The sequence below is a fragment of the Luteimonas aestuarii genome (assembly GCF_004357985.1).
GTDB classification, from domain to species: Bacteria; Pseudomonadota; Gammaproteobacteria; order Xanthomonadales; family Xanthomonadaceae; genus Luteimonas; species Luteimonas aestuarii.
This window is the reverse complement of sequence record NZ_SMTF01000003.1, coordinates 111877-167525: the sequence shown is the minus strand read 5'-3', so window position 1 is coordinate 167525 and position 55649 is coordinate 111877. Positions and strand designations below refer to the sequence as shown.

At 68.5% G+C, this 55649-nt stretch carries 56 protein-coding genes, 2 tRNA genes and 2 other RNA genes (2 of these 60 only partly in view); 26 read left to right on the top strand and 34 right to left on the bottom strand.

The window, feature by feature from the left end:
• From dnaE to E2F46_RS05625, 20 genes are all read right to left on the bottom strand, one after another.
• Nucleotides 1-76, bottom strand: the beginning of a protein-coding gene (gene dnaE, locus E2F46_RS05720; RefSeq protein WP_133321128.1) for a DNA polymerase III subunit alpha. The gene continues 3452 nt to the left of window position 1, outside the view; the window shows 76 of its 3528 coding nt (coding positions 1-76); the start codon lies at nt 74-76; its stop codon lies off the left edge, out of view.
• A gap of 227 nt (nt 77-303) precedes the next feature.
• Entirely contained in the window at nt 304-1311 is a 1008-nt protein-coding gene (locus E2F46_RS05715; RefSeq protein ID WP_133321127.1) for an LPS-assembly lipoprotein LptE, read from the bottom strand.
• A 55-nt stretch (nt 1312-1366) separates the two neighbouring features.
• On the bottom strand, nt 1367-1939 hold the full coding sequence (gene rnhB / locus E2F46_RS05710) for a ribonuclease HII (RefSeq protein ID WP_133321126.1): 573 nt from the start codon (nt 1937-1939) through the stop codon (nt 1367-1369).
• Complete coding sequence (gene lpxB / locus E2F46_RS05705) at nt 1936-3138, bottom strand: lipid-A-disaccharide synthase (RefSeq protein WP_133321368.1); 1203 nt, start codon at nt 3136-3138, stop codon at nt 1936-1938. Before lpxB ends, rnhB begins: the two co-directional genes overlap by 4 nt.
• Entirely contained in the window at nt 3093-3878 is a 786-nt protein-coding gene (gene lpxA / locus E2F46_RS05700) for an acyl-ACP--UDP-N-acetylglucosamine O-acyltransferase (protein WP_133321125.1), read from the bottom strand. Before lpxA ends, lpxB begins: the two co-directional genes overlap by 46 nt.
• A 1-nt stretch (nt 3879) precedes the next feature.
• Nucleotides 3880-4335, bottom strand: coding sequence for a 3-hydroxyacyl-ACP dehydratase FabZ (gene fabZ, locus E2F46_RS05695; RefSeq protein WP_133321124.1), 456 nt, complete (start codon nt 4333-4335; stop codon nt 3880-3882).
• Nucleotides 4332-5384 (bottom strand): UDP-3-O-(3-hydroxymyristoyl)glucosamine N-acyltransferase, encoded by a 1053-nt coding sequence (gene lpxD, locus E2F46_RS05690; protein ID WP_133321123.1) that lies wholly within the window; start codon nt 5382-5384, stop codon nt 4332-4334. The genes fabZ and lpxD overlap by 4 nt, the downstream gene beginning before the upstream one ends.
• A gap of 14 nt (nt 5385-5398) precedes the next feature.
• Complete coding sequence (gene bamA / locus E2F46_RS05685) at nt 5399-7930, bottom strand: outer membrane protein assembly factor BamA (protein ID WP_133321122.1); 2532 nt, start codon at nt 7928-7930, stop codon at nt 5399-5401.
• 65 nt (nt 7931-7995) lie between these two features.
• Nucleotides 7996-9357 (bottom strand): RIP metalloprotease RseP, encoded by a 1362-nt coding sequence (rseP, locus tag E2F46_RS05680; protein ID WP_133321121.1) that lies wholly within the window; start codon nt 9355-9357, stop codon nt 7996-7998.
• Nucleotides 9358-9379: 22 nt separating this feature from the next.
• Nucleotides 9380-10552 (bottom strand): 1-deoxy-D-xylulose-5-phosphate reductoisomerase, encoded by a 1173-nt coding sequence (gene dxr / locus E2F46_RS05675; protein WP_133321120.1) that lies wholly within the window; start codon nt 10550-10552, stop codon nt 9380-9382.
• Nucleotides 10553-10615: 63 nt separating this feature from the next.
• Nucleotides 10616-11494 carry a phosphatidate cytidylyltransferase gene (locus E2F46_RS05670; RefSeq protein WP_133321119.1) on the bottom strand — a complete coding sequence of 293 codons (879 nt, stop codon included), beginning with the start codon at nt 11492-11494 and terminating at the stop codon, nt 10616-10618.
• The gene (gene uppS, locus E2F46_RS05665; protein WP_133321118.1) at nt 11491-12261 is read right to left on the bottom strand and encodes a polyprenyl diphosphate synthase; all 771 of its coding nucleotides are present in this window, start codon (nt 12259-12261) and stop codon (nt 11491-11493) included. Before uppS ends, E2F46_RS05670 begins: the two co-directional genes overlap by 4 nt.
• Nucleotides 12262-12298: 37 nt before the next feature.
• Nucleotides 12299-12856 (bottom strand): ribosome recycling factor, encoded by a 558-nt coding sequence (gene frr, locus E2F46_RS05660; protein WP_133321117.1) that lies wholly within the window; start codon nt 12854-12856, stop codon nt 12299-12301.
• A gap of 133 nt (nt 12857-12989) precedes the next feature.
• The gene (pyrH, locus tag E2F46_RS05655; protein WP_133321116.1) at nt 12990-13721 is read right to left on the bottom strand and encodes a UMP kinase; all 732 of its coding nucleotides are present in this window, start codon (nt 13719-13721) and stop codon (nt 12990-12992) included.
• A gap of 554 nt (nt 13722-14275) precedes the next feature.
• Entirely contained in the window at nt 14276-15145 is an 870-nt protein-coding gene (tsf, locus tag E2F46_RS05650; protein WP_133321115.1) for a translation elongation factor Ts, read from the bottom strand.
• Nucleotides 15146-15268: 123 nt separating this feature from the next.
• Nucleotides 15269-16123, bottom strand: coding sequence for a 30S ribosomal protein S2 (rpsB, locus tag E2F46_RS05645; protein ID WP_133321114.1), 855 nt, complete (start codon nt 16121-16123; stop codon nt 15269-15271).
• A gap of 281 nt (nt 16124-16404) precedes the next feature.
• On the bottom strand, nt 16405-17424 hold the full coding sequence (locus E2F46_RS05640) for a Csu type fimbrial protein (protein ID WP_133321113.1): 1020 nt from the start codon (nt 17422-17424) through the stop codon (nt 16405-16407).
• Nucleotides 17421-19814 (bottom strand): fimbria/pilus outer membrane usher protein, encoded by a 2394-nt coding sequence (locus tag E2F46_RS05635; protein ID WP_133321112.1) that lies wholly within the window; start codon nt 19812-19814, stop codon nt 17421-17423. Before E2F46_RS05635 ends, E2F46_RS05640 begins: the two co-directional genes overlap by 4 nt.
• Nucleotides 19774-20520: a fimbrial biogenesis chaperone gene (locus E2F46_RS05630; protein ID WP_133321111.1), complete on the bottom strand. Its 747-nt coding sequence runs from the start codon at nt 20518-20520 to the stop codon at nt 19774-19776. Before E2F46_RS05630 ends, E2F46_RS05635 begins: the two co-directional genes overlap by 41 nt.
• A gap of 9 nt (nt 20521-20529) precedes the next feature.
• Nucleotides 20530-21027 carry a Csu type fimbrial protein gene (locus tag E2F46_RS05625; protein ID WP_133321110.1) on the bottom strand — a complete coding sequence of 166 codons (498 nt, stop codon included), beginning with the start codon at nt 21025-21027 and terminating at the stop codon, nt 20530-20532.
• 349 nt (nt 21028-21376) lie between these two features.
• Between E2F46_RS05625 and map the strand changes: the two genes are divergently transcribed.
• Genes map through dapE form a run of 5 tightly spaced genes read left to right on the top strand, consistent with a single transcriptional unit; the run spans nt 21377 to nt 27211 of the window.
• Nucleotides 21377-22153: a type I methionyl aminopeptidase gene (map, locus tag E2F46_RS05620; RefSeq protein ID WP_133321109.1), complete on the top strand. Its 777-nt coding sequence runs from the start codon at nt 21377-21379 to the stop codon at nt 22151-22153.
• Entirely contained in the window at nt 22150-24765 is a 2616-nt protein-coding gene (gene glnD / locus E2F46_RS05615) for a [protein-PII] uridylyltransferase (RefSeq protein ID WP_243720319.1), read from the top strand. The genes map and glnD overlap by 4 nt, the downstream gene beginning before the upstream one ends.
• Nucleotides 24762-25676 (top strand): 2,3,4,5-tetrahydropyridine-2,6-dicarboxylate N-succinyltransferase, encoded by a 915-nt coding sequence (dapD, locus tag E2F46_RS05610; RefSeq protein ID WP_133321108.1) that lies wholly within the window; start codon nt 24762-24764, stop codon nt 25674-25676. Before glnD ends, dapD begins: the two co-directional genes overlap by 4 nt.
• 3 nt (nt 25677-25679) lie before the next feature.
• On the top strand, nt 25680-26036 hold the full coding sequence (locus E2F46_RS05605; RefSeq protein WP_133321107.1) for an arsenate reductase: 357 nt from the start codon (nt 25680-25682) through the stop codon (nt 26034-26036).
• A 47-nt stretch (nt 26037-26083) separates the two neighbouring features.
• The gene (gene dapE, locus E2F46_RS05600; RefSeq protein WP_133321106.1) at nt 26084-27211 is read left to right on the top strand and encodes a succinyl-diaminopimelate desuccinylase; all 1128 of its coding nucleotides are present in this window, start codon (nt 26084-26086) and stop codon (nt 27209-27211) included.
• Nucleotides 27212-27706: 495 nt separating this feature from the next.
• On the opposite strand, the gene E2F46_RS05595 is transcribed toward dapE, so the two are convergent.
• Nucleotides 27707-29380 (bottom strand): ABC1 kinase family protein, encoded by a 1674-nt coding sequence (locus E2F46_RS05595; protein WP_133321105.1) that lies wholly within the window; start codon nt 29378-29380, stop codon nt 27707-27709.
• Nucleotides 29381-29698: 318 nt separating this feature from the next.
• Here E2F46_RS05595 and asnB point away from each other — a divergent pair, with 318 nt between their 5' ends.
• Nucleotides 29699-31408 (top strand): asparagine synthase B, encoded by a 1710-nt coding sequence (gene asnB, locus E2F46_RS05590; RefSeq protein WP_133321104.1) that lies wholly within the window; start codon nt 29699-29701, stop codon nt 31406-31408.
• A gap of 21 nt (nt 31409-31429) precedes the next feature.
• Here the strand turns inward: asnB and E2F46_RS05585 are convergent, their stop codons facing one another.
• Nucleotides 31430-31747, bottom strand: coding sequence for an I78 family peptidase inhibitor (locus tag E2F46_RS05585; RefSeq protein ID WP_133321103.1), 318 nt, complete (start codon nt 31745-31747; stop codon nt 31430-31432).
• A gap of 100 nt (nt 31748-31847) precedes the next feature.
• Between E2F46_RS05585 and E2F46_RS05580 the strand changes: the two genes are divergently transcribed.
• Nucleotides 31848-32714, top strand: a complete 867-nt coding sequence (locus tag E2F46_RS05580; RefSeq protein WP_133321102.1) for an SDR family oxidoreductase — start codon at nt 31848-31850, stop codon at nt 32712-32714.
• Nucleotides 32715-32735: 21 nt separating this feature from the next.
• Here E2F46_RS05580 and E2F46_RS05575 read toward each other — a convergent pair whose 3' ends face one another.
• Nucleotides 32736-33818 carry a DNA topoisomerase IB gene (locus E2F46_RS05575; RefSeq protein ID WP_133321101.1) on the bottom strand — a complete coding sequence of 361 codons (1083 nt, stop codon included), beginning with the start codon at nt 33816-33818 and terminating at the stop codon, nt 32736-32738.
• A gap of 117 nt (nt 33819-33935) precedes the next feature.
• Between E2F46_RS05575 and E2F46_RS05570 the strand changes: the two genes are divergently transcribed.
• On the top strand, nt 33936-34124 hold the full coding sequence (locus tag E2F46_RS05570) for a hypothetical protein (protein ID WP_133321100.1): 189 nt from the start codon (nt 33936-33938) through the stop codon (nt 34122-34124).
• Nucleotides 34125-34494: 370 nt separating this feature from the next.
• Here E2F46_RS05570 and E2F46_RS05565 read toward each other — a convergent pair.
• A tRNA-Ser gene (locus tag E2F46_RS05565) sits at nt 34495-34585 on the bottom strand.
• Between the two features lie 98 nt (nt 34586-34683).
• Nucleotides 34684-35424, bottom strand: a complete 741-nt coding sequence (locus E2F46_RS05560) for a glycosyltransferase (RefSeq protein WP_133321099.1) — start codon at nt 35422-35424, stop codon at nt 34684-34686.
• 112 nt (nt 35425-35536) lie between these two features.
• Between E2F46_RS05560 and E2F46_RS05555 the strand changes: the two genes are divergently transcribed.
• The 8 genes from E2F46_RS05555 to E2F46_RS05520 all read left to right on the top strand — a co-directional run bounded on the left by E2F46_RS05555 (nt 35537) and on the right by E2F46_RS05520 (nt 41045).
• The gene (locus tag E2F46_RS05555; RefSeq protein ID WP_133321098.1) at nt 35537-36295 is read left to right on the top strand and encodes a 3-deoxy-D-manno-octulosonic acid kinase; all 759 of its coding nucleotides are present in this window, start codon (nt 35537-35539) and stop codon (nt 36293-36295) included.
• 1 nt (nt 36296) lies between these two features.
• Nucleotides 36297-37058 carry an MBL fold metallo-hydrolase gene (locus E2F46_RS05550; RefSeq protein WP_243720318.1) on the top strand — a complete coding sequence of 254 codons (762 nt, stop codon included), beginning with the start codon at nt 36297-36299 and terminating at the stop codon, nt 37056-37058.
• Nucleotides 37055-38077, top strand: a complete 1023-nt coding sequence (gene moaA, locus E2F46_RS05545) for a GTP 3',8-cyclase MoaA (RefSeq protein WP_133321096.1) — start codon at nt 37055-37057, stop codon at nt 38075-38077. The genes E2F46_RS05550 and moaA overlap by 4 nt, the downstream gene beginning before the upstream one ends.
• A gap of 8 nt (nt 38078-38085) precedes the next feature.
• Nucleotides 38086-38760 carry a phytanoyl-CoA dioxygenase family protein gene (locus tag E2F46_RS05540; RefSeq protein ID WP_133321095.1) on the top strand — a complete coding sequence of 225 codons (675 nt, stop codon included), beginning with the start codon at nt 38086-38088 and terminating at the stop codon, nt 38758-38760.
• On the top strand, nt 38757-39245 hold the full coding sequence (gene moaC / locus E2F46_RS05535; RefSeq protein WP_133321094.1) for a cyclic pyranopterin monophosphate synthase MoaC: 489 nt from the start codon (nt 38757-38759) through the stop codon (nt 39243-39245). The genes E2F46_RS05540 and moaC overlap by 4 nt, the downstream gene beginning before the upstream one ends.
• On the top strand, nt 39242-39487 hold the full coding sequence (locus E2F46_RS05530; protein WP_133321093.1) for a MoaD/ThiS family protein: 246 nt from the start codon (nt 39242-39244) through the stop codon (nt 39485-39487). The genes moaC and E2F46_RS05530 overlap by 4 nt, the downstream gene beginning before the upstream one ends.
• Nucleotides 39487-39936, top strand: a complete 450-nt coding sequence (locus tag E2F46_RS05525; RefSeq protein ID WP_133321092.1) for a molybdenum cofactor biosynthesis protein MoaE — start codon at nt 39487-39489, stop codon at nt 39934-39936. The genes E2F46_RS05530 and E2F46_RS05525 overlap by 1 nt, the downstream gene beginning before the upstream one ends.
• A gap of 89 nt (nt 39937-40025) precedes the next feature.
• Complete coding sequence (locus E2F46_RS05520) at nt 40026-41045, top strand: Vgb family protein (RefSeq protein WP_133321091.1); 1020 nt, start codon at nt 40026-40028, stop codon at nt 41043-41045.
• Between the two features lie 255 nt (nt 41046-41300).
• On the opposite strand, the gene ffs is transcribed toward E2F46_RS05520, so the two are convergent.
• From ffs to E2F46_RS05505, 3 genes are all read right to left on the bottom strand, one after another.
• An RNA gene (gene ffs / locus E2F46_RS05515) (signal recognition particle sRNA small type) lies at nt 41301-41397 on the bottom strand.
• A 54-nt stretch (nt 41398-41451) separates the two neighbouring features.
• A non-coding RNA gene (locus E2F46_RS05510) (RtT sRNA) lies at nt 41452-41573 on the bottom strand.
• A gap of 39 nt (nt 41574-41612) precedes the next feature.
• Nucleotides 41613-41705, bottom strand: a tRNA-Ser gene (locus tag E2F46_RS05505).
• 125 nt (nt 41706-41830) lie between these two features.
• Here E2F46_RS05505 and dnaX point away from each other — a divergent pair.
• From dnaX to E2F46_RS05485, 4 genes are all read left to right on the top strand, one after another.
• On the top strand, nt 41831-43564 hold the full coding sequence (gene dnaX, locus E2F46_RS05500) for a DNA polymerase III subunit gamma/tau (protein WP_133321090.1): 1734 nt from the start codon (nt 41831-41833) through the stop codon (nt 43562-43564).
• 15 nt (nt 43565-43579) lie between these two features.
• Complete coding sequence (locus tag E2F46_RS05495) at nt 43580-43900, top strand: YbaB/EbfC family nucleoid-associated protein (protein WP_133321089.1); 321 nt, start codon at nt 43580-43582, stop codon at nt 43898-43900.
• A gap of 101 nt (nt 43901-44001) precedes the next feature.
• Nucleotides 44002-44601: a recombination mediator RecR gene (gene recR, locus E2F46_RS05490; protein ID WP_133321088.1), complete on the top strand. Its 600-nt coding sequence runs from the start codon at nt 44002-44004 to the stop codon at nt 44599-44601.
• Nucleotides 44602-44730: 129 nt separating this feature from the next.
• Nucleotides 44731-45081, top strand: a complete 351-nt coding sequence (locus E2F46_RS05485) for a histidine triad nucleotide-binding protein (protein WP_133321087.1) — start codon at nt 44731-44733, stop codon at nt 45079-45081.
• Nucleotides 45082-45153: 72 nt separating this feature from the next.
• Here the strand turns inward: E2F46_RS05485 and E2F46_RS05480 are convergent, their stop codons facing one another.
• From E2F46_RS05480 to E2F46_RS05465, 4 genes are read right to left on the bottom strand one after another with little or no spacing between them, the layout of a single operon-like run.
• The gene (locus E2F46_RS05480; RefSeq protein WP_133321086.1) at nt 45154-45639 is read right to left on the bottom strand and encodes a Slp family lipoprotein; all 486 of its coding nucleotides are present in this window, start codon (nt 45637-45639) and stop codon (nt 45154-45156) included.
• The gene (locus tag E2F46_RS05475) at nt 45636-47630 is read right to left on the bottom strand and encodes a transglutaminase TgpA family protein (protein WP_133321085.1); all 1995 of its coding nucleotides are present in this window, start codon (nt 47628-47630) and stop codon (nt 45636-45638) included. The genes E2F46_RS05480 and E2F46_RS05475 overlap by 4 nt, the downstream gene beginning before the upstream one ends.
• Nucleotides 47608-48588, bottom strand: coding sequence for a DUF58 domain-containing protein (locus tag E2F46_RS05470; protein WP_133321084.1), 981 nt, complete (start codon nt 48586-48588; stop codon nt 47608-47610). Before E2F46_RS05470 ends, E2F46_RS05475 begins: the two co-directional genes overlap by 23 nt.
• A gap of 4 nt (nt 48589-48592) precedes the next feature.
• On the bottom strand, nt 48593-49519 hold the full coding sequence (locus E2F46_RS05465; RefSeq protein WP_243720317.1) for an AAA family ATPase: 927 nt from the start codon (nt 49517-49519) through the stop codon (nt 48593-48595).
• Between the two features lie 74 nt (nt 49520-49593).
• Between E2F46_RS05465 and E2F46_RS05460 the strand changes: the two genes are divergently transcribed.
• A complete protein-coding gene (locus E2F46_RS05460; RefSeq protein ID WP_133321082.1) occupies nt 49594-51465 on the top strand; it encodes an ArnT family glycosyltransferase in 1872 nt (623 codons plus the stop codon).
• A gap of 31 nt (nt 51466-51496) precedes the next feature.
• Here E2F46_RS05460 and E2F46_RS05455 read toward each other — a convergent pair whose 3' ends face one another.
• Entirely contained in the window at nt 51497-52069 is a 573-nt protein-coding gene (locus tag E2F46_RS05455; RefSeq protein WP_133321081.1) for a Maf family protein, read from the bottom strand.
• A 20-nt stretch (nt 52070-52089) separates the two neighbouring features.
• A complete protein-coding gene (locus tag E2F46_RS05450; protein ID WP_133321080.1) occupies nt 52090-52449 on the bottom strand; it encodes a hypothetical protein in 360 nt (119 codons plus the stop codon).
• Nucleotides 52450-52589: 140 nt separating this feature from the next.
• On the opposite strand from E2F46_RS05450, the gene E2F46_RS05445 reads away from it, so the two are divergent.
• The 5 genes from E2F46_RS05445 to fabD form a co-directional block, all read left to right on the top strand.
• Nucleotides 52590-53111: a YceD family protein gene (locus E2F46_RS05445; protein ID WP_133321079.1), complete on the top strand. Its 522-nt coding sequence runs from the start codon at nt 52590-52592 to the stop codon at nt 53109-53111.
• A gap of 21 nt (nt 53112-53132) precedes the next feature.
• Nucleotides 53133-53327, top strand: coding sequence for a 50S ribosomal protein L32 (gene rpmF, locus E2F46_RS05440; protein ID WP_133321078.1), 195 nt, complete (start codon nt 53133-53135; stop codon nt 53325-53327).
• A 126-nt stretch (nt 53328-53453) separates the two neighbouring features.
• Nucleotides 53454-54434, top strand: coding sequence for a beta-ketoacyl-ACP synthase III (locus E2F46_RS05435; RefSeq protein WP_133321077.1), 981 nt, complete (start codon nt 53454-53456; stop codon nt 54432-54434).
• Nucleotides 54435-54462: 28 nt separating this feature from the next.
• On the top strand, nt 54463-55281 hold the full coding sequence (locus tag E2F46_RS05430; RefSeq protein ID WP_133321076.1) for a serine/threonine protein phosphatase: 819 nt from the start codon (nt 54463-54465) through the stop codon (nt 55279-55281).
• Nucleotides 55282-55360: 79 nt separating this feature from the next.
• A protein-coding gene (gene fabD, locus E2F46_RS05425; protein ID WP_133321075.1) for an ACP S-malonyltransferase crosses the window boundary here: on the top strand, nt 55361-55649 show its start. It continues 656 nt past the right edge of the window; 289 of the gene's 945 nt are visible here — the first part of the coding sequence; its start codon is at nt 55361-55363; its stop codon lies off the right edge, out of view.

Sequence of the window (55649 nt, the reverse complement as noted above, 5' to 3'; positions counted from 1 at the left end):
GCTCCGGGATGCGGATCGTCGAATCGGCCAGCGAATACTCGCTGTGGAGGTGGAGATGGACGAAGCGGCGGGACATCGCTGGAACCGTGCGATTCAGCGATCAGGGTAGGGCCGGTTTCCGGGCCGGGCAAGGCTTGACAGGCCGGGCGTGCCGGCTTCCGCCAGACGCTGCGGATTCTGCTCCGCGCGGGCCGGGACGCGGCATGCCGGATGCGCGAGTGGCGACGTTCCCGCGACGCGGCATGGGCCGGTCGGTCCGGAACGGGACCTGCCCCCGGCCGGCGCGGTCGTCGGGACGGGCGATCACTTCACGTACAGTCGATGTGGCTTCAGGTTGCCGGGGCTGTAGAGCAGGGCGATCCGTCCGTCCAGGGTCGGGCGAGCGGTGATGGCCATGAAGCTGGGTTTGTGCAGCAGCTTGAACCGGAGCGGCCCGTCGCCGGTGTCGACCCGGTAATAGACCATGTGCACGGGATGGAATCCGAACACGAAATGATTGCCCGAACTCCGGTTGCCGACGATCGCACTGTCTTCGACGTTGCTGGCGTCCGGCATGCGTGGCACCGGCTGGCTGGCGTCGGAAAGCCGTTGCCGCAGGCGTTGGTGCGTGTCCGGTGTGGCGGCACCGGCCTCGAAAAGCAGCAGTTCCCGGCGTTGCCCTGTGCGCAGCAGGAAGCGATGGCCGTCGTCGTCCCCGCCATCGATGCGGCCGATGCTGTCGGCGCGGTCGATCCTGCGCGCGATGGCCTGCGCATCGTTGCTGGGCGTGCATCTATAGGCCGAAGGGTCGTCGTCACCCTGCGCTGGGGAGTCGGTATCGTCCCGGGACGGGATGTGCGACGGAGAAGGCGACGCCGTCAGCAGCACGCACGGAACGGGCTGGACGCGTCGCGTCGCGGGCGAAACACGGAATGTGTCGAGATAGATCTCCCCGTCGGTATCCAGGAACCTCATGTCCGGAGACTCCAGGTACATGTGGTGCCGGAGCGGCAGGGGCAGCGGAATCTCGCCAACGGGTTCGAAGCCGCTCCCGAAGATGCGGATCGAAACGCGATCCTCGCTGGTGTGCGAATGGATGTGCGGGTGTTGGGCGACGAGCACATAGGCTTCGTCCATGCCCTCGCGCCAGAAAACATCGCGGATCGATTCGCTGTCGTCGCCCAGGCGGACGAGGCTGCTGCCGGGCTGCGCGGCGAGCGTTTCGAAATCCGGCAATTCGGGATGCTTGTCGCCCTCGGGCCAGGTGTAGCCGCAGCCGGCAAGCGCCAGCACGGGCAGGAGGCATGCCAGCCGTCGCAGCGGTCGGCGCATGGGGCGCGGTGGGCGGGATGGATCGATCATCGCGGCGATGGCCTCGAATCCGGTATTACACGAGCAGGAGTTGCCGCACCGGGGCGAAGCCGCGCCGGTGATGGGGGCAGGGGCCGTGCGTTCGCAGCGCCGCCAGATGCGTCGCCGAAGGGTAGCCCTTGTGCCGGTCGAAACCGTAGACCGGGAACTCCGCGTGCAACGCCACCATCGCGCGGTCGCGGGCGACCTTGGCGAGGATCGAGGCGGCCATGATTGCCGGGTCGATGGCGTCGCCGCCGACCAGGGCTTCGGCAGGACAGGGCAGGTGCTTCGGCAGGCGATTGCCGTCGATGCGGGCGAAGGTCGCGGTCGGCGACAGGGCGCACAGTGCGCGGTGCATGCCGGTGAGCGTGGCCTGCAGGATGTTCAGCGCGTCGATCTCGTCGCGTTCGACGAACTCGATGCGATGCGCCAGCGCGCGTTCGACGATCAGCGGGAACAGCGCCTCGCGGCGCTTTTCGGTCAGCTTCTTGGAATCGTTCAGTCCTTCGATCGGCCGGGCCGGATCGAGGATGACGGCGGCCACGACCACCGGGCCGGCAAGCGGACCGCGCCCGGCTTCGTCCACGCCTGCGATCCGCAGGGTCATGGCGTCGCCATCAGTTCGGCGACCGCTTCGGCGGCGCTGGCCGAGGCGTCACGGCGCAGGGCGAGGTGCAGATCCCGATAGATCGGCTCAAGCGCGGCCACCGCGTCCTTGTCGTGGAACCATGCCAGCACCGTCGCTGCCAGCTTTTCCGGCGTGCAATCGTCCTGCATCAGTTCCGGGGCGATGGTGTCGCCGGCCAGCACGTTGGGCAGCGCGTAACGGTCGACCTTCAGCAGGCCCAGCGCCTTGACGATGCGGTAGGTGCTGGGTGCGATGCGATAACCGACGACCATGGGCCGCTTGGCGAGCATCGTTTCAAGCGTGGCCGTGCCCGAGGCCAGCAGCACCACGTCGGCGGCGACCATCGCTTCGCGCGCCTGTCCGTCCAGCAGCCGGACCTGTCCGGGGTGAAGCGGCGACGCGGCGATCTGCTGTTCGATGCGTTCGCGGCACGCGGGCGTGGCGACCGGGACCAGCACGCGCAACCCGTCGATCTGGTGGGAGACCTGCGCGGCGGCGGCCAGGAAGATCTCGCCCAAGCGCGTGATTTCGCCGATCCTCGATCCGGGCAGGACCGCGAGCACCGGGCCATCCTCGGCCAGCCCGAGTTCGATGCGCGCGCGCCGGCGATCCGGGTTGAGCGGCATGGCATCGGCCATGGGGTGGCCCACGAAGCGCGCATCGACGCCGTGCTGCGCATAGATCGCCGGCTCCATCGGGAACAGGCAGAGCACGCGGTCGGCGCTGCGGCCGATCTTCGCCGCGCGGCCCTGGCGCCACGCCCAGACCGATGGACTCACATAGTGGACGGTGCGAATGCCGCGGCGCTTGAGCTTGCGTTCGAGGCCCAGGTTGAAGTCGGGCGCGTCGATGCCGATGAACACGTCCGGCCGCCAGGCGAGCAGACGCTGGCGGAACTGCCTGCGCAAGCGCAACAGGCGTGGCAGGTGGGCCAGCACCTCGCTCAGCCCCATCACGGCGAGTTCCGACGCGTCGTGCCACGTGTCCATTCCGGCGGCGCGCATCGCAGGGCCCCCGATGCCGGCGAACTCCGCATCCGCGAAGCGTTCGCGCAGCCGTTCGGTCAGTCCTGCGCCGAGAATGTCACCCGAAGCTTCGCCGGCGCACAGTGCGATGCGCCGCGGTTGCGCGGTCACCGCAGCAGCGGCCTGTCGCCGCGTTCGATGAAGTCGAGGAATGCGCGGACATCCGCGCTGTCCCTGGCGATTTCGGCCAGCTGGGCCTTCGCGTCCTCGAGCTTGGCACCCGAGACGTACAGCGCCCGGTAGGCGCGCTTGATGGCTGCAGTGCGTCCCGCATCGAAGCCACGCCGCTTGAGCCCTTCGGCATTGATGCCGCGGGGGCGGCCGTAGCCATCCTGCGCCACCGTGACGAACGGCGGCACGTCGCCATTGACCAGTGCACCCATGCCGATGAATGCATGCGCGCCGATGCGGCAGAACTGGTGGATGCCGGCGAAACCGCTGAGGATGACATGGTCGCCGATCTCGACATGCCCGGCCAGCGTGGCGTTGTTGGAGAACACGCAATGGTTGCCGACGATGCAGTCGTGGGCGACGTGCGTGTAAGCGAGGAACCAGTTGTCGTGGCCGATGCGGGTGATGCCGCCGCCGTCGCCCGTGCCGCGGTTGAGCGTGACGAACTCGCGTACCAGGTTGCGGTCGCCGATCTCGAGTTCCACGCGTTCGCCGCGGAACTTCTTGTCTTGCGGCTCACCGCCGATCGCGGCATGGCCGATGATGCGGTTGTCGCGGCCGATGCGGGTCGGGCCGTGTACGCTGCAGTGCGGACCGACGTGCGTGCCATCGCCGATCTCGACGTCGGCGCCGATCACCGTGAACGCGCCTATCGTCACGCCCTCGCCCAGGCGGGCGCCCGGATCGATGAAGGCGGTGGGATGGATGCGCGCGCCGGTCATGTCACTCGCGCACTTCGGCGCAGAGGATGTCGGCGCAGGCCACTTGCTCGCCGTCCACCCGCGCCACGCCGCAGTACAGGGTCATGTTGCGGATTTCGCGCTTCACTTCGACCTCCAGGTCGAGGCGGTCGCCGGGCACCACCATCCGCGAGAACTTCGCGTTGTCCACCTTGACCAGGTAGGACAGGCGTCCTGCAAGTCCGCCGCCGTGGGTGAGCTGGGTGAGCACGCCGCCGGCCTGCGCCAGCGCCTCGATCACCAGCACGCCGGGCATCACCGCGTGCGCGGGGAAGTGGCCGAGGAAGAAGTGCTCGTTGATGCTGACGTTCTTGTAGCAGCGGACGCGCTTGCCGGCCTCGAACTCGACCACGCGATCGACCAGCAGGAAGGGATAACGGTGCGGCAGCAGCTTCTGGATGCCCTCGATGTCGATCGGCAGCTTGACGTCCTGGTTCATTCCTCCCCCTTGTCCTTCCTGTTGTGTGCGGCCACGTCGCGCGCCAGCCGGTCGAGCTGGCGGAACCGGGCCGCGTTGCGGCGCCATTCGCGATTGTCCATCAGTGGCGTTCCGGAAGAATACTCCCCCGGCTCGCGGATGCTGCCGGTGACCAGGCTCATGGCGGTCACGGTGACGCGATCGCAGATCTCGATGTGGCCGACGATGCCGGCGGCACCGCCAATCAGGCAGTAGCGGCCGATGCGCGTACTGCCTGCCACCGCCGCGCAACCGGCGATCGCGGTATGTGCGCCGATGCACACGTTGTGGCCGATCTGGATCTGGTTGTCGAGGCGGACGTCGTGCTCCAGCTCGGTATCGTCCAGCGCGCCCCGGTCGATGGTGGTGTTGGCACCGATCTCGCAGTCGTCGCCGATGCGCACGCCGCCCAGCTGCGGCACCTTGATCCAGTGGGGCTCACCGCCCGGCGTGCGCGCGAGTGCAATGCCGAAACCGTCCGCGCCCAGCACCGCCCCGGGATGCACCAGCACCCGCTTGCCGAGGCGAACGCGCCTGACGAGGGTGACGCGAGCGACCAGTTCGCAGCCTTCGTCCACGGCGCAATCCTCGCCCAGCACGCAACCCGCGCCGATGCGCGCGCGGGCAGCCACTTGCGTTCGCGCGCCAATGCTGGTGTACGGACCGATGCTGGCATCGGGGTGCACGCTTGCGGTCGGGTCGACGACTGCGCTCGGATGGATGCCGGGCTGCGTCGCCGGGCGTGCCTCGAACAGCGCCGCGATGCGCGCGAAGGCGACATACGGGTCGTCGGCGAGCAGGGCCGTGCCGGTGTAGCCCTCGGCATCGGCTTCGCGCATGACCACGATCCCCGCCTTGCAGTCGGCCAATTGGCCCCGGTACTTCGGGTTGGCGAGGAAGGCCAGGTCGACGGCACCGGCATTCGCCAGCGTGGCCACGCCGCGGACGGACACTTCGGGATCCCCGTGGACGGCCAGCCCGAACCGTTCGGCCAGTGCTGACGCGGTGTAGCCGGTCACGTCGCCAGACATGGATTACGCCGGCGTCAGAACGCGCCGCCGAAGGTGAATTGCAAGCGCTCCAGCTCGTCACCTTGCTGCGTGATGTTCCCGTTTTCGTCGCGGATGGCGTCCTTGCTCCGCAGCGGCATGGAGTAGCTGATCGAAATCGGACCGACCGGGGCGCGCCACATCAGCGCAATGCCGGCCGAAGCACGCAGTTCGCTGCTTTCGAACGCATCCACGTCCTTGAATACGTTGCCCACGTCGACGAACGCAGACACGCGTGCCGCCGGCGACTTGATCAGTTGCGGGAAGAACATCTCGACCGAACCGATGGTTTTCAGCGCGCCACCGATCGGCTGCTGGAAGGTGCTGTTGAACGCGGCTTCGCGCGGGCCGAGCGTGTTGTCGCGGAAGCCACGTACCGAGCGCGCGCCGCCGGCGTAGAAGTTCTCGAAGAACGGCAGGCCGCTGGCCACGAGGGTCCGGGAGAACTGGGAGCCCGGCCCACAGCCGTCCGATCCGGTGCCGCCAGGAACATCGTTGGGGTCGCCAGCGCCCGGTGGCGGCAACGGCTGGCCGGGCAGCGACTGGCAGATCGTGCGGCTTACGTCGGAGCCGTAGCTGTCGCCATAGCCGAGTTCGAAGCGGGTATTGAGCACCAGCGCGCGATTGATCGGCCAGTATCTGGAGAACTCGTAGTTGATCTTGTAGTACTCGGCGGTCGAACCCGGCAGTGTGGCTTCCAGCGAGACGCGCTGCAGGGTGCCCCGGGTCGGCTGCAGGAAATCGTTGCGCGAGTCTCGCGCCCATGCCAGTTCGCCGCGCCAGGCGTGGAAGGTGCGCTGGCCGATGGCGTCGATGTAATCGACGATCGACTGCGGGGTGCTGCCCGGGAACGCGAAGATCTGGTTGCGGTCGATGCCGAACAGGGCCGAGACCGAATCTGTTTCGGTGATCGGAATGCCGAGGATGGTTTGTGCCGCCGCGCTGGTCGACGAGTATTGCGCGGTGTTGAACTCGGAGTTGTCGAACTCGCGCCACCACAGGTTGTAGCCCAACTGCAGGCCTTCATCGGTGAAGTACGGGTTCATGTACGAGAACGAGTAGCGCTGCAGGTACACGTTGCGCTGGGCCGCGACCGAGACCCGGTTGCCGCTGCCGAGGAAGTTGTCCTGCGACAGCTGGATCGACGTGGTCATGCCGCTGAGCTGCGAGTAGCCGAGGCCGAACACGAAGCTGCCGGAGGTGGTTTCCTTGACGCTGACCACCACGTCGACCTCGTCGCTGCTGCCCGGGACCGGCTGGGTCTCGATGTTGACGCTGCCGGATTCGAAGTAGCCCAGGCGCTGCAGGCGGACCTTCGAACGGTCCACCGCGGCCTGCGAATACCACGAGCCCTCGAACTGGCGCATCTCGCGCCGCATCACTTCGTCGGAGGTACGGGTGTTGCCGCGGAACACCACGCGACGCACGTTCACGCGCGGGCCGGGAACGACCTGCAGGTTGATGGCGATGGTGCGGTTGGCGCGATCGACCTCGGGGATCGGGTTGACCTGCGCGAATGCGTAGCCCACGTTCGAGAGCGTGGCGATGATCGAATCGGTGGTGAATTCCAGCAGCGCCCGCGAGAACGTCTGGTCGGCGCGGACCAGCAACAGCCGTTCCAGGTCTTCCTTCGGCAATACCGTGTCGCCGGTCAGCTCGACCGAGGAAATGGTGTAGACCTCGCCCTCGGTGATGCCGGCGCTGATGTACATGTCGCGCTTGTCGGGGCTGATCGCCACCTGGGTGCTGTCGATGCTGAAGTCGACGTAGCCGCGGTCGAGGTAGAAGTTGTGCAGCTTTTCCAGGTCGCCGGACAGCTTTTCCTTGGAATACTGGTCGTCGCGACGGTACCAGCTGAGCCAGTTGCTCACGCCGGATTCCCAGTTGTCGGTGACGTCGTCGAACTCGAAGGTCTCGTTGCCGACCAGGTTGATGTGGCGGATCTTCGCCGCCTTGCCTTCCTCGACCGCGATGGTCACGTCGACGCGGTTGCGGTCGAGCGATGACACGGTCGGGGTGATCGCGACGTTGTACTTGCCGCGGTTGTTGTACTGGCGGGTCAGCTCCTGGGTTACCCGGTCCAGTGCGAGGCGGTCGAAGGTCTCGCCCTCGGACAGGCCGATGTCGGACAGGCCGCGGGTCAGGTCCTCGGTCTTGATGTCCTTGTTGCCGGTGATGGTCAAGCGGTTGATCGCCGGGCGCTCGGTGACCGTGACCACGAGGATGTCGCCCTGCCGCGCGAAGCGGATGTCCTCGAAGAAACCGGTGCCGTAGAGGCGGCGCATGGCTTCGCCGATGCGGGTCTGGTCGACGGTGTCGCCACGCTCGATCGGCAGGTAGGTGAACACGGTGCCGGCGCCGATGCGCTGCAGGCCGTCGACGCGGATGTCGCTGACGGTGAACTGGCTGGCGCCGGCAGGGGCGACGGATGCAGGGGGCTGCTGGCCGGCCGTCTGGGCCCAGGCCGGGGCGGCAATGGCCGTGGCGAGGGCGAGGGCGATCAAGCGGCGGGCAGGAGTACGCGTCATCTATCGGATCCGGATTGGGGATTGCACCGTCGCGGGACACGCAACGGCGGGGTCATGGGCAGGCATCAGCGCACCAGTTGGATGATGTCGTTGTAGAACGCCAGGCCCATCAGGCTCGCCAGCAGTACCAGGCCGACATATTGCCCGGCCGCCATCGCACGGTCGCTTAACGGGCTGCCCTTGACCAACTCGATAAGGTAATACATCAGGTGACCCCCGTCCAAGAGCGGGATCGGCAGCAGGTTGAGGATCGCCAGACTGAGCGACAGCAGGGCGAGGATGGTCAGGTACCAGGCCACGCCCTGCTGGGCGTAGCTGTTGGCGGCGCGGGCGATGGTCACGGGGCCGGCGACGGTGTTCTCCACCGCCAGGCGGCCGCTGAATGCGCGGCCAACCATGCCCACCAGCTGCCCGGTGAGGTGGCCGACTTCGCGGAGTGCCGCGGGAACGGCCGCGACCGGGCCATAGCGCTGCAGGGCATCCTTGGGCGGCAGTTCCAGGTTGCGAGGCGCCTCGATGCCCAGCCGCCAGCCCATCGTGCCATCGCCCTGTTCCACGGGATCGGGCTGGATCGGGAACGCCATGCGTTCGCCGTCGCGGGTGACTTCGACCATCGCATCGCCGCCGCGCTCGCCCAGGGCGCGGACTTCGGCGGCCATGGTCTCGAAGCTGTCCACCGGGCGCCCGTCGATGGCCGTCACCACGTCGCCCTCGGCCAACTGGCCCCAGGCCGGTGAATCCGGCAGCACGCGGCCGATCACGGCCGGCATCACCCCATGGCGCGGGGTCAGGCCGATGCTCTGCACCACGCGGCGCTGGTCGAAGCCTTCCGGCAGCCGCGACAGTTCCAGCGTCAGCGGTCGAGCATTGCCCTGCGCGTCGGTCACCCGCATGGACACGTCGCGGCGGTCCAGCGCATGGGGCAGCAGGGCCATCTGCAGCTCCATCCAGGTCGGCGTGGCGCGATCGCCGACACGATCCACCACGTCGCCGGCGCGCAGCCCGGACACCGCGGCGATGCCGTCGGCGCGGCCCAGTGCGGGCGCGTAGTCGGGACGGCCGACCACGAACATCGCCCACAGCAGCAGGAAACACAGCAGCAGGTTGGCGGCAGGGCCGGCCGCGACGATCGCGATGCGCTTCCACACCGACTGCCGGTTGAAGGCCTGCGGCGCGTCGGCGGCCGGCACCTCGTACTCGCGCTCGTCGAGCATCTTCACGTAGCCGCCCAGCGGGATGGCGGCGACGCGGTACTCGGTGCCGTCGCGGGCGGTGCGCGACCACAGCGCGCGGCCGAACCCCACCGAGAAGCGCAACACCTTCACGCCGCAGCGCCGGGCCACCCAGTAGTGGCCGAACTCGTGGAAGGTCACCAGGATGCCGAGGCTGACCAGCAACCACCACACCGAGCCGAGGAAATCAGTCATTGCAGGGGCTCATGGCGAGGGTTCATGCGAAGGCACCGCTGGCGATGGCCGACTCCGCGTGCCGCCGTGCACGCGCGTCGACGTCCCGCAGCATCGCCAGCGACTCCGCGGGACAGGAGGGAAGGGCCGCAAGCGTCTGTTCGACCAGTGCGGGGACCGACAGGAAACCGATGCGGCCCTGAAGAAAGGCTGAAACCGCGACTTCATTGGCGGCATTGAGCACCGCCGGCGCGGTGCCGCCGGCGTCCATGGCCTCGCGGGCCAGGCGCAGGCACGGGAACGTGTCCAGGTCCGGTGGCTCGAACTCCAGCCGTCCCTGCGCCAGCAGGTCGAGCGCGTCCACGCCCGAGGCCAGCCGCTGCGGCCAGCCCAGCCCCACCGCCAGCGCGGTGCGCATGTCGGGCAGGCCCAGCTGCGCCAGCATCGAGCCATCGACGAACGACACCAGCGCGTGCACCAGGCTTTGCGGATGCACCAGCACGTCCAGGCGGTCGCCCGTCAGTCCGAACAGGTGGTGGGCTTCGATCAGCTCCAGCCCCTTGTTCATCAGCGTGGCCGAATCGACCGAGATCTTCGGGCCCATCGACCATTTCGGGTGCGCCACGGCCTGCTCCGGCGTGACCCGCGCAAGGTCCGCGCGCGTGCGTCCGCGGAACGGCCCGCCCGATGCGGTCAGGGCGATGCGCTGCACGCCGCCATGCGCGCCGCCGCCGTGCAGGCACTGGAAGATGGCGTTGTGCTCGCTGTCGATCGGCACGATGTCGGCGCCTGCCTGTGCGGCTTCGGCCATCAGCAGCTCCCCGGCGAGCACCAGGGACTCCTTGTTGGCCAGCAGCAGGCGCTTGCCCGCGCGTGCGGCGGCCAGCGTGGAATCCAGCCCGGCGGCGCCCACGATGGCCGCCACCACGGTGTCGCTGCCCCCTTCGGCGGCCAGTGCATCCAGTGCCTCCGCGCCGGCGTGGGCCTTCGTGGCCAGGCCCAGCGCCTGCAGGCCGTCGCGCAGGGCGGCGTGGCTGCGGGCATCGGCCACCACGGCGTGGTCGGGACGGTGCCGGGCGCACAGGGCCAGCAAGGCGTCGACGTTGCTACCCGCGGCCAGCACCGATGCGCGCAGGCGATTGGGATGGCGGGCAATCACGTCAAGCGCGGAGGCCCCGATCGACCCCGTCGCGCCCAGGACGGCGACGTGGCGCATCAACCGCCCACCCGCAGGGAGGGGCGGGTACGGCACGGGGCAAGGACCATGCACGGCGGCATGCTAGAACCCGAGCCAGATCTTGCCGACGGCGAACACCGGCAGCGCGGCCAGCACCCCGTCGATGCGGTCGAGCACGCCGCCGTGGCCCGGCAGCAGGGTGCCGGAATCCTTCACGCCGGCCTGCCGCTTGAGCAGGCTCTCGAACAGGTCGCCGAACACCGAGAACACCGCGGTCAGCAGGGCGACCAGCGCCACCAGCGGCAGCTCGACCAGCGAGGCGCCGGCCACGGGTGCCAGCAACAGTGCCACCAGCACGCCGGCGAGCAATCCACCCACCATGCCTTCGATGGTCTTGTTGGGGCTGATGGCCGGTGCCAGCTTGCGTCCCTTGGAGAACCTGCCGCCGAAGCGTCGCCCGGCGAAGTAAGCGCCGGTGTCCGCGGCCCAGACGATCATCAGCGCCAGCAGCAGCCAGACATGGCCCTGCGGCACCCAGGCAATGGCGCTGGGCGCGTTGTCGCTGGCATGGATCAGCGCCAGCGCACACCATGCCGGCACCACCGCCAGCGTGCCGGCAGCCAGCTTGAGCATGCAGTCGCGGGCATCGTGGCCCGTGCCGAAGGTGGGGCGGCGCAACCACAGCATCGAGGCCAGCCACCACGCCACGCCGGCCACGCTGGCAAGCTTGAACAGCACCAGTGAACCACCGCTGTCGTTGGGCGAAGCCCACACCAGCGCCGCCATCACCAGCAGGTTGGCCAGCAACAGCAGGCCGCGCGACAGGGAGTCGTCGATGCCGGCCAGGCGCAACCACTCCCACAGCGCCATCAGGAACACCACCGCCGTCACCGCCACCATCCACGGCGTGGGCAGCAGCAGCACCGCGGCAATGGCCAATGGCGCGATGATCAGCGCAGTGAGGACGCGGGTGCGGGTCATCGGGCGGATACCTCGGAAAGGGCTGCGGCGCCCTGCGCAAGTTGCGCGCTGGTCAGGCCGTAGCGGCGCTCGCGGCTGGCATAGGCCTGCAGCGCGGCCTGCAGCGCGGAAGCATCGAATTCAGGCCACAGGATGTCGGTGAACCACAGCTCGGTGTAGGCAAGCTGCCACAGCAGGAAGTTGCTGATGCGGATGTCGCCCCCGGTGCGGATGAACAGGTCCGGCGGCGGCAGGTCGGCCAGCGCCACCCGCGTGCCGAACACGGACTCGTCGATGTCCTCCGGGCGCAACCGGCCGGCCGCGACGTCTTCGGCCAGCGAGCGCGCGGCGTGCGCGATGTCCTGCCGGCCACCGTAGCTCGCGGCGATACCCAGATGCAGGCGGGTGTTGCCGGCGGTCAGGGATTCGGCGTGCTGCATTCGCGCGCGGATGGCGTCGCTGAAGCGTTGTCGCTCGCCGATGAAGCGCACGCGCACGCCGCGCCGGTGCAGTTCGTCCACCTCACGCTCCAGCGCGTTGAGGAACAGCTTCATCAGTGCACCGACTTCTTCCTCCGGCCTCCCCCAGTTCTCGCTGGAGAACGCGAACAACGTGAGCGCGGCGATGCCGCGCTCGAGGCAGAAATCGATGCAGGTGTTGACCGCGCGCGCGCCGGCGCGGTGCCCGATCATGCGCGGGCGCTTGCGCTGCGCCGCCCAGCGACCGTTGCCATCCATGATGATGGCGAGGTGGCGGGGCACCGCAGGCGGTGGAGTCACGATCGACATGGCGTCCGTGGCGGGCGCGGGCAGGCAGCCGCGCCGCTCAGACCGCCATCAGCTCGGTTTCCTTCGCCTTGACCACCTCGTCGACGTCCTTGATCGCCTTGTCGGTGATCTTCTGGATCTCATCCTCGCCCCGGCGCACGTCGTCCTCGGAGATCTGCTTGTCCTTCAGCAATTCCTTGACGGCCTGGTTGGCATCGCGACGGATATTGCGGATCGCGACCTTCGCGTCCTCGCCTTCCCCGTGCACGACCTTGGTCAGGTCCTTGCGGCGTTCTTCGGTCAGCGCCGGCAGGTTCAGGCGGATGGTGGTGCCGGCGGTGTTGGGAGTCAGGCCCAGGTCGGACGCCAGGATCGCCTTCTCCACCGCGCCCACCATGCCCTTGTCCCACGGGTTGATGACCAGCGAGCGTGCGTCGGCCACCGATACCGCCGCCACCTGCGACAGCGGCACGTCGCTGCCGTAGGCGTTTACGCGGATGGTGTCCACCAGCCCGGTGGAGGCGCGGCCGGTGCGGATCTTGACCAGGTTGTGGCGCAGGGCATCGATGCTCTTGGCCATGCGGGTCTGGGCGTCTTTCTTGATGTCGTTGAGCATCGGCGGCTCCGGGATCCTGTGCGTATAACCGTCGGATTATAGGGCGTGGGCCGGTTGGCGGTATTGCCGACAGGCCAACGGCGGGCGGCAGGCGCGCGAAGGGCGCCGGACTGGCCTGCTCGGGATGCGGGACTCAGTGGCCGGGCGTGCGGCCGCGGACCAGGGTGCCGATCGCCTCGCCCTTGAGGATACGCAGCAGTACGCCGGGCTGGGACATGTCGAAGATGCGCAGCGGCAGGTCGCTGTCGCGGCACAGGGCGAACGCGGCCGTGTCCATGACCTGGAGGTCGCGGCTGATCACGTCGTCGTAGGTCAGGCTGTCGAAGCGCACCGCATCGGCATGCTTCTTCGGGTCCTTGTCGTAGACGCCGTCGACCTTGGTGGCCTTGAGCAGCAGGTCGGCGCCGATCTCGATCGCGCGCAGCGCCGCGCCCGAGTCGGTGGTGAAGAACGGGTTGCCGGTGCCGGCGGCGAAGATGCCGATCCGGCCCTTCTCGAGGTGGCGGATGGCGCGGCGGCGGATGTAGTCCTCGCACACGTCGTTGATCTTGATCGCGCTCATCACGCGCACCCGCGCGCCGAGCTTTTCCAGTGCGTCCTGCATCGCCAGTGCGTTGATGACCGTGGCCAGCATGCCCATCTGGTCGCCGGTCACCCGGTCCATGCCGCCGGCCGCCAGGCCCGCGCCGCGGAAGATGTTGCCGCCGCCGATCACCACGCCCACCTCGGCCCCGGCCTGTTGCGCCTCGATCACTTCCCGCGCCAGCCGGGTGATGACCTTCGGGTCGATGCCGTAATCCTCGTCGCCCATCAACGCCTCGCCGGACAGTTTCAACAGGACGCGGCGATAGGCGAGTTGCGACATGGAAGGCTCCGGGCGGGCAAACGCGAGGATTCTAGCCGACGCGGGCAGTGGCGTCAGTGGCAAGCGGCGTCTGGGTTGCTCCGCAGTCTGGGCAGAGCGCATCTGGCCGCCCGCTTCCCGCACATCGACCCGCTTTGGCCTTTGGCCTTGATCTTCCTTGGGTCGAGTACCGCTCATCCAAGCCCGTAAGGCGGACATAACGAGATTCTTCTCGCGATCGAGGAGAAGGCACCGCCGCGCGGTGGCGCAGGCCCGATGCCACCGCAAGTCGCGGCCCGATATCCGCTTGGTTGCGGTGGTATCGAACCTGCGCTGCGGAGATCGTCGCGGGTTCGTCAGAAGCGGAACGACGTTGTTGTCATTGCTCCGGGCTTTCGTCAGGCGCGCTGGAGAACCAGGGGTGCCTGTCGTGGCCGCGCTGCCCAAGCGGATATCGGGCCGCGACTCGGCGCGGCCCCGGCAGGCGCCCCCTGCGTCCCCGGACTTGGAAGAAGCACCATGAAAAAGGCCGCGGGATCGCCGCGGCCTTCTTGCTTGCAACGGTGGTGCGTGGATCAGACCTGCATCGCCTTGGCGACTTCGGCGGCGTAATCCTCGACCACCTTCTCGATGCCTTCGCCCACGGCCAGGCGCTGGAAGCCGATGACTTCCGCACCGGCGGCCTTGAGCACGGCCTCGACGGTCTTGTCGGTGTCGAGCACGTAGGGCTGGCCGTACAGGCTGACCTCGTTGACGATCTTGGCGATCTTGCCGCCGATGATCTTCTCGAGGATCTCGGCCGGCTTGCTGCGATCCTTGTCGGACATCTTCGCCAGCTCGATTTCCTTTTCCTTGGCGATGAAGTCGGCCGGCACGTCGGACTGCTTGTTGTGCGGCGGGTTCATCGCGGCGATGTGCATCGCCAGGCCGCGCGCCAGGTCGGCATCGCCGCCCTTGACCTCGACCAGCACGCCGATCTTGCCGCCGTGCACGTAGGCGGCGACGTTGTTGGCGCTGTCGATCCGGGCCATGCGGCGCACCTGCACGTTCTCGCCGACCTTGGCGATCACGGCGGCGCGGGTTTCCTCGACGGTCTCGCCGGAGTCCAGCTTGACGGCCTTGAGGGCCTCGACGTCGCTGGCGCCGAGCGCGGCCCGGGCCACGGTCTCGGTGAAGCCGATGAAGTTGTCGTCCTTGGCCACGAAGTCGGTCTCGGAGTTGATCTCGACCAGCACGGCCTTGCCGTCGCTCTGCGCCGCGGCAATGCGGCCCTCGGCCGCGACGCGGCTGGCCTTCTTGTCGGCCTTGGCCAGGCCGGACTTGCGCAGGGCCTCAGCCGCGGCGTCGATGTCGCCGTTGTGCTCGGTGAGCGCCTTCTTGCACTCCATCATGCCGGCGCCGGTGCGCTCGCGCAGGTCCTTGACCAGGGATGCGGTGATTTCCATCGGGTACCTCGTATTCGTAATGGGGTCGGCGGGCGCGTGCCCGCCACATGCATGCTGTTGACGTGCGGCCACGTGGCCGCATTCGCAACCGCGACAGCGTGTCGCGGTTGCGTTGCGCGGCCGTTACTCGGCCGGCTTGGCGTCCGCGGCGTCGTCGGCCTTGGCTTCAGCGCTGGCTTCGGCCTTGGCTTCGCCTTCAGCTTCCTCGGACTTCTTCGCAGGCGCCTTGCGGGCCGGCTTGCGGGCCTTGTCGCCGTCGTTGAAGTCTTCCTCGCGGACCGTGGCCGCGCTCGGCGCGGCGGCCTTGCCTTCCAGCACGGCGTCGGCGGCGGCACGGGCGTAGAGCTGCACGGCGCGGATGGCGTCGTCGTTGCCCGGGATGGCGTAATCGACCAAGGCCGGGTCGTAGTTGGTGTCGACGACCGCGATCACCGGGATGCCGAGCTTCTTGGCTTCCTTGATGGCGATGTCTTCATGGCCGATGTCGATCACGAACAGCGCGTCGGGCAGGCGGTTCATCTCCTTGATGCCGCCCAGCGAGGCTTCCAGCTTGTCGCGCTCGCGGCGCAGGCCCAGCACTTCGTGCTTGACCAGCTTCTCGAAGGTGCCGTCGGTCTCGGCCGCTTCCAGCTCCTTCAGGCGCGACACCGACTTCTTCACCGTGGCGAAGTTGGTCAGCGTGCCGCCCAGCCAGCGCTGGGTCATGAACGGCATGCCGCAACGCTCGGCTTCTTCCTTGATCGGCTCGCGCGCGCTGCGCTTGGTGCCGATGAACAGGATCATGCCGCGCTTCTGCGCGATGCCGGAGATGAAGTTCATCGCGTCCGAGAACAGCGGGACGGTCTTTTCGAGGTTGATGATGTGGATCTTGCCGCGGGCACCGAAGATGTACGGCGCCATCTTGGGGTTCCAGTAGCGCGTCTGGTGGCCGAAGTGCACGCCGGCTTCCAGCATCTGGCGCATGGTGATCTGGGGCATTGCTTGTTACTCCTGACAGGGAACCGGCCGCCACGGCAAAGGGATGGGCGGTGCGCCTGCACGGGGCAGGGCGCGTGGTTCCGGGGTTGGGCCTCCCCGCTGCCGCCGTTTCCAGATCCCTCGCCTTGCGGCGGAAGGACACCCCGGAACGGGTGGTTGCAGCGGGTGTGTATTCGCCTGCTGTCCGTTGGGACGCTGCGCCCGGCGTGGGCGCCCTGGCCAGCCTTGGGCCGGAAGGGACCGCGCATTCTAGCCGCGGCCCTGCCTGCGGGCAAGCGGGGTCAGTAGGTCACGGTGACGGTGATGGTGTCGCCATAGGTGCCGGCCGGGACCACCTGGGTGGCCGGGACGCGGCCGAACACGGTCAGGGACTGGGCGCTGCCCGCCCCGGTGCCGGCAGCGGTATCGGTGCCCACGGTCGCGCCCCAGCGCTGGGTGCGGGCGGCGTTGCGGTACAGCTCGTAGGTGACGTGGCTGGCGGTGCTGCCCAGGCGCATGCGGCGGGTGTTGCCGACGGCGTTCTGGCCGTTGTTCAGGGCGACGTTCCAGGCCGTACGGCCGGTGCAGGTGAAGGTCAGGGTGGAGGTCTGGTCCTGGTTGGCGTCGATACGGCCGGGCACGGCACCGAAGGCCAGGTTGGTGGCGGTGGAGATGGTGCAGTGGTTGGGAACGGTGGCGCTGGCGGTGAAGGGGAAAGTGATGCCGCCGCCGCCGATGCCGCCGGAGGTGCAGGAAGCCGGGTAGGACGGGGTGCCGATGGTGGACTCGGCGTAGCGATACTGCAGGCGAGTGTGGGTGCCGGTGAACGGATTGCTGTGGCTGCCTGCCGCCAGGCCGGTCTGGGCCGGCACGCGCGCATGGAGGGTGGTGCTGGTGCTGCCGCTACCCCCGAGCAAGGGAACGCTGTACTGCAGGTCGATCAAGACCGGTGTTGGCGTGGCGGCGATGTTGCTGTCGCCCCAGATCTGCGTGCGGGCCGCATCGCGGAAGATCTGGAACTGCAGGGCGTCGCCGAAGCTGTTGGTCATGCGCCGCGGATTGGTCTGGCCGGCGCCGTTGACGCCCGCGCCGATGTTCAGGCACATGCGGACGCGCGCCGTGGCCAGCGCGGACAAGCCGGTCGTGGTGCAGTTGACCGTGACGAGGGCGGTGGTATCGACATTGGCGGCGCCGGTGACCGTGCCGGAGCTCAACGGCGTGGTGCTGGCGGTGCAGGTGGTGACCGCGTCGGCGTCGCCGGCCATGCCATACAGCGCGGCCAGCGCCAGGAGGGAGGCGGCGAGGTTGCGGTGGAGGCTCATGGCAGGGGCCCCAGGCAGCGCAACGGGCCGATGCGCGGGAGGGCGGCGGCAGCCGTTTCGGGATAGTCGAACGCGATGACGCAACCGCGCCCGGTGTGCCGGACATGGATGTGGTTGTGCGCCTGCAATCCTTCAAGGTACGCCTCGCCCTCGTAACCGACGACGGCTTCGCGGCCGTCCGCCGTGCGCACGCGGCTGCCCACTGGCAACGGCTGTCCGTGTTCGTCGTGCAGCACCAGTACCGCGGCGCGCACGGGCGTGACCTGGAAGCGCACGCGCGCCCCGGCGCGGTCGCGGGGCGTGGCCAACTGGTCGACCTCGGCCACGCGGACGTCTGCGGGCAGGTCCATCGGGTCGATCGAGAGCTTGTTGCGCTGCCAAGCATTGAGCGGTGTGACCAGCAGCATGCCGCGTGCGTCGGTGTGGCCGACCACGCGGTTCTCCAGCTTGACCGGGACGCCGGCATGGCCATCGGTGGAGACCACGGCGAAGGCGTCGTGGACGTTGCGTGCGGCGAACGTGTGGCCGCCCATCCGCACCAGGCTGCCGCTGGCTTGTGCATAGGTGTGGCGGCTGTCGCCGAAGCGCATGACGCCGGCGCCGACGCGGGCGTGGTCGCCGAGCCAGCCGGCTTCGACCAGGCCGCCATCGTCGCGGTCGCCGGCGCGGCCCTGAACGCGCCAGCCGAAGCCGCCGTCGCCGGGGATGGGCCGTGCGAGGTCGAGCATGGCGGTGTCGCGGTCGCGGTCGCGTTGCCAGGACGCGCCGAGCTGGCGCGTGTCGCCCAGCGGCACCAGGACGCCCAGGTGCAGGCTGCGGTCGTCGGCGTCGTCCAGGTTGCGGTTGTAGGTGAAGTGCGCCGACCAGCGACCGGCGAAGCTGCGGCTCCAGGACAGCCCGGCGTAACGCGCGCGATCGATGTCGGGGTCGGCGTGGTCGAGCCGCAGGTAGCTCAGGCTGACATTGCCCGCGGCGCCGGTGGTGATGCCGGCCACGACGCGTTCGTTGCGGGTGGGTGGGCGCGGGCCATGCAGCGACGCGATGTCGCGGTAGTCGCCGCGGGTACGGCGGCTGTCCAGCGACAGGTTGTAGCGATGGTTGTTCCAGCCGTAGCCCAGCGCACTTTGCGAGCCGCGCGCGCCATCGTGCGCGCTGCGCGCGTGCGACGCGCCGAGCACGCCGGCCATTCCCAGCAGCCAGGCGCCGCCGACGCCGGCATGGACCAGTCCGGCACTGGTCTCGGCATGCGTTTCCAGGGTGAAGTGGTCGCTGGCACCGTAACGGAAACTGCCGCTGGCGACCGGATCTCCGGCGTACGAGAACGAGCGGATGCCATAGTCCTCGCGCACCGCGCCCAGGCTCACCGACCAGTCGGACAGCCCACGCGCGAGCAGCCGCTGGGTGGAATAGAACGGGAACTCCAGCGTGCGCACGCGGCCGTAGGCGTCGGTGACGACCACCCGCGCCAGGCCGGCGCCGGTGATGCCGGGTACCGCGTTCACCTGGAACGGACCGGCCGGCGCGCTGCCGCTGTACTGGCGGATGCCATCGATGTAGAGCTCGATGTCGGAGGGCACCGACGCTTCGCCGAGGAACCCGGGCAGCGGCGCGGTAACCCGATACGGCTGCAGCGCATAGTTGCGCCCGAGCTGGATACCGCCGATGCGCACCGGCCGGGTCCAGTCGAGGAAGCCGGTGAAGGCATCGCCGACGGTCAGCGTGACCGCGGGGCCGGGAAACGACAGGTCCCAGCGCGTGTCCAGCCGCACCGAATCGCCACGCCAGCCGCGGCCATCGCCATCGCGGTCGCCGCGGATGCCGCGGGCCACCGCGGTATTGCTCAGCACGCCATGGCCCAGGCCGAACACGCGCAGTTCCGAGGCCGCGGTCAGGCTGCTTGCGGTCCCGGTGTCGCTGGCGTACAGGTCGTAGTTGAGCAGGACACCGGGCGCCGACTGGGCCGCGACCGGCGCGTGGCCTCCGTGCGTCCCCAACGCGGTGGTGCCCAGCGCAAGCTGCGACAGCGGCGCATCGATCTCGACCCGCTGCCGCGCCGCGTCGTAGCGGACCCGGGTGCCGGGAATCGCGTCCAGCGCCACGGTGTCGTGGTCGCCCGCCCCCGGTAGCCGGAAGCCGAGGCCGCGTAGCGTGACGGCATCGGCATGCAGCCGCCCCTCGCGTGCCTCGAACGGGACCAGTTGCGGTTGCGGCATCTGGTTCAGCACCACCTCCAGGTACAGGCGGACGGGCGCACCGATACGCGCCGCGGCAACATCGATGCGGCCGGTGCCGGGCGTGGTGGCGGCTTGGGCCTGTGCGCTTGCCGCCATCGCCGTCAGCAGCAGGGCATTACCGGTCCAGGACCAGCGTGCGTTCGACCGCTTCGCCATTGATCCTTGCCTGGAATGAGCCGCCGGGAGTCGCATCCAGTCCGGCGGGCAGCGACCATCGGCGCGTCTGGCCCGGCAGCACGTAACCGGACAGCCCTTGGGCGATGACGCGCCCGTGGCCGTCTGCTGCGACGTGGGTGAGATCCGCGACCTGGGCGTGGCCGTTGCCCAGGTTGTCCAGTTGCAGGAAGCGGTCGTCCGCGTCGCCGCCGATGCGGGCGTGCAGGATGGGGGCGGTGGCCGGATTGCCGTGCGGGGCGAGGAACACCGGAATCGAGTAGCGCAGGACGAATTGCAGGCCACGGCGTCCGGGCGCAGGGGTATCGTCGAGCGGCAGTTCGTCGACGATCACGCGATAACTGGCCTCCGTGCCGGTCGGTGGCGGCCCCAGGCGGACGATACGCACCAGCTGGTCGCCGCCGGGCGCCAGCTCCAGCATCGGCGGGCTGATCGCCAGATCGGTGCTCGGCTCCAGCACGTCCTCGCCATCGACCTGGGTCCAGCGGAACACGCGCACCTGCGCATGCAGCGGCGCGCTGCCGCTGTTGCTCAGGATCAAGCCGTCCGCGGCGCGTTCGGCGGGGACGGTGACCGTGGTCGGGGTGACCTGCAGGCTGGCCGCGCCGGCGGCGGCCGCGGCAAGCAGCAACGCGGCCGCGCAACAAAGCGACCGCCGCCACCGGGCCTCGTGCGTGCTCCGGGACATGGGCGACGATCAGTACGTGATCGTCGCGGTCACAGTGTCAACGTAAGACGCGGCCGGAAAGTTCGCGCTGGGCACCAGCCCGTAGACCGGGAACTGCTGCACGGCGCCGTTGCCGATGCCGGCCACGGTATTGGTATCGATGGTGTCGCCCCAGACGATCGAGCGACCGGCATCCTGATAGAGCTGGTAGGGCACCAGGTCGCCGTTGTTTGCCATGGCACGGCTGGCGATACCACCGCCGCCTGCGTTCAGTCCAGCGTCCAGCGCAATGGCGTAGGCCGTGCCCGGGGTGCAGTTGACGTTGAGCTGGCCGACGGCTTCGATTGCGGTTGCGGTGGAGGGATGGCTGCCGAACGCGACATCGGTCGCGGCCGGGGTGTCGATGGTACAGACACTGGTGATCGTGAGAGTCACGTCGAAGGTGGTCGAGGCGGACTGCGCGAATGCCGAAGTGGCGAAGGTGCCGGCCAGGAGGGCGAAAGTGGCGGCAAGAATGCGGATTTTCATCGGGATGCTCCGGAAGGATGGACGGTGAAGAGACTCCTGTCTTCCCAGATCTCGGCAGCACGATCCATTCCAGCACCGGGCCGTGCCATCCCGGTCGTCGAAATACGCGATGCCTCACGAGAATTGCGGCGGCAGCGTCAACCCGATGCTGGGTGCAGTGCCCCGGCGTGTCAACGAATGACGGAGGCCGAAGGGTGCCGGATCGCGTCGTTTGCGTATTCATAAATCACGGCGTGCGAGCACGAGGTGACGATGCCGTCAGTCGAAACGGAGCGGCGGCGCGCGCGGCAATCGAGGGAATGTCCCGGCCCTGCATTCAGCCAGTGACGGTTTGGGCGATAATGCCGCCATGGGCATCACCACCAAGACCCCCGAAGAGATCGAGAAGATGCGCGTCGCCGGCCGCCTGGCCGCCGAGGTGCTGCAGGTCGTGGCCGAGCACGTGAAGCCTGGCGTGACCACCGAGGACCTGGACCGCATCTGCCACGAGCACATCGTCAACGTGCAGGGCGCCACGCCGGCCAACGTTGGCTACAAGGGCTATCCCAAGGCGACCTGCATCTCCGCCAACAACGTGATCTGCCATGGCATCCCCAGCGCCGGCAAGGTGCTCAGGGATGGCGACATCATCAATATCGACGTCACCGTCATCAAGGATGGCTGGCACGGCGACACCAGCCGCATGTATTTCGTCGGCACGCCGTCGGTGATGGCCAGGCGGCTGGTCGAGGTGACCCGCGAGGCGATGTTCCGCGGCATCCGCACGGTCAGGCCGGGCGCGACGCTGGGCGACATCGGCCATGCCATCCAGCAGTACGCCGAGGGCGAGCGCTTCAGCGTGGTGCGCGAGTACTGCGGCCATGGCATCGGCAAGGTCTACCACGAGGATCCGCAGGTGCTGCACTACGGCCGCGCCGGCGACGGCGTGGTGCTGGTGCCGGGCATGACCTTCACCATCGAACCGATGATCAACGAAGGCACCCGCTACACCCGGACGCTGCCCGACGGCTGGACCGTGGTCACCAAGGACCGCAAGCTGTCGGCGCAGTGGGAGCACACCGTGGCAGTGACCGGGGACGGCGTGGACATCCTCACGCGCCTGCCCGGCGACGACAACGACCTGTGAGCGCGCCGGCGTCCCCCCACGGCGACGCCGCGGCACGGATCGACGACATCGACGATGCGGCGTGGGCGGCGAAGGCCTCCGCCGCGCTGGCCGCGCACGATGCCCACCTCGCGCAACGCTTCGACGCCGGCGACGACCCGGTGCGCCTGACCATGGCGCGCGCGGTCGCGGTGGACAACTGGGTGCGGCAAGCATGGGCGCGCTGCATCCCCACCGATGCCTCGCTGGCGCTGTTCGCCGTGGGCGGCTACGGCCGCGGCGAGCTGTTCCCGCATTCCGACATCGACCTGCTGGTACTGGCCGAGCCCGACGCGCAGGCAGGCCAGCAGGAGGCGCTGGCGCGGCTGTTCGCGCTGCTGTGGGATGCGCGGCTGCCGGTGGGCCATGCGGTGCGTTCGCTGTCCGAGTGCACGACGGCGGCGGCCGACGTGACGGTGATGACGGCGTTGCTGGAATCGCGCCCGCTGCTGGCCAGCGCCAGCGAGATCGCACGGCTGAACGATGCCATCGCGCCGCATCGCGTGTGGCCGCCGCGCGAGTTCTTCGCCGCCAAGCGCGAGGAGCAGGTGCGTCGCCACGCGCGCTTCGGCGACACTTCGGACAACCTCGAACCCAACCTCAAGGACGGCCCCGGCGGACTGCGCGACCTGCAGACGCTGCGCTGGATGGCGCTGCGCATCTTCGGCGCGCACGGGCTGGAGGCGCTGGTGCCCCTGGGACACATCGGCATCGACGAACAGGCCTCGCTGGAGCGCGAGGCGCGCGTGCTGTCGAAGCTGCGTTTCGGCCTGCACCTGGTCGCGGGCAAGGCCGAAGAGCGCCTGCGCTTCGACTACCAGCAGTCGCTGGCCGCACGGCTGGGACACAAGGGCGACGACGACAACCTCGCGGTCGAGCAGATGATGCAGCAGTTCTACCGCAGCGCCGCGGTGGTGCAGCGGATCAACGACCGCCTGCTGCAACGCTTCGAGGAGCAGATCGAAGGCGAGGGCGAAACCGCCGCCATCGACGCCGAGTTCGCATCGCGCCGCGGCTACCTGCTGGCGCGCGATGCGTTCTGGCCCGGCGGCGATGCCGAGCGCGTGTTCGCGCTGTTCGCGGCGTGGGCCGAGCGCGGCGAGCTGCGCGGCCTGCATTCGGCGACGGCGCGGGCATTGGCCGAATCGCTGCATGCCCTGCCTTCGTACGAGACCGCCAGCCCCGCCCTGCGCGAGTCGTTCATGGCGCTGCTGCGCGGGCCGATGCCGGTGCGCACGCTGGAGCGGATGGCGAAGATGGGCGTGCTGGCGCGCTGGATCCCGGCATTCGCGCGCGTGTCGGGCCGCATGCAGTTCGACCTGTTCCACGTGTACACCGTCGACCAGCACACGCTGGCGGTGCTGCGCAACCTGGAGGCGTTCGCGTCCGGCAAGCCCGACGAGCGCTTCTCGATCGCGCACGAGGTCTGGCCGCGGCTGCGCAAGCCGGAACTGTTGCTGCTGGCTGGCCTGTTCCACGACATCGCCAAGGGCCGCGGCGGCGACCATTCCGAGCTCGGTGCCGTCGACGCGCGTGCCTTCTGCGAGGCGCACGGCTTGCGCGACGCCGACACCGCGCTGGTGGAGTGGCTGGTGCTCAAGCACCTCCTTATGTCGATCACCGCGCAGAAGCAGGACATTTCCGATCCCGACGTGATCCATCGCTTCGCCGAACAGGTCGCCGACCGCGAACGCCTGGATTACCTGTACCTGCTGACCTGCGCCGACATCGCCGGGACATCGCCGAAGCTGTGGAACGCGTGGAAGGACCGGCTGCTGTCGGACTTGCACGCCGCCACGCGCTTTGCGCTGCGCCGTGGGCTGGAGCATCCGGTCGCGGCGGCCGAGCGCATCGCCGAAAACCGGCAGGCGGTGCAGGCCATCCTTGCCGACGACGGCATCGACGACGTCGATGCCCTGCTGGCACGGATGCCCGATGCCACCTTCCTGCGCGCGCGTCCCGACCAGGTGGCATGGCAGGCCAACGCCATGCACGGAGCGGCGCCCGGCGTCCCCGTGGTCCGCGTGCGGCGGCTGGCCACCGGCGACGATGCGCTGGAGGTGTTCATCCACTCGCCGGATCGTGACGGGCTGTTCGCCGCCATCGTGATCACGCTCGACCGCCTCGGCCTTGCGATCCAGCATGCGCGCGCGCTGGATGGGCCCGACGGCACCATCTTCGACCTCTTCCAGGTGTTGCCGGTGGATACGCGACAGCGCCCCGACCTGTCGGCGATCGAACGCAAGCTGTCGACGGTCGTGGCAGGTTCGCTCGACGTGCGCCCGGCGCGGCGCGCGCAGCCGCGGCACCTGCGCCATTTCCGCACGCCGGTGCAGATCGGTTTCTCACCAGCGGCCGACGGGCTGCGCACGGTGATGAGCCTGGTGTGCACCGATCGCCCCGGCCTGCTGGCCGACATGGCCGACGTGCTGCGCCAGCAGCGGGTACGCGTGCACGATGCGAGAATCGCCACGTTCGGGGCGCGCGCCGAGGACGTGTTCCGCATCAGCGACCGACACGACGCCCCGCTCGACGACACCCAGCTCCAGGCCCTGCGCGATGCGCTGCAGGCCGGAATCGAAGGAGAACCATGATGTCCCCCGCGAAGAAGAAGACCGCACCGAAGCCGGCGCCCGCGAAGGCGGCGAAGCGATCCACGCGCAAGGCCGATCCGAACGCCGAACTGAAGTTCGTCATCGACAGTGCGTGGGAACGTCGCGCCATGCTGACGCCTGCCGAGCTCGAGGGCTCCACGCGGCCGTTGGTGGAGCGTGCCATCGACGGCCTGGAAACCGGCGAGTTCCGCGTCGCCGAACCGGACGGCAAGGGCGGCTGGACCGTCAACGAGTGGCTGAAGAAGGCGGTGCTGCTGTACTTCCGCGTCAACGAGATGGAACTGGTGGAAGCCTATCCGGCGCCGTTCTGGGACAAGGTGGAGTCGCGCTTCGGTGCGTTCGAGGAAGCCGATTTCCGCAAGCTGGGCGTGCGCGTGGTGCCGGGCGCCATCGCTCGTCGCGGCACCTATTTCGGCAAGGACGTGGTGCTGATGCCCAGCTTCACCAACATCGGCGCGTACGTCGGCGAGGGCACGATGGTCGACACCTGGGCCACGGTGGGTTCGTGCGCGCAGATCGGCAAGCACTGCCATCTGTCCGGCGGCGCCGGCATCGGCGGCGTGCTCGAGCCGCTGCAGGCCAGCCCGACCATCATCGAGGACCACTGCTTCATTGGTGCGCGCTCGGAGGTGGTCGAAGGGTTCGTCGTCGGCCACCACAGTGTGATCGGCATGGGCGTGTTCCTCGGCCAGTCCACGCGGATCTACAACCGCGCCACCGGCGAGATCACTTACGGCTACGTGCCGCCGTACAGCGTGGTGGTCTCCGGCCAGCTCCCGGCCAAGGACGGCTCGCATTCGCTGTACTGCGCGGTGATCGTCAAGCAGGTGGACGAGAAGACGCGTAGCAAGACCAGCGTCAACGAACTGTTGCGCGGTCTGGCGGACTGATCGATGACGACGCTTTACGGACTGAAGAACTGCGATACCTGCCGCAAGGCGACGAAATGGCTCGACCGCTTCGGCATCGCGCATGCGTTCGTCGACTACCGTGAGCAGAAGCCTTCGCCGGAAACGCTGGCGGAGTGGGCCGGCAAGCTGGGCGGGTTCGCGGCGATGGCCAACAAGTCCTCGACCACGTGGCGGCAGTTGCCGGAGAATCGCAAGGCGGCCGCCAGCGATGCGGAATGGAAGCTGCTGCTGCGCGAGCATCCGCAGCTGATCCGTCGCCCGGTGGTGGTGACCGACGACGGCGAGGTCACGCAGGGATTCAGCGACAACGGTTTCAAGAAGCGCTTCGGCATCGCGTAGTCGCGGGATGCCGGCCATGCATCGGAGGCCCGTGTTCAAATAGCCGCATGAGCGATGTCTTAGACCTGACCTGCGACCTGATCGCCCGGCCTTCGGTGACGCCGGACGATGCCGGTTGCCAGCCAATGATCGCCGAGCGCCTGCGCAACGCCGGCTTCGACATCGAATCCCTGCGATACGGCGACGTCGACAACCTGTGGGCCACCCACGGCAGCGACGGGCCGGTGCTGGTGCTGTTGGGCCATACCGACGTGGTGCCACCGGGTCCGGTCGAGGCCTGGACCAGCGATCCATTCGTTCCGACCGTGCGCGATGGCGTGCTGTACGGACGCGGCGCCGCCGACATGAAGTCCGGTGTCGCGGCATTCGTCGTCGCTGCCGAACGCTTTGTTGTCGCGCATCCGGATCACACCGGCACGCTGGCCCTGCTGCTGACGTCCGACGAGGAAGGCGATGCGATCGATGGCGTGCGCCGCGTCGCCGACACCTTCCGCGCACGCGGCCAGCGCATCGACTGGTGCATCACCGGCGAACCGTCGTCCACGGAAAGGTTGGGCGACCTGCTGCGCGTCGGCCGTCGTGGCAGCCTGACCGGCACGCTCACGGTGCGTGGCGTGCAGGGGCATGTGGCGTATCCGCACAAGGCGCGCAATCCGATCCACCTGTTCGCGCCCGCACTTTCCGAGCTGACCGCCCGGCGCTGGGACGACGGCTTCGACAGCTTCCCGCCCACCAGCCTGCAGGTCAGCGACCTCCATGCCGGCACCGGTGCCAGCAACGTGATCCCCGGCGTACTGCGCGCGGTGTTCAACCTGCGCTACAACCCGCACTGGGATGCGCGGAGGCTGGAAACCGAAGTTGCACAAGTGCTCGATCGGCACGGACTCGACTACGACCTGCACTGGCACCGCAGCGGCGAGCCCTTCCACACGCCAGAAGGCAAGCTGCGGGCTGCCGCGCGGGAGGTGTTGACCGGGTTTTCGGGCGCTGCGCCGGAAGAAAGCACCGGTGGCGGCACGTCCGACGCGCGCTTCATCGCACCGCTGGGTGCGCAGTGCATCGAGATCGGCCCGGTCAACGCCAGCATCCATCAGGTCGACGAACACGTGCGTGTTGCAGACCTGGAAGCGTTGCCTGATCTCTACCAGCGGCTCATCGAACGCCTGCTTGCGTAATCTGCGCCAGGCGTTTTCTGCCCGCTGGCCTAAGCGCAGTTGTCCCGACTTGCGCCGGGATAACGGATGTCTGGTTTCTGATCTAAGGTGAGTCCCAACGTTCTTGGAAGACCCGGAGGGCGGCTGGCATGGATGCCAGCCGTTTTTCGACAGGACACGGATGTGCTGTCGAAAAATCCCGTCGAGACCGACTAAGCCGGTTATCTCCGTCGGGGAAGGCATTTCTTTGGTTGCTTTCCTTTGGGCAAACAAAGAAAGTAACCCGCCCTTCAGGGCGGAACGCTCTTGCCCTGACAAGGTTCGCCTGTTCACTGCGCAATGGACCGGCAAAGAAAAGTGACCTGCCGAAAGCCGGCAAGCTTTGACGGGGTGCGGATCGCGACGTCCACCCCATGCCGTTGCATTTCCCCCGGAAAGTAATGTGTTCTAGCGGGTGCACCGTTCGCTTCGCAGTCGCGGGAATGACGAAATGTGAGGAGCTGCAAAGCAGTTGCTCTATTCCGCGCCGCTGCGCTCCACCGGCCGTGCATGCCTGTCGTAGCGCATCGCGCTGACCACCAGGATCACGCCCAGCACCGCGGCGATCACGAACATCACCACCGCCAGCGCCGGATAGCCGAACAGGCGCGGGCCGGCCGACATCTGCATCATCTGCGTCGACGACAGCAGCAGCGCCGCGATCACCACCGCCGAGGCGATGCGGTTCGCGATCTTCTGCAGGTTCTCCATCAGCCGCGAATCGTCCAGCCCCGCCAATCGCACCTGCAAGCGGTTGGATGCCAGCAATGACAGCGTGTCCGACAACTTGCGCGGCGCCTCGCGCACCAGTTCGTGCAGCTCCATCGCCTCGCTGGCGAGGTTGGATGGCGACAGCGCCTTGCGCACGCGTGCACGCAGCAGCGACTGCAGGTGCGCCTCGATCTGCGCCTTGACGTCCAGTTCCGGCGCCAGCGCATCCACCACGCGTTCGAGGTTGAGCAGGGTCTTGCCGAGCAGGCTGATCTCGGGGGGCGAGCGCATGCCGCATTCGGTCGCGCGGCGCACCAGGTCCAGTACCATCCGGCCTTCCGAGGCGCGATGCACGCTGGACGCGTAGCGCGACACGACCTGCGAGATCTCGCGCACGTAGGCCGGCTCGTCGAAGTCCTCCAGCCGCGTGCCCAGTGCCACCATTTCGCGCGCCACGTCCTCGCCGCGGCCGTCGACGGCGGCGAACACCAGCTTCAGCAGGCGTTCGCGCTGGCGCGGCGGGATGGTCGCCACCATGCCCAGGTCGATCAGCGCGATGCGGCCGTCGGGGCAGAGCAGCACGTTGCCCGGATGCGGATCGGCGTGGATGTCGCCATGCACGAACACCTGGTCGAGGTAGGCACGCAGCAGTTCGGATGCAACGGGTTCGGTGTCGAGCTCGGTACGGCGCAGGCCACTGATGCGGGTCACGTTGATGCCGTCGATCCACTCCATCACCAGCAGCCGGGGCGTCACGTAGTCCCACAGCGGGCTCGGCACCCGCAACTGCGGATAGGCGACGAAATGGCGGCTGAATCGCTCCAGGTTCTCCGCTTCGATGCGGTAGTCGAGTTCCTGCAGCATGGTCTTGCGGAACTCGGCGATCCAGTCAGCCAAGCGCAGTCGCCGGCCTGCATCGGTCACGGTGTCGGCGGTGCCGGCCAGGCCGGCGAGCACATCGAGGTCCGAGCGCACGGCGCCCGCGACGTCCGGGCGCTGGATCTTCAGTGCGACGACACGCCCGTCCCGCAGGACCGCGCGATGTACCTGCGCCAGCGACGCGGCGGCCATCGGTTCCGGGTCGATATCGGCGAACACCTTGCTGGCGCGCACGCCCAGTTCCGATTCCAGCAGCGCCTCGATGTCGCCGATCGATGCCGGGGTGGCATCGTCCTGGATGCGTTCCAGCGCCACAACCCAACTGGCGGGAATCAGGTCGGGACGGGTCGATAGCGCCTGCCCGAGCTTGACGAACGCCGGCCCCATCGCCTCGAGGTCGGCGGCAAAGCGTTCGGCCAGTGCATCGGTTGCCTCGTCGCCGCCGTCGTCGTCGGGCGCCTCGCCCAGGTCGAGCCCGGACATGATGCCCGCCTTGCGATAGCGCGCCAGCATCGCGATGACCTGGGCGGTGCGGGACAGGCGTTGCACGGTATCGGACATGGGCTGGTCCTTGTTGGCCGGTGGCGCGCCGGGGAAGGCGTGGTCGCCGGGGAGTATCGGCAGCGGCCGGTGATGGTTGTGTTTGCAACCGTTGCAAAGCCCGCGCCGCGCGGTTACGGTCGCCGCATGTCCCGGCTTTCCACCCGCCACCCGTTCGCAGCGGACCGCAACCTCAATGCGGTGAATAATCGCGCGCGCGCAGCGGGCCGCGACCGGGCGTAGATCCAACACCACGCCCGGACCACGACAGCCCGCATCGCAAGGTGCGGGCTTTTTCGTGGGCGGGCGCCCACCTCATTCCCCACAGGAGCGTTTCCCATGTGTTCGATCTTCGGCATGTTCGGCCTGCAACCCGGCGACGATGTGCAGGCGTTGCGCCGGCAGTCGCTGGAACTGTCGCGCCTGCAGCGCCATCGCGGCCCGGACTGGAGTGGCGTGCACCACGATGATGGCGCGATCCTGGTGCATGAGCGCCTGGCCATCGTCGACCCGGCCGGTGGTTCGCAGCCGTTGCGCTCGGCCGATGGCGGACTGGTGCTGGCGGTCAATGGCGAGATCTACAACCACCGCGAACTGGAAGGGTCACTGGCGCAGGACTATGCCTTCCAGACGGGGTCGGACTGCGAGGTGATCAATGCGCTGTATCGGGAACAGCCACCGGAAACGTTCCTCGACCAGCTCAACGGCATTTTCGCCTTCGCGCTGTGGGACGTGGCTCAGCGGCGCGTGCTGATCGCGCGCGACCCCATCGGCGTGGTGCCGCTGTACTGGGGCCACGACCGCGATGGCCGGTTGTGCGTGGCTTCGGAAATGAAGGCGCTGGCGCCGATCTGCGCCGACGTGGCGCAGTTTCCGCCGGGCCACTATTACGACAGCATGCTGGATGACGGAACCGGGGCGGGCTCCGCGCTGCGCAAGTACTACGACAGGCCGTGGCGCGCGTATGCAGCCGTGCAAGGCGTGGACGCCGATATCACGGCGCTGCGCGAGGCATTCGAACGTGCGGTGCATCGCCAGCTGATGTCGGACGTGCCCTATGGCGTGCTGCTGTCGGGCGGGCTGGATTCGTCGCTGGTGGCGGCGGTGGCGGCGCGTTATGCGCGGCATCGCGTCGAGGACGACGACCGCAGCGAGGCGTGGTGGCCGCGGCTGCATTCGTTCGCCATCGGCCTCGAGGGTTCGCCCGACCTGGCCGCGGCCGAAGTGGCGGCGGAGGCGCTGGGCACAGTCCACCACGGCTTCACCTACACCTTCCAGGAAGGGCTGGACGCGCTGCCGGAGGTGATCCGCCACATCGAGACCTACGACGTGACCACCATCCGCGCTTCCACGCCGATGTACCTGCTGGCGCGGCGGATCAAGGCGATGGGGGTGAAGATGGTGCTGTCGGGCGAAGGCAGCGACGAGATCTTCGGCGGCTACCTGTACTTCCACAAGGCGCCGGACGCACGCGAGTTCCACGAGGAACTGGTCCGCAAACTGGACGCGCTGCACAACTACGACTGCCTGCGCGCCAACAAGTCGATGATGGCCTGGGGCGTGGAGCCGCGGGTGCCGTTCCTCGATGTCGAGTTCCTCGACGTGGCGATGCGCATCGACGCCAGGCACAAGATGATCGACAAGGCCGCCAGCGGTGCGCGGCGGATGGAGAAGGGCGTGCTGCGCGAGGCCTTCGAGGGCTGGCTGCCGGAGTCGATCCTGTGGCGGCAGAAGGAGCAGTTCAGCGACGGCGTGGGTTACGGCTGGATCGACGGCCTGAAGGCGCACGCCGAGGCGCAGGTGTCCGATCGCGAACTGGCGGCGGCCGACAAGCGCTTCCCGGTCAATCCGCCGCAGACCAAGGAGGCGTACTTCTACCGCAGCCTGTTCGAGGCGCAGTTCCCGGGGGGCGCCTGCGCGGCGACGGTGCCGGGCGGCAAGTCGATCGCGTGCTCGTCGCCGGCGGCGATCGCATGGGACGCGGCGTTCGCGGCCGCGGCCGATCCGTCGGGGCGCGCGATTGCGGGGGTGCACGTCGCGGCCGCGTGAGCGCCGCGGCGCAGGGAACGCTCAGCCGCAGTAGACGCGGACGATGCGGTTGTCGCGATCGAGCTCGATGTTGACGCGGTCGACGCGGAATTCCTTCGTCACCGGTTGCCCGGGCGCGATCGGCCGGACCAGGCCGGCGTGGCTTTCGCGCCACACCCGCGCCATCGCTTCCTGCGTGGCTTCCTGGCCGATGGCCCACTGCACCGGGTCGGCATGGCAGGCGCCCGATTGCGCGGCGGCCTCGCCGGGACGGCCGGCGTCCGGCTGCAGGCCTGTGCAGGCAGCGAGCGTCGCAACAAGGGCGAGCGAGGCGATGCGGGCGACGACGGGCTTGTCCATGCGTGGAAACCGAGGGGAATTGACGCGTTTCTAATCCATCCGCGACACGCTGTCCACGACTGGCGTGCGAGCCTCGAAGTCCCGTGTCGAGGAGCCCGCCATGACTGACGACAAGTCGCGCCAGCCGCAACCGCCGCAGGAGCAGGATCGCCAGCCCGGCCTGCAGTCCGAGATGCGCCCCGCACCGGAATGCATCCGTGACGGCTATCGCGGTTCGGGCAAGCTGGACGGCAAGGTGGCCCTGGTGACCGGGGGCGACAGCGGCATCGGCCGTGCCGTCGCGTTGCACTTCGCGCGCGAGGGCGCGAGCGTGGCGATCGGCTACCTCGACGAGGAGATGGACGCCAGGGAAACCTGCCGTCTGCTGCGCGAGGAGGGCGTCAAATGCGTCGCCATCGCTGGCGACGTGGGCGACCCCGCGTTCTGCGAGCGCATGGTGGCGCAGGTGCTGGACACGTTCGGCCGGCTCGACATCCTGGTCAACAATGCCGCCGAGCAGCACACGGTGGATGCGCCGGAAGAACTGTCGCCGGAACAGATCGAGCGCACCTTCCGCACCAACGTGTTCGCTTATTTTTACCTGGCCACCGCCGCCATCCCGCACCTGCGCGAGGGGGGGTGCATCATCAATACCGGATCGGTCACCGGCGTGCGGGGCCATGAAAAGCTGATCGACTATGCGTCGACCAAGGGTGCGATCCATGCGCTGACGTTCTCGCTGGCGCAATCGCTGGCCGAGCGCGGCATCCGCGTCAACGCAGTCGCGCCCGGCCCGGTATGGACGCCGCTGATCCCGGCCAGTTTCGATGCCAAGGAGGTCGCCGGGTTCGGCGCCAATACCTTGCTCAAGCGTCCGGGCCAGCCATCTGAAGTGGCCCCTGCCTATGTATTCCTCGCCAGCGAGGATGCCTCGTTCATCACCGGGCAGACCATCCACGTCAACGGCGGCGGGCACATCTCGGCTTGAATCGAACGCGTCGGGAGGCCATCAGCGCGATGGCTTCTTGACGCGCCGCAGGTAACGCAGGGTGGCGGTTTCCCACTGCCGCGGCCCGCGCGCGCCCTGTGCGGCGCGATGCAGGCGGCCATCCTGCCAGCCGTCGAACACGCACGGGTCGATGTACGACTTGCGGCACACGGCGGGGGTGTTGCCCAGCATTTCCGCGACCGCATTGACGACGTCGCGTTCAACGCCTGCGATGTCGCGCTTGGTAGCGTCCTCCGGCACGGGCGTGGCGGCGAGCAGCCGGAACGCGGTGGCGGTGGCGCCCCAGGTGCGGAAGTCCTTCGCGGTGAACGGACCGCCCATGCGCTCGCGCAGGTAGTCGTTCGCATCCGACGAATCCAGCGGGCGCAGGTTGCCTTCGTCGTCGCGGTACTGGAACAGGCGCTGGCCGGGCAGTTCGTGCATCGCCCGCATGATCTTCACCAGCCGGCGGTCATCGATGCCGGCATCGTGGGTCTTCCCTCCCTTGCCCTTGAACTGCAGGTGCAGGCCATCGCGCAGGAACTTTGCGTGCCGGTTGCGCAGCGTGGTCAATCCGTACGAGCCATTGTCGCGGGCGTACTCGTCGTTGCCGATGCGCATCAGGGTGGTGGCCATGATGGTCACCAGTGCGGCCAGCGCCTTCTCGCGGGGCAGGCCGCGCAGCGACAGGTCGATGCGCAGACGCCGACGCAGTCGCGGCAAGGCCTTGCCGAAGGCCAGCAGCCGATCGAACTTGTCGGCGTCGCGCGTGCTGCGCCAGTCCGGGTGGTAGCGATACTGCTTGCGCCCGCGCGCGTCTCGGCCGGTGGCCTGCAGGTGGCCGCGCGGCGAAGCGCAGATCCACACATCGACATAGGCGGGCGGGATGGCGAGTGCACGGATGCGGGCCAGCGTGGCCTCGTCGCGGATGCAAACCCCGGTGGCATCGTCGTAGCGGAAGCCGCGCCCGCAGCGTCGCCTGTGGATGCCCGGGGCGGAGTCGTCGACGTAGAGAAGTCCGGCCTCGCGGGCATCGGCGGCGGCCGGTGGTGCCGGGCGTCCGTTGCCTCGCTCCTTGCTTCGCGTCCTGCGTGCCTGTGTCATGCGCGAACGCTAGCGGGCGGCGGTGATGCCGGGGTGAATCCGGCGGTGGTCGCCGCCCTCACGCCGGGAAGACATCGACGGGCCTAGCGTTGCGACAGGAACGGGAGGTGTCAGCCCATGGCACAGGCATTGCGCGACGCCGAGGGGCGTGAACTGCATCTGGCGGACGGCTATTCGCTGGACGATGGCGTATTGAGTGTGGAAGGTGCGCCGCTGTTCCTGTTCGACGATCCCGGGCGGCTCGACCCGGACCTGCTGGATGCGATTGCCAGCTCCATGCCGGGCGCGCGGGTGGCGCGGCGCTGAGGCAGGTGTGACGGTGCCGGGTTGTGGCGCTGCCGGGTTTGTTCGCGGGCTCTGACGCTGCATCTCTTGGCTGGGCGGCTGGCATGACTTGATCCCGGTGGATTTCTGCCATACCGGCGAAGGCGCGTACCCATGGACGTGGACGCTCGCTCGTACGGCTGGGTCAGGCGACGAAGCGCGTGAAGAAGCGAAACGGCGTGAAGCGCATTGGGATGCACTCGGGCCATCCATGTGGCCCTCGCCCCTGCGCGGGCAGCCTTCGGCTGTGCTGATCGGCCATCCTGCCGATCAGTCGAAGCCCCTTGGAATTCTCGTCCAACCCCTCTGCGCCAGATACGCAAAAGCCCCCTTGCGGGGGCCTTTGCGTATCTGGCGGAGAGGGGGGGATTCGAACCCCCGAGGCGCTATAAACGCCTGCCTGATTTCGAGTCAGGTACATTCAACCGCTCTGCCACCTCTCCTGGATCCGGCGTGTTGCGCGGCCCGGCGGCGTGGCCGGGGGCGCAATGATACGGGTGGGGTGGTGTGGGGACAAGGCGACCCGCGCGATCGGGCGGGTTCAGCGCCAGTTGTCGGCCACCCACTGGGTGGGCAGCACGCGTCGGTACCACTTGCCGCTGCGGCCGGCGATGGCGTCGGGCGGGTTGGGCTTGCCGTGGAAGGCGATCACCTTGGCGCCCTCCGGGATGCGCGGTGGCAGGAACCAGCCCAGCAGCAGGCCGCGCACGCAGTGGCGCTTGAAGCTGCGGCACCACTCGGCCGGCCAGTAGCCCAGCTTGCCTTGGCGGGCGAGGTAACCGGTGATGTATTCCTGCTCATTGCGCACCTTGGCCAGCGCCTCGGCCTGGTGGTCGCGCAGGTAGTCCAGCGCGTCGCGATGGGCGCCGATGGTGTAGCGATAGACCGAGGTATTGCCGGTCCCGTCGCGCTTGTCCCACTCCTTGATCACCAGGAACTCGCCCGGCGGGTCGAAGAATTCGTCCAGGCTGCCCACGATCACCACGTCCAGGTCGATGAACAGCGTCGGTCCCGCCAGGTCGTAGAGCGGGTTGGCGAAGCTGGTCAGCTTCAGCCAGCCATGGCCGAAGGTCCACGGCTTGCGCTGGTCGAAATCGGCGATGCCCACGGCGGGGATGTCCAGCACTTCGATATCGGGCTCGATGCCCGCGCGGTCGTCGGTCAGGCAGACGAAGCGGTGCGGGCGCTTGAGGTGCCGGCGCACCATCGAGCGCAGCTTGTTGACGTAGTCCGGGCCGTACTTGGTGCCCCATTTGATGCAAAGGACGTTGACGGTCTGCATGCGTGGTCCGATGGCGGCCCGGTGGCCGCGGTGCGTGGCGATGAACACCAGTATAGAGGTCCGTGCCCACGGGCCGGGCTGCAGCCGGCTGAATTGCTAGACTCTGTCGGCTATGGCCGTATTCGACGCCACCGAAAGCCTCACGCCGTTCCACGACGAACGTGGCAGCGGTGAGTATGGCGCGCTGCTGTTCGACGCGACCCAACTGCGCCAGGCCGATCCACGCTGGTTCGACCCGCGCGAGTGGGGCGACCGGGCCACCCAGGTGGGCGGCAGCGGGCGGGGGGGCGCCTGGTTCATCGAGGCCAGCCACGGCCCCTGCGTGTTGCGCCAGTACCTGCGGGGTGGCCTGGCCGCGAAGCTCAGCCGCGACCGCTACCTCTGGCGTGGCGCCAACCGCACGCGCAGCTTCGAGGAATTCCGCCTGCTGCGCGAATTGCTGCGGCGCAAGCTGCCGGTGCCGCAGCCGGTCGCGGCGTGCTACCTGCGCTCGCGCTTCACCTACCGGGCGTGGATCATCATCGAGCGGCTGGCCGGCGTGCGTTCGTTCTCCGAACTGGCCGCCACCGAAGGCAGCGAGGCGCCGTGGGAACAGACCGGGCGGCTGGTGGCGAAATTCCATCGCGAAGGCCTGGACCATGCCGACCTCAACGCCACCAACATCCTGTTCGACGATACCGGCAAGGGCTGGTTGATCGATTTCGACCGCGGGCGCATGCACATCCCCGAAACGCGGTGGCGGATGCGCAACCTGGCGCGCCTGCAGCGTTCGCTGCACAAGCATCCGGGCGGCCGCAGCGCCGGCCAGATCGATGCCGACTTCGCCCGCCTGCGGGGCGCGTACGACGCGCGCTGGGCGAAAGGCAACTGACGTGACCGGCTGGACGCTCCGCTTCCACGGCGTGGGCAATGCCTCGGCGACCGAGCTCGGTTCGCCGATGGCGACGATCGAGCGCGATGGCGCGCCATGGCTGACCATCGACTGCGGCAGCGAAGGATTGACCGCATACCTCGCGCAGTATGGCGAGCCGCCGCGTGCGCTGTTCGTGACCCATACCCACCTGGACCATGTCGGCGGCTTCGAGCGCCTGTTCGTGTCGGCGTACTTCGATGCGGCACGCCGCGGCCGCATGCCGGTGTACGTGCCCGCCAGCGTGGTGCCGTTGCTGCACCAGCGCGTGGGTGCCTATCCGAACGTACTGGCCGAAGGCGGCGCGAACTTCTGGGAGGCCTTCCAGGTGGTTCCAGTGGGCGATGCCTTCTGGCACGACGGCCATCGCATCGAGGTGTTTCCGGTGCGGCACCACTGGCCGGAGACCGCCTACGGACTGCGCCTGCGTGGCAGCGTGGTGTGGACCGGCGACACGCGACCGATCCCGGAAATGCTGCGCAAGCATGCCGATGCCGGGGAACTGATCGCGCACGACTGCGGGCTGCGCGGCAATCCATCGCACAGCGGCATCGACGACCTGGAGCGCGAGTACGACGCCGACGTGCTGTCGCGCTGCGTGCTGTACCACTATGCGTCGGCGACCGATGGCGCTGCGCTGGCTGCGCGTGGGCATCGTGTCGCGCATCCCGGTGAAGTCTTCGCACTGTCCGCACCCGTGGACGCACGGGTGGCGTCGGCATGAGCGCCCTGGCACAGGTCTTCGACGCGCCGCGCGATCGCCTCGGCCGTCCCTTGCGCGACTTGCGCCTCTCTGTGATCGAGGCCTGCAATTTCCGCTGCGGATACTGCATGCCAGCCGACAAGGTGCCCGACGACCATGGTTTCGATGCCGCGGCGCGGCTGTCGTTCGACGAGATCGAAACCCTGGTGCGGGGCGCGGTGCGACTGGGCATGACCAAGCTGCGCATCACCGGCGGCGAGCCGCTGCTGCGCAAGGGCCTGCCGGGCCTCATCGCACGCTTGTCGCGGATCGAGGGCATCGAAGACCTGGCGATGACCACCAACGGGTCTCTGCTGCCGCGGCATGCGCGCGCATTGCGTGAAGCGGGACTGCGTCGGCTGACGATCAGCCTGGATGCGCTGGATGCGGGATTGTTTCGCGAGCTGTCCGGGGGCCGCGGCGAGGTGTCCGATGTGCTGGCGGGGATCGCCGCGGCGGAATCGGCAGGATTCGACCGACTGAAGATCAACTGTGTCGTGCAGCGCGGCGTGAACGACGACCAGCCGGTCCGGCTGCTGGAACGTTTCCGCGGCAGCGGCCATGTCGTGCGCTTCATCGAGTACATGGACGTGGGCACCTGCAACGGCTGGCAGCGCGAGCGCGTGGTGCCCTCGGCGGAACTACGCGACCGCATCCATGCGCGTTGGCCGCTGCAGTCGCTGGACGCCAACTATCGCGGAGAGGTCGCCGAGCGGCATGCCTTCGTCGATGGCGGCGGCGAGGTCGGCTTCGTCAGTTCTGTCACCGCGCCGTTCTGCGGTGACTGCCATCGTGCCCGAGTGTCCGCGGACGGCACGCTCTACACCTGCCTGTTCGCCGCGCAGGGCCTCGACCTGCGGCCTGCGCTTGCGCATGGCGAGGTGGCGTTCGCCGGGTACCTGGCGGAGGCGTGGCGCGGGCGTGCGGACCGCTACAGCGAAGTGCGCGGCAGCCCGCGGGCGCCGAAACGGCATGTCGAGATGTTCCTGGTGGGTGGATGATGGCGGCTATGCACGAGTTGCTTGCGCGAGACGGCTACCTGATGCGCCCCTCCGGACTATCCGAAGCGAGATTGAGGGAAGTCATCGGGCTCATTGAAGCGCAGGGCGTTTCTTCGGCAGGGACGCGCAACCTCATGGGTAACGATTGGTGTGCGTTATTGGCCAAACAGTTGCGAATGGAGCTGTTGGCCGACGGGCTGCTGCCACCGGATGCCGTCGCCGTGCAGTGCACCTATTTCAACAAGAGCCCCGAGCGTAACTGGAAGGTGGGACTGCAGCAGGATCTTTCCTTCCCGGTCGCCCGGCGCAGCGATGATTCGCGTTTGACAGGGTGGTCGGAAAAGGAAGGCCAGTTGTACGTGCAGGCACCTGACACGCTGTTGGGGGGCATGCTGGCCGTTCGACTGCATCTCGATGACTGCCATCGCGATAATGGCCCGTTGCGGGTCGTTCCCGGGTCGCATGCGATGGGGCGCCTTGGTGTTGCGCTTGCACAGAAGAACATGGCGGGCGATACGCGTGTCGATTGCACCGCGATTGCGGGCGAACTGCTTTTGATGCGACCGCTCTTGCTGCATGCATCTTCGAAGGCGGCGCGTCCGGGTGGCTTGCGTCGCGTGCTTCATTTTCTTTTCGGACCTGCAATGCCGGGGTTTGGCCTGCGATGGAGCATGGCGGCATGAGCAAACAGCGTGTCCTCACTCACATCGATGCTGCCGGCCGACCGGTAATGGTCGATGTCTCCGGCAAGGCGGTCACCGCACGGCAGGCGTTGGCGGAATGCCGCGTGCGTTTCCCTGCGGACGTCGCGGCGCAATTGCGCAAGTCCGGCCTGCGCAGCGCCAAGGGCGGCATCGTCGACGCCGCGGTGATTGCCGGCACCATGGCGGTCAAGCGCACGCACGACTTGATCCCGTTCTGCCATCCGCTGCCGATCGACGGGATCCGCATCGCCATCGACTGGCACGGCGAGCGCGAGCTGCGGATCGACTGCATGGTCAAGACCACGCATCGCACCGGCGTGGAAATGGAGGCATTGACCGGCGCGACCGTCGCTGCACTGACGGTCTACGACATGTGCAAGGCGCTGTCGCACGCCATCGTGATCGGTCCGGCGAAACTTGTCGGCAAGCGCGGCGGCAAGCGCGATGTCGGGCGGGTGGTGTGATGGCGACGGTGCGGCTGCTCTATTTCGCCAGCCTGCGCGATGCGGCGGGCGTGGCAGGGGAAACGTTCGAAACCGCTGCCACGGACCTGCGCGCGCTGTACAACGAGCTGCGCACCCGGCATGGGTTTTCCTTGCCTGTCGAACGCATCCGCGTTGCGGTGGATGGCGCGTTTTCGCGGCTTGAGGACGCGGTCGCCGATGGCAGCGAAGTCGCCTTCATCCCGCCGGTGTCCGGAGGCTGATGCCTGTGCAACGGTTCTGGCTGTCCTCGTCCGCCATCGATGTCGCGCCCCTGCGTGCGCGGCTGCTGGATGCGCGCGCGGGTGCGTTCGCCAGTTTCGAGGGCTGGGTACGCAACCACAACGAAGGCCGGTCGGTCGATGGGCTGCGCTACGAAGCCTACGTGGTGCTGGCCGAGTCGGAAGGCGAGCGCATTGTCGCGGAGGCGCTGCAGCGCTTTGGTGCCATCGACGCCGTCTGCACGCACCGCATTGGCAACCTGGCCATCGGCGACATGGCGGTGTGGGTGGGCGTGAGCGCGGCGCATCGGGGCATGGCGTTCGACGCCTGCCGCTGGATCCTCGACGAGGTGAAATCGCGTGTGCCGGTCTGGAAGCACGAACGCTACGGCGATGGCCGGACAGAATGGCTGCATCCGCGCGAAACGAATCCTGCCGACACCGGAGGTTGACACCGCCGCCACCGGTGACAGCAACAACAGCGTCCGCTGCCGATCCAGTCCGCCGATGGTCACCACATCACCAAGAGCCAGAGACCGCCATGAAACCACTCGCACTGCTCCTGCTGGCACTCTCCCTGTCCCTGCCGTATCCGCCCGCGCTCGCGCGAGGCGAACTATTGGTTGGCAACAAGTCCGACGACACGGTGTGGCGCCTGTCGCTCGAGGACGGACGCAAACTGGGCGAAGTGCGCACCGGCCCGGGACCGCACGAGATCACGGTGTCGGCGGACGGGCGCATGGCGCTGGTTACCGATTACGGCCACCAGCAGCCGGCGCATTCGCTCACCGTGATCGATATCGCCAGCGATATGGCGACGCGCAGCATCGACCTGGGCATGCACCGCCGTCCGCACGGCATCCGTTTCCTGCCCGATGGCAGCGTGCTGGTGACGGCCGAGCAGAGCCACGCACTGGTGCGCGTGGACCCGGTGGGCGGGGAAATCCTGCAGGCCATCGAGGTGGACGACGGCATCGGCCACATGGTGGCGGTATCGGCCGATGGCACCGTGGCCTATGTCAGCAAGATCGCATCGGGCACCGTGGTGCGCGTCGAGGTGGCCAGTGGCAAGGTCACGCATGAGCGGCCGGCCGGGCAGGGCGCCGAAGGGATCGAGGTGGCGCCCGATGGCAACGTGTGGGTGACCAACCGCGCCGAGGACACGGTGACCGTGCACGATCCCGGCACGCTTGCCGTGCGTGCCACGCTGGACAGCCCGGGGTTCCCGATCCGCGTCGTGTTTACGCCGGATGGCCGCCACGCGCTGGTCACGAACGCGACCGCCGGCACGCTGTCGGTGTTCGACGCGACCACGCACGCGACGGTGGCGACCGTGCCGTTGGTGGCAGAGGGCGAAACCTTCCGCGACACCATGCTCGGCCAAGGGGCGTTGCCGATCGGCGTCATTGCCGATCCGGCCCGGCCGCGCGTTTACGTCGCGATCAGTGGTGCGAACAGGATCGCGGTGGTGGATTCGGCCACGTGGAAAGTGGTCGACTATTGGGACACAGGCAACCAGCCGGATGCGCTGGGGATCGTTCCGGCGGGGGAAGGCGGCTGACACCGGCGCTTGCCGGAGGGTTCGCATCGCCTGCACGTATGCGCATTTGACGGTCATCCCCGGGAAGGCGGGAATCCATGAACGGCGTGCAGGAAATCCGGCCTTGCGAAGGTTGGAAATGGCGATGGCCCCGCCGACTGACCGCGCCAGACGATCGTGTCGACGTGGGGATGTCGCACCGTCGCCACGGGCGCCAGCAATGAATGGCCAGTCTTTTCGGTTGATGATGTGGCAGAGACGTCGGATATGGCGATGGCCCCGCCGACTGACCTCGGCACCCGCGTCGATCGATACCGTTGCTGCCTTCCGGCCCTGGCGGAGTTTTCGACCTAGCGTCGCGAGGGGCCGACGGGGCCACCATAGAGACTTGCAAATGAAACGCCCCGCTGGGGGCGTTTCAGGAAACTGGCGGAGAGAGGGGATTCACTCGGCGCTACGCGCCTCGCCCTGCGGGCGGCTTCGCCGTGCAAACCGCTGCGCGGTTTGTCGAACCCACGGGGGTTCTCACCCCCTCTTCGAAGCCGCCGGCGAAACCCACGCGACCCGAACCATCAAACCACTTGAAACTGGCGGAGAGAGGGGGATTCGAACCCCCGAAGCGCGGTTTAGACGCTTACACACTTTCCAGGCGTGCTCCTTCAACCACTCGGACACCTCTCCGGGATTTCCCGAGACAGGCTTGCGGCCACGCTCAGGGGCACAAAGTCTAGCGGCGGCAGGGACTTGCCACAAGCGCGGGCGAGGTTTCGCGCCGGGCGGCGGGCCGCCCGTGTCAGAATGGGCGCATGTCCTACCTTGTCCTTGCCCGCAAGTGGCGCCCCAAGCGTTTCGCCGAGCTGGTGGGCCAGGAACACGTGGTGCGTGCGCTGACCAACGCGCTGGAATCGGGCCGCGTGCACCATGCCTACCTGTTCACCGGCACCCGCGGCGTGGGCAAGACCACCATCGCCCGCATCTTCGCCAAGAGCCTGAACTGCGAGAAGGGCACGGGATCCGACCCCTGCGGTGAATGCGAGACCTGCCTGGCCATCGATGCCGGGCGCTACATCGACCTGCTGGAGATCGACGCCGCCTCCAACACCGGTGTCGACAACGTCCGCGACCTGATCGACAACGCGCAGTACATGCCCTCGCGCGGCCGCTACAAGGTCTACCTGATCGACGAAGTCCACATGCTGTCCAAGCCGGCGTTCAACGCGCTGCTGAAGACGCTGGAGGAGCCGCCGGAACACGTGAAGTTCCTGTTCGCGACCACCGACCCGGAAAAGCTGCTGGTCACGGTGCTGTCGCGTTGCCTGCAATTCAACCTCAAGCGGCTGGACGAGGAACAGATCCGCGGCCAGATCGAGAAGATCCTCGGCGCCGAGGGCATCGCGTCGGAGCCCGGCGCGATCCGGCAGATTGCGAAAGCGGCCGATGGCAGCCTGCGCGACGGGCTGTCGCTGCTCGACCAGGCCATCGCATATACCGGCGGCACGTTGGCCGACGATGCCGTGGCGAAGATGCTGGGCACGGTCGACCGCACGCGCGTGGGCGCGCTGCTCGAGGCCCTGTCGGAGGCCGATGGCGGGCGGTTGATGGCCGAGATCGCGACGCTGGCGGATTTCTCGCCGGACTGGGCGGGCGTGCTGGATGCGTTGGCTGCGGCGCTGCACCGCATCCAGGTGCGGCAGCTGGTGCCGGGTAGTGACGTCGATGCCGACGGTATCGACCTGGACGCGCTGGCGCCCGCGCTGCGGCCCGAGCTGGTGCAGCTCTGGTACCAGATGGCCCTGAACGGCCGTCGCGACCTGACATTGGCGCCCGGCCCGCGCACCGGGTTCGAGATGACCCTGCTGCGCATGCTGGCGTTCCGTCCGGGCGACGGCGTTGCGCCGAACGTGGGTGCGCCGGCCACGCAACGGCCGAGCGGCCCTGCGGCGGCGCGTGCCGCGCTGGAGGGCCGCAGTGAAACCGCATCCCCGGGCCAGCGGATGGAGGCCCGCGCTGCGCCGCCTGCGCCCGATCGGGCCGTGCCTGCCGCGGGCACCGAAGCATCCGCGCCGGTTGCCGAGCGCGTGCGGGTGCAAGACGGCGCGCCGTCGCCACCTGCTGCGGAACGGACCACCGCGTGGCGCGAGCTCGATGCCGCGGGCTGGCTGGACCTGGTCGGCAACCTGCCGCTGCGCGGACCGGCACGCGAGCTGGCGGCGCACGCGGCGTTCGTGTCGTTCGATGATGGCGTGCTGCAGCTGTCGCTGTCCGAGGACAAGGACCACCTGCAGCGCGACGCGCTGGTGTCGCAGCTGCGCGCTGCACTGGTGCCGGCGCTTGGCGGGCAGGCGCAGCTGCGCTTCGCGTCCTCCGCGCCTGCTTCGAAGCCGACGGAAACCCTGCACGACAGAAACCTGCGCGCGCGCGACGAGCGACAGGCCGCCGCCGAGAGCGCCTTCCTGTCCGATCCGGACGTGCAGCGGCTGATGCAGCAACAGGGCGCCAGGCTGGTGCCCGATTCGATCCGCCCCTACGACGACAACTGAGAAAAGAGACCGAACATGCGTGGAAACATCGCCCAATTGATGCAGCAGGCGCAGAAGATGCAGGAAAACATGCAGCGCATGCAGGAAGAACTGGCGGCCATGGAGGTCACCGGCAATGCCGGCGGCGGCATGGTCAGCATCACCCTCACCGGCGCCAAGGAGTGCCGCAAGGTGCGCATCGATCCCAGCGTGCTGTCCGACCCGGAGATGGCGGAGGATCTCGTGGCCGCCGCGTTCAATGACGCCGCCAACAAGGTCGATGCCGCCTCGAAGGAAAAGATGTCCTCGGCCACCGCCGGCATGCCGCTGCCGCCTGGCATGAAGCTGCCGTTCTGAGCGACGTGCCTTCTCCCGCCCCCGGGAGAAGGTGCCGAAGTCGGATGGGGGCGTCCTTGCCGGTGCCAATCCCTTCCCGATGCCGCCTCGACGACCCCATCATGTCCAGTTCCCTGCTCGAACAATTGATCGAAGCCTTCCGCGTGTTGCCCGGCGTGGGCCAGAAGACCGCGCAGCGCATGGCCTACCACGTGCTGGAGCGCGAGCGCGAAGGCGGGCGACGGCTGTCGTCGGCACTCGCCGAGGCGGTCGAGCGCATTGGCCACTGCAGCCGCTGTCGCGACTTCAGCGAAACCGCCACCTGCGCCACCTGCGCCAGTGCGTCGCGCGACGTGCACCAGTTGTGCGTGGTGGAGTCGCCGGTGGACCGGTTGGCGATCGAACAGGCGACCGGCTATCGCGGCCTGTACTTCGTGCTGCAGGGGCGCCTGAGCCCGCTCGACGGCATCGGCCCGCGCGAACTGGGCCTCGACCGGCTGGCCGCGCGACTGGGCGAGGGCGAGGTACAGGAACTGATCATCGCCACCAACCCGACCGTCGAGGGCGAGGCGACCGCGCACTACCTGGCGCAGCTGGCGCGCCAGCACGGCGTGCGCCCCAGCCGCCTCGCGCACGGCGTGCCGCTGGGCGGTGAACTGGAATACGTGGATCGCGGCACGCTGTCGCATGCCTTCGGTTCACGCAGCGAAGTACCGGCGTAGGCGCGCTGCGCCAATCACCACACAACCCCAATGCCGATGATCGCGTCGCCGCGCGTGATCATCGTGGATCGCCCGGACGCCGCAATCGTGCCCATCGGCACGCCCACACATTCGCAGGAGGAATTTCCGATGCCAGACACCATCTTCCACAAGATCATGCGCCGCGAGATCCCGGCCGACATCGTCTTCGAGGACGACCACGTCATCGCCTTCCGCGACATTGCGCCACAGGCGCCGGTGCACGTGCTGTTCGTGCCCAAGCGCGATTTCGCGACGCTGAACGACGTGCCCGCCAGTGAGCCGGAGATCATCGGGCGGCTGGCCGTCGCTGCCGCAGCCTGGGCGAAGGCGCAGGGCTTCGACGAGGACGGCTACCGCGTCGTCATGAACTGCAATGGCGACGGCGGGCAGACGGTGTTCCAGATCCACCTGCACCTGCTGGCCGGCGCGCCGCTGGGACGGTTCGGAACCACGGCGTGACCCCAGGCGCCGAAGCGTCGGCCCGGCAACGGGCCTGCGTGCCCGGATGCCCTCGCGATCGCGTGCTACCGCCTACCACCACCCCCACCACGGCCAAGGCGCCGGGCGCACCACGACATTGACGTGGTCGCGCTTCGGCCACAGGTAGACCACGTCGGCGGCCACGCGCGGGAAGCGGTAGTCGTATTCGCCGATGCGGCGGCTCTCGTAGCCATCGATGCGGCCGGTGAAGGTGACTTCCCGGTTGCGTTCGAACACCGCCGGGTCGTAGAAGCCGGCACGGCAGGCGATGAAGCGGCCATTGGTGTCGTCGTCGGCCCAGTAGGGGCGGCCGGTTTCGGTGAGCCGGGTCGAGATCATCTCGAAGCAGGTGGCGTCGGCGCGCGGCTCGACCTGCACGATGCGACCGCCCCAGCGCACCAGTGCGCCGGTGCTGTCTCCCTGCATCGCCGCGTGCGGCGTGGTGTCGACGTACGCACCCTGCAGCGGCTTGGGATGCGTGGCGCAGGCCGACAGCAGCAACAGCGCGCCGGCGGCGGACAAGAGGCGGAACATCATGGCGAAGGCTCCCTTGGCAGGCGGCGACCAGCCCGGTGCTTGTGCAGGTCGCGGACCAATGTGCGTGTCGGCATGGCTTCTCCGACGCCGGCAGCGTAGCGCGTTTCCACGAAACGCCGGGTGAGCGTGGACAGGGCGCGGGCGGCGTCGGCGTCCAGCGCCGGCGCGATGCGCGACACCCACCGTAGCGCCGGCTCGTGTGGCTCGCGGCCCAACCCGATGCGCGCATAGCGTTTGCCGAGCGTGCGCCAGGCGCGCAGCAGTGGATCGCGTTGGCGGGTGCCGCGCGCGCTGAGCCAGAGCATCCAGGCCAGTGCGAGCAGGGCGGTCGCGCCGAACAGGCCGATCAGTGCACGTTGTCCGAGCACGCCGCCGCCGAGGGGTTTGAGCAGGTCGCGCTGGCGATTGGCGTCGAAGCCGAGGACCAGGTCGTTCCAGCCCCGGCGCAGCCAGTCTCCCAGGTCGAGCGCGGACACGAAGCCGGGCAGGTTGCCCAGCACGCTTCCCCCCGCGCGGTCCTGGAGGGTGTCGTAGATGCGTTCCGGTGCCACGGCGGCCGTAGGGTCGACGCGCACCCAGCCTCGCCCGTCCAGCCAGACCTCGGCCCAGGCGTGGGCATCGCTGTTGCGTACCACCCAATAGCCGCCGAATGCATTGCGGTAGCCGCCGGCATAACCGGTGACCACACGAGAGGGAATGCCGGCCGCCCGCATCAACACCACGAATGCCGAGCTGAAATGCTCGCAGAACCCCTGTTTCCAGTCGAACAGGAACTCGTCGGCGGTGTGTCGCCCGGGGAGCGGCGTGTTGAGTGTGTAGCCGAACTCGTCGCGGACCATCCGCATCGCGCGTTCGACGATGGCGGCGTCGCCACGTTCGCCGGCGTCCCTCCGCCACTGGCGTGCCAGTGCCACCGTGCGTGGATTGAACCCGTCGGGAAGCCGGAGTGCATTCTGGCGGACGTAATCGCTCAACTCCGCTTCGAAGCGGATCGCGGGTGATGACCGCATGCGCCAGCGGGTGACGGAATGGAGTGGCCTGGGTGCCAGCAGGCTGTGTTCCCAGGAGGAGCGAATACCATCGGGTGTCGCGTGCGGCATCTCGAGCGCCACGAGGAACGGCTGTTCCGTGGGCTCGATGTCCATCTGGTAATCCCAGGTACGTTCGCCACGAACCAGCTCGGCGGGCGGCAGGTGGCGCAGCCAGCGTGATGCGGTCCATGTCCGGCCATCGAAGTCGGTCAGCACCGGGCCGCGCCAGTACATCTGGGTTGCCTCCGGCGTGTCGCCGAAGAACACCACGCGCAAGGCAGGCGAGTCGTCGTTCATCAGGTCGAGCCATTCGCCCGGACTCATGGTGTCGGATAGGCCCGGGGTTGCGATTGCGCGCTGGGGCACGCCCCACAACGGCGTGGCGATGCGTGGGAACAGCCAGAAGGCGGACAGCGCCAGTGGAAGGCCGATTGCGACCAGACGAAGCACGATGCCTGCGCGCTGCGCATGGGGCACCGTTCTCGTGTCCTTGGATTCCTGCTCGGCCAGTCGCGCCAGCGCCAGCAGCGCCAGCAACGCGGCAGCCAGTCCCAACGACAGCGACAGTGGTCCCTGGTCCAGCAGGAAGGTCGCGAAGGGAGCGAACAGGGCGAAGCCCACGAGGCTGCGACCGTCGCGCAGCGTATTCAATTCGAGCGGCTTGACCACCAGCATCGCCGCCAGCAAGGCGCATCCGGTATCGCGCCCGAAGCGGAGCCCCATCAGTGAGAACACCGTCGCCACTAGGGCCAGCGAGAACAGCAGCCGTAGCCATCCCGGGACACGCATCCGCAGGGAGACAAGGGCGGTGACGATGCCCGCAATGCCCAACATCAGCGCCAGTTGTCCCGGGAGCTGGAGCAGCAGTGGCGTCACGCAGACGACCGTGGCTGCCAGCACCCCTGTGCGGCTGGCGGCGTCGAGCAAGGCCGAGCGATCAGCCACGGGTCGCGCCGTCATCGCCTACGGGCAACAGGGCAAGCGCGTGCAGACACGCGTGGCGATGTGCGGACCCGCGCCCCGGGCCAAGCGTGGGTGCTCCCGGAAGTCGAAGCGCATAGTTGCGCTGTTCGCGCTCGGCCTTGTCGACCCAGCCCGCCAGCCTGCGGATGCGGGCTTCGTAGGGCAGTGACGTCACGAGGCCCCAGTCCAGCATTACATCGGCGCCCATGAGCTGCTCGAACTCGCGGACCAACAGGGTGTCCCGCCTCGCCGAGGCCTTCCACGCCACCGCCCGGCGTGAGTCGCCCTGGCGCCAAGCGCGAAGGTGGTGCACCTCATCGCCCGCCGGGTGCAGGCGTGATTGTGCATTGCCGTCGCTGCCATCGGGCAGCGGTGGGCCATCGCGTTCCGGTGCCGGGTAGACCAGCGCACCCGCAGTTGGCCAGGCGTACGCCCAGGCACGCGCGAGGCCGAGCGGTCGCGTCGTGGAGATACGCACCCGTTCGATATCGAGCCAGCCGCGCCGTGTGGTGGGCAGCGCGAGGATGGCTTCGCCTGCGCCATCGTCGAGCGAAAGCGTTGCGGTTTCGCCAAGGCAAGCGACCTGGAGGCCGCGCCGCTCGCGCCCGCGCGGGGCGCGGGCATGGACCCGCAGATGCAGCGGATTGCCTGCGGGCACCGGGTCGCCACCGATGGCATGGACTTCCAGCCCCCCCAACTGCAACTGGGCATGCAACAAGCTGGCGATCGCGGCGCCGGCGAGCAGCAGGCACAGCAGCAGCGCGGGGTTGTTGTTGTAGTTGAGCGCGCCCAGCGCCATGGTCAGCAGCAGCGCGACGAAGAACGCACCGAACGGCGTGGGCAGGAGGTAGATGCGGTGGCGATCGAACCGCACTGGCAGCGATTCAGGACGCCTGGGACGCGCGAGGCGTTCGAGGCGGCTGCGCCAGCCGCGCGATCGGGGTGCTGCCGACATCGCCTTAGTCCACGGCAACGCCGTGCAGGATCGCCTTGGCCAGCGATGCGCCGTCACCTGCGTCGCTTTCGGGCACCAGCCGGTGCGCAGCCACCGCGGAAAACAGCGCTTGCACGTCTTCGGGCAGCACATGCTGGCGGCCCAGCAGCATGGCGTGCGCGCACGCCGCCCGCAGCAGCGCCAGGCCCGCACGCGGGGACAGTCCCACGCGCACGCCGGCTTGCTGTCGGCTCCGCGCCAGCAGGGCCTGCACATAGCCGACCAGCGCGTCGCTGGCATGCACGTCGGTGACTGCGCGGCGGAGTTGCAGGACCTGGGTCGCATCGAGCACCGGTGTGGCATTCGCAATCAGGTCGCGACGGTCTTCGCCGGCGAGCAGCGCGCGTTCAGCCTCTTCGTTGGGGTAGCCCAGGTGCAGGCGCAACAGGAAGCGGTCGAGCTGCGAGTCGGGCAGGGGATAGGTGCCTGCAAGATCGGTCGGGTTCTGCGTGGCGATGACGAAGAACGGGTCAGGCAGCGGATGGGTCGCGCCATCCATGCTGACCTGCTGTTCCGCCATCGCCTCGAGCAGTGCGCTCTGCGTGCGCGGTGGTGCGCGGTTGATCTCGTCGGCGAGCACCACGTGCGCGAACACCGGGCCAGGATGGAACTCGAACTGGCGCGTCTGTGCATCGAACACCGAGACGCCGACGATGTCCGACGGCAGCAGGTCCGACGTGAATTGCACGCGTTGGAAGCCGAGGCCAAGCGTGGATGCCAGCGCATGCGCCAGCGTTGTCTTGCCCAGGCCTGGCAGGTCCTCGATCAGCAGGTGGCCGCCGGACAGCATGCCGACGAATGCGAGCCGCACTTGCTGCGGTTTGCCCAGCACCAGGGTGTTGATCTGCGCCAACGCGCGCTTCATCGCGTCGCGATGGTCGTCGGTTAGCATGTGCGGGCTTGCAGGGGAGACGGACACGGACACCTCCTGTAAGGACATGGCGAGTGTAGCGAGGTCACGGGCGAATGCGGGATCGGATCGACGCGAGGACGATGTTCATCACGCTCTGGGCGGCCTTGCTGCTGCTCAAGCTGGGCATCGCCATGCGCCTGCCGCTGTTCGTCGACGAGGCGTTCTACTGGCAGGAGGGCCAGCACCTGGCGTGGGCCTATTCCGACCTGCCGGGGCTGACTGCATGGCTGATCCGGCTGGGTGGGACCCTGTTCGGCGACGGCGTGCTTGCGGCGCGCTCGCTGTTCCTCGTCATCTCCGCACTGTTGCCATGGTGGGTGGTGCGCATCGCGCATCGCGAGGTGGGCGCCAGCGAAGGCTGGGTCGCGGGTTGCGCGGCCTTGCTGCTGCCACTGTTCGGCACGCTTGGGGTGCTGGCGCTGCCGGACGTGGCCATGGCCTTCGCCACGCTGCTCTGCCTGGATGCCGCCACGCGCATGTTCCGGGGCATCAGCCATGGCGCGGCACTGCAACTGGCCATCGGCCTGATGATCGGCGCGCTGAGTCATTACCGTTTCATCGCCGTGATCGGCGCGGGGTTCATCGCGTTGCTGCTGCTGGCGAAGGGGCGCGAACTACTGCGCGATCCACGCGTGCTGATCGCGCTGGCGGCCGGCGCGGCCGCGTGGATCCCGCTGCTGGCGTGGAACATCGAGAACGCCGAGGCGGGGCTGCGCTTCCAGCTGGTCGACCGCCATCCCTGGGCACTGCACCTCGACGGCATCCTGTTCCTGCCGATCCAGGCCGCGTTCGTGACGCCGCTGCTATTGGCGGCGCTGGTGTTGGCCGCGTGGCGCGGCTGCGGTCATGCCAACCCCGCGATCCGCCTGCTCGCGTGGAGCGGTGCGATCCTCGTCGGCGGGTTCTTCGTACTGGGGTTCTTCGCCGATACCGAGCGCGTCAGCTTCCATTGGCCACTGCCGGGTTACGTCGCGCTGCTGCCGTTGCTGCCGCTCGTGCTGGCTTCCTGGCCGCGCTGGCTGCGAGTCGCGACGTGGTCGCTGGCGGCGATGGGTGTGGCGGCGATGTTCGCTTACTACGTCGCGGTGTCGGTGCCAGAGGCGCGTGAGCGTGCAGCGGCAACGAAGTGGTACCCCACCAATTTCGCCGGCTGGGACGAGTTGGCGGCCGCCGTGCGCGAGGCGAAGGCAGGCATGCCTGAAAACACGCAGCTGGTGGCCGACAACTTCAAGGTCGGCGCCGAGCTCGGCTTCGCGCTGGGCGATCCGGGTATCCGCGTGCTGACGCATCCGCTCAACCGCGCGCACGGCCGCGCGCCGCAGCTGCAGTTGTGGGGTTTGAAGACCAATGCCGCCAATTTCCCGCGTGACGTGCCGGTGCTGTTGGTGATCGGCTTCGGCGACGTGCCGTATCGCGATCTGTTGCAGCGCTTCCACGACATCTGCGCGATGGCCGGACCGTTGCCGCCGCCGCGCGTGGTCAATGCCGATCGCGGGCGGCAGCGCTTCCTGCTGCTGGCGTTCGAGGGTTCGGGGTCATCTGGCGGAGCAGACGATGGCAACGACGCGGATGCTCCCGTATGCACCACGCCGGCGATGGCGTGGGTCGACGTGCCAGCGGTCGATGCGGTGCTGCCCTCGCAATTCGATGTCTCCGGCTGGGCGTTCAAGGACGGGGTCGGGCTGGCCCGCATCGAGGTGTTGCTGGATGGCGAGGTGGTCGCCGAAGCCGAATACGGCCAGCCGGCGCCCGGCATCACGGCGTTCTGGCGTATTTCGACGGACCCGCGGCATCCCGACGTGGCGTTCCGAGCCCGCGTGGACGTCGGTGGGCGTGCCGCAGGCAGGTATTGGCTTGGGTTGCGCCTGCATGGCGAGGATGGCAGCGTCGAGGACTGGAGCGAGCAGCCGGTGCGGTTGGAATAAGCGCACGCACGGACAGGACCGCAAGTGTCGATCAGGGCAGCGCGAATCCCGCCTGCCGCAGCAACCGCGCCGTCGCGATCAGCGGCAAGCCGACCAATGCACTCGGGTCCTGCGTTTCGATCGCCTCGAACAGGGTGATGCCCAGCCCTTCGCACTTGAAGCTGCCGGCGCAGTCGAACGGCTGTTCCGCGTCCACGTAACGCGCGATTTCCACGGGCGTCAGGATCCGGAATCGTACGTGGGTGGTGTCGAGGTGGAGAGTGGGCTCGCTTGCCCCCTGCGCCAGCGCCGCGGCGGTGAGGAAATGCACCTCGCGCCCCGACGCGGCCTGCAGTTGCGCGATGGCGGCATCGCGGCCGCCGGGTTTTCCCAGCGTGCGGCCATCGAAGGTCGCCACCTGGTCGGAGCCGATCACCCAAGCGTCGGGCCGGCTTGACGCAATCGCAGCGGCCTTGGCGGCGGCCAGGCGCAAGGCCAGTGCCGCGGGCATCTCGCCCGCCAGCGGGGTTTCATCGACGTCGGGACGGGCCACGTCGAACGGCAGCCGCAGTCGCGACAGCAGCTCCCGGCGGTACGGCGAGGTAGAGGCGAGCACCAGGGTCATCGGCAGCCGTCCGGCTCGGGTCAGTGCTGCGGCGCGCGGGCGCGTTCGATCTGGACCAGCTGCCTGTCGATGCTGCGCTGGGCGTCCTCGATCGCATCGCGCACCGAATCCAGTTGTTCCAGGGGCGCCTCGGCCCCGTGCTGCTGCAGCCACAGCCGGTGGCGCAGCATCTCCTGCATGGCCTCGCGGACCGGGTTTTGGTCGGTGCCGGCGATCGCCTCGATTTCGGAGCGCGCAGTGCGCAGGCGGTCTTCCAGCGCGTCGGCGGCGTCGAGCAACTGCGTCATCGCCTGCTGGCGACGCCTGCCGCGGCGGCGGGTGAGCTGCGCCAGGGCCACCGCGACGGCGGCCACGGCGAGGGTGGCGAGGATCCAGGTCAAGGCGCGGGTCCGGGCGGGCAGGCGGCGGGCCAGTCTGCCCCGGCCGGGGCTGCCCGGGCAAATCCGCAGCCGGGACAAGGGTTTGCGCCGGCCGGCGCGGTTTGACAGCGGCGCGCGCGACCCCTAACATTCCGCGGCTTATGTCCACCGATGTGCCCGAAATCCTGGACGCCTGGCGGATGGTCGCCTCCCGTCGCGGGTTCGAGGGCCGTCTGCCGTTGTCGTCGCTGACGCGCCTGCGGGAAGCGCTGGCCGATGCCGATGCCGGGGATGTGGCGTTCTCGCTCGATTTCGATCGCGACGCCATGCAGGTGCCCTACGTGGAACTGCGGATCGAGGCCGGGTTGCCGCTGGTATGCCAGCGCACGCTGCAGCGGTTCGTGTTCCCGGTGTCGCTGGTGCAGCGGCTGGGGCTGCTCCGCGACGAGGCCGACGAGGCCGGGTTGCCGGAAGGGTATGAAGCGCTGCTGCTGGCCGATGACGGCGAGTTGCGGCCGATGGAACTGGTCGAGGACGAACTGATCCTCGCGGTTCCGGTGGTACCGGTGCAGCCGGGCTCGGAACAGGTCGAGCGCGACTGGCCGGTCACCGCGGAAGAGGAAGTGCGCGCCAACCCGTTCGCGGCGTTGACCGCGCTGAAGAAGCAAGATCGAAACAACTGAGTTATTTCCGGAGTCGTTCCCATGGCAGTGCAGAAGTCCCGAGTCACCCCCTCCCGCCGCGGCCAGCGCCGTTCGCACGACGCGCTGACGGCGAAGCAGCTGTCGACCGACCCGACCTCGGGCGAGACGCACCTGCGGCACCACGTCACCGCCGATGGTTACTACCGCGGCAAGCAGGTCATCCAGCCGAAGAACGCGGTGGTCGAGGAAGATTGACCCTCGAGGCGCCTCGCCAACGGCGGGGCGCCCAACTGCGACATCGCCGGCTTCGCGTGCCGGAAGATCCTCGGCAGGCGCTCCGCGCCGCACGCCGGCCCACCCCACACGAGGCCCGCACACGAGATGAGCGACCGCATCTATGCACGCATCGCCGGCACCGGCAGCTACCTGCCGTCCAAGGTGCTGACCAACGACGACCTGGCGAAGTTCGTCGATACCAGCGATGAGTGGATCGCCACCCGCACCGGCATCCGCGAGCGGCACATCGCCGCCGAAGGCGAGACCACCGGCGACCTGGCCTACCACGCCGCCGTGCGTGCGATGGAGTCGGCCGGCGTGACCGCCGACCAGCTCGACCTGATCGTGCTGGGCACCACCACCCCCGACCTTGTGTTCCCGTCCACTGCCTGCCTGCTGCAGGCGCGGCTGGGTGCGGTCGGTTGCGGTGCGTTCGACGTCAATGCCGCGTGCTCGGGCTTCCTGTACGCGCTGTCGGTGGCCGACAAGTTCATCAAGTCCGGCGATGCGAAGACGGTGCTGGTGGTCGGTTCGGAGACGCTGACCCGCATGGTCGACTGGACCGAGCGCACCACCTGCGTGCTGTTCGGCGACGGTGCCGGCGCGGTGGTGCTCAAGGCCGATACCGAGACCGGCATCCTCAGCACCCACCTGCACGCCGACGGCAACAAGAAGGAACTGTTGTGGAACCCGGTGGGCGTGTCGGTCGGGTTCAACGAGAACGAGAAGAACGCCGGCGTGCGCATCCGCATGGCCGGCAGCGACGTGTTCAAGTACGCGGTGAAGGCGCTCGATTCGGTGGTCGAGGAAACGCTGGAAGCCAACGGACTGGACCGCCATGACATCGACTGGCTGATCCCGCACCAGGCCAACCTGCGCATCATCGAAGCCACGGCCAAGCGCCTGGACATGCCGATGGAGCGCGTGGTGGTGACCGTGGACAAGCACGGCAACACGTCCTCCGGGTCAGTGCCGCTGGCGCTGGACGAGGCGGTGCGTTCGGGCCGGGTGCAGCGCGGCCAGCTGGTGCTGCTGGAAGCTTTCGGCGGCGGCTTCACCTGGGGTTCGGCGTTGCTGCGCTACTGAAGTCGCGCGACCACCACTGGAGCGTGTGATGGCCAAGGACAAGCACGTCAGCCGCATCCACTTGAAGGACGGCGACGCATGGGTCAAGCAATACGGCGACGACCGCCGCGTCGTGCGCCTGCGCGCGATGGACTGGGTGGTGCGCAAGCTGGGCATCATCGCCCTGCGTCCACCACCGCGCCACACGGGTGCCGAGGGGCGCGAGGTGGAACAACGCCGGCTTGGTGAACTCTCTCGCCTGGGCGTGCACGTGCCACGCGTGCTGGGCCATGGCGACGACAGCCTGGTCCTCAGCGACATCGGCACGACGCTTGCCCACCGCCTGCGCCACGGCTCGCGGGAAGAAGCGCGGGTGTTGCTGGTGGCGGCGGTCGCCGCGATCGCGCAGGTGCATGCGAGCGGCTCGTACCTGGGCGCGCCCGTAGCACGCAACCTTACTGTCGACCACGACGGCCGCATCGGCTTCCTCGATTTCGAGGAGGACCCTGGCGAGGTGATGCCGCTGCTGCAGGCACAGGCGCGCGACTGGCTGGTGTTCACCGCGGGCGTGGCGCGGCATGCGCCGTTCGACGAGGAAGAGCTGTCCGCGATCCTGGCGCACGCGCTTCGGCAAGGCCCTGTGGAACTGCGCGATACGCTGGGCCGTGCGGTCGGACGGCTGTCGTTCCTCAAGACCTTGACGCGTGCGCTGGGCGAACGTGCCTCGGGCCTGGGCAAGGCGGTGGGCAGCCTGCAGCGCGCACTGTGGAACAGCGCCGGCGCGGTGCTGCTGGCCATCCTGACGGCCGACCTGCTGCACGATGGCGACCTTGAGGTGTTGCGGGCGCTGGCGCAGTGGGTGGACTGAGGCCGCACCCTACGGTCGGGTACAGACAATCCGGCAAGGCGGCCCGTATCATTTGCGGCCGTTTTGCGTGGATGGCCGCGTGACCGACCCACAACTCGCTTTCGTCTTCCCCGGGCAGGGCTCGCAGTCCGTGGGCATGCTGGCCGAACTGGCCGCTTCGCAGCCGCTGGTGCGCAAGGTGTTCGTCGAAGCTTCCGACGGCGCCGGAGCGGACCTGTGGGCGCTGTCGCAGGACGGTCCCGAGGAACAACTCAACCGCACCGAGTTCACCCAGCCGGCCCTGTTGGCGGCCGGCGTAGCCGTCTGGCGCCTGTGGCAGCAGCGTGGCGGCGCCATGCCTGCGCGTCTCGCGGGCCACAGCCTGGGTG

Coding starts and splice junctions, on each gene's coding strand:
- E2F46_RS05630 (WP_133321111.1), bottom strand. CDS start 20,520: ATGTCCCGGAGCACGCACGAGGCCCGGTGGCGGCGGTCGCTTTGTTGC.
- dapD (WP_133321108.1), top strand. CDS start 24,762: ATGATGTCCCCCGCGAAGAAGAAGACCGCACCGAAGCCGGCGCCCGCG.
- E2F46_RS05485 (WP_133321087.1), top strand. CDS start 44,731: ATGCCAGACACCATCTTCCACAAGATCATGCGCCGCGAGATCCCGGCC.
- E2F46_RS05540 (WP_133321095.1), top strand. CDS start 38,086: ATGCACGAGTTGCTTGCGCGAGACGGCTACCTGATGCGCCCCTCCGGA.
- E2F46_RS05470 (WP_133321084.1), bottom strand. CDS start 48,588: ATGTCGGCAGCACCCCGATCGCGCGGCTGGCGCAGCCGCCTCGAACGC.
- dnaX (WP_133321090.1), top strand. CDS start 41,831: ATGTCCTACCTTGTCCTTGCCCGCAAGTGGCGCCCCAAGCGTTTCGCC.
- rpsB (WP_133321114.1), bottom strand. CDS start 16,123: ATGCCCCAGATCACCATGCGCCAGATGCTGGAAGCCGGCGTGCACTTC.
- E2F46_RS05480 (WP_133321086.1), bottom strand. CDS start 45,639: ATGATGTTCCGCCTCTTGTCCGCCGCCGGCGCGCTGTTGCTGCTGTCG.
- E2F46_RS05475 (WP_133321085.1), bottom strand. CDS start 47,630: ATGACGGCGCGACCCGTGGCTGATCGCTCGGCCTTGCTCGACGCCGCC.
- E2F46_RS05715 (WP_133321127.1), bottom strand. CDS start 1,311: ATGCGCCGACCGCTGCGACGGCTGGCATGCCTCCTGCCCGTGCTGGCG.
- rseP (WP_133321121.1), bottom strand. CDS start 9,357: ATGACTGATTTCCTCGGCTCGGTGTGGTGGTTGCTGGTCAGCCTCGGC.
- E2F46_RS05435 (WP_133321077.1), top strand. CDS start 53,454: ATGAGCGACCGCATCTATGCACGCATCGCCGGCACCGGCAGCTACCTG.
- bamA (WP_133321122.1), bottom strand. CDS start 7,930: ATGACGCGTACTCCTGCCCGCCGCTTGATCGCCCTCGCCCTCGCCACG.
- E2F46_RS05520 (WP_133321091.1), top strand. CDS start 40,026: ATGAAACCACTCGCACTGCTCCTGCTGGCACTCTCCCTGTCCCTGCCG.
- uppS (WP_133321118.1), bottom strand. CDS start 12,261: ATGTCGATCGTGACTCCACCGCCTGCGGTGCCCCGCCACCTCGCCATC.
- frr (WP_133321117.1), bottom strand. CDS start 12,856: ATGCTCAACGACATCAAGAAAGACGCCCAGACCCGCATGGCCAAGAGC.
- E2F46_RS05605 (WP_133321107.1), top strand. CDS start 25,680: ATGACGACGCTTTACGGACTGAAGAACTGCGATACCTGCCGCAAGGCG.
- E2F46_RS05445 (WP_133321079.1), top strand. CDS start 52,590: ATGTCCACCGATGTGCCCGAAATCCTGGACGCCTGGCGGATGGTCGCC.
- E2F46_RS05465 (WP_243720317.1), bottom strand. CDS start 49,519: ATGCTAACCGACGACCATCGCGACGCGATGAAGCGCGCGTTGGCGCAG.
- moaC (WP_133321094.1), top strand. CDS start 38,757: ATGAGCAAACAGCGTGTCCTCACTCACATCGATGCTGCCGGCCGACCG.
- recR (WP_133321088.1), top strand. CDS start 44,002: ATGTCCAGTTCCCTGCTCGAACAATTGATCGAAGCCTTCCGCGTGTTG.
- dapE (WP_133321106.1), top strand. CDS start 26,084: ATGAGCGATGTCTTAGACCTGACCTGCGACCTGATCGCCCGGCCTTCG.
- E2F46_RS05595 (WP_133321105.1), bottom strand. CDS start 29,380: ATGTCCGATACCGTGCAACGCCTGTCCCGCACCGCCCAGGTCATCGCG.
- E2F46_RS05495 (WP_133321089.1), top strand. CDS start 43,580: ATGCGTGGAAACATCGCCCAATTGATGCAGCAGGCGCAGAAGATGCAG.
- E2F46_RS05460 (WP_133321082.1), top strand. CDS start 49,594: ATGCGGGATCGGATCGACGCGAGGACGATGTTCATCACGCTCTGGGCG.
- tsf (WP_133321115.1), bottom strand. CDS start 15,145: ATGGAAATCACCGCATCCCTGGTCAAGGACCTGCGCGAGCGCACCGGC.
- E2F46_RS05635 (WP_133321112.1), bottom strand. CDS start 19,814: ATGGCGAAGCGGTCGAACGCACGCTGGTCCTGGACCGGTAATGCCCTG.
- E2F46_RS05640 (WP_133321113.1), bottom strand. CDS start 17,424: ATGAGCCTCCACCGCAACCTCGCCGCCTCCCTCCTGGCGCTGGCCGCG.
- lpxD (WP_133321123.1), bottom strand. CDS start 5,384: ATGTCTGGCGACGTGACCGGCTACACCGCGTCAGCACTGGCCGAACGG.
- E2F46_RS05430 (WP_133321076.1), top strand. CDS start 54,463: ATGGCCAAGGACAAGCACGTCAGCCGCATCCACTTGAAGGACGGCGAC.
- E2F46_RS05570 (WP_133321100.1), top strand. CDS start 33,936: ATGGCACAGGCATTGCGCGACGCCGAGGGGCGTGAACTGCATCTGGCG.
- moaA (WP_133321096.1), top strand. CDS start 37,055: ATGAGCGCCCTGGCACAGGTCTTCGACGCGCCGCGCGATCGCCTCGGC.
- E2F46_RS05625 (WP_133321110.1), bottom strand. CDS start 21,027: ATGAAAATCCGCATTCTTGCCGCCACTTTCGCCCTCCTGGCCGGCACC.
- dxr (WP_133321120.1), bottom strand. CDS start 10,552: ATGCGCCACGTCGCCGTCCTGGGCGCGACGGGGTCGATCGGGGCCTCC.
- E2F46_RS05575 (WP_133321101.1), bottom strand. CDS start 33,818: ATGACACAGGCACGCAGGACGCGAAGCAAGGAGCGAGGCAACGGACGC.
- rpmF (WP_133321078.1), top strand. CDS start 53,133: ATGGCAGTGCAGAAGTCCCGAGTCACCCCCTCCCGCCGCGGCCAGCGC.
- map (WP_133321109.1), top strand. CDS start 21,377: ATGGGCATCACCACCAAGACCCCCGAAGAGATCGAGAAGATGCGCGTC.
- E2F46_RS05580 (WP_133321102.1), top strand. CDS start 31,848: ATGACTGACGACAAGTCGCGCCAGCCGCAACCGCCGCAGGAGCAGGAT.
- pyrH (WP_133321116.1), bottom strand. CDS start 13,721: ATGTCGCAACTCGCCTATCGCCGCGTCCTGTTGAAACTGTCCGGCGAG.
- asnB (WP_133321104.1), top strand. CDS start 29,699: ATGTGTTCGATCTTCGGCATGTTCGGCCTGCAACCCGGCGACGATGTG.
- E2F46_RS05555 (WP_133321098.1), top strand. CDS start 35,537: ATGGCCGTATTCGACGCCACCGAAAGCCTCACGCCGTTCCACGACGAA.
- E2F46_RS05585 (WP_133321103.1), bottom strand. CDS start 31,747: ATGGACAAGCCCGTCGTCGCCCGCATCGCCTCGCTCGCCCTTGTTGCG.
- rnhB (WP_133321126.1), bottom strand. CDS start 1,939: ATGACCCTGCGGATCGCAGGCGTGGACGAAGCCGGGCGCGGTCCGCTT.
- fabZ (WP_133321124.1), bottom strand. CDS start 4,335: ATGAACCAGGACGTCAAGCTGCCGATCGACATCGAGGGCATCCAGAAG.
- lpxA (WP_133321125.1), bottom strand. CDS start 3,878: ATGACCGGCGCGCGCATCCATCCCACCGCCTTCATCGATCCGGGCGCC.
- E2F46_RS05560 (WP_133321099.1), bottom strand. CDS start 35,424: ATGCAGACCGTCAACGTCCTTTGCATCAAATGGGGCACCAAGTACGGC.
- E2F46_RS05670 (WP_133321119.1), bottom strand. CDS start 11,494: ATGACCCGCACCCGCGTCCTCACTGCGCTGATCATCGCGCCATTGGCC.
- E2F46_RS05455 (WP_133321081.1), bottom strand. CDS start 52,069: ATGACCCTGGTGCTCGCCTCTACCTCGCCGTACCGCCGGGAGCTGCTG.
- E2F46_RS05525 (WP_133321092.1), top strand. CDS start 39,487: ATGCCTGTGCAACGGTTCTGGCTGTCCTCGTCCGCCATCGATGTCGCG.